Below are 57,671 nucleotides of genomic sequence, written 5' to 3' on the forward strand. Positions count from 1 at the left end.
GCCATGCCGTCATCACAAGGCGAGTGCTGTTTTGCTTGTTCTTATGTTTTATTAGCAGCAGGTCAGGAGGAAAAAGACATGGCATTTCAAAAATTACCCGGAACGCAGGATATGCTGCCAAGCTCAATCGACAGCTGGCAGTTCGTCGAGCAGAAGGCGCGTGAAATATGCCGCCGCTTTAATTTTCGCGAAATTCGTACGCCGATCTTCGAAGCGACCGAGCTGTTCCAGCGCGGCGTGGGAGAAACAACGGACGTCGTGGAGAAAGAGATGTATACGTTCACGGATCGCGGCAATCGCAGCGTAACGCTTCGTCCAGAGGGCACGGCTGGTGTCGTCCGGGCATTCGTTGAAAATAAACTGTTTGGCGAGCCGGATTTGACGAAGCTGTATTATATCGGGCCTATGTTCCGCTATGAGCGCCAGCAAGCGGGGCGTTACCGTCAGTTTCACCAGTTCGGCGTAGAAGCGATGGGCTCGGTTAATCCGGCGCTTGATGCCGAGGTTATCGCCTTGGGCTATACGTTTTATACCGAGGTTGGGCTTAAAGGAGTACGCGTCGAAATCAATTCCGTCGGTACGCCAGCAGTAAGAAGTGCCTTCCGCGAGCGCCTGCTTGCTTTCCTTGAGCCGAAGCGCGAGCTGCTGTGCAAGGATTGCCAGTCACGGATGGATCGCAATCCGCTGCGCGTGCTGGACTGCAAGGTTGATCAGAAGCATTTTGAAGGTGCTCCGTCGATTTTGGATAGTTTGGACGAGGAATGCTCGACGCATTTTGAAAAGGTGAAGGCGTATTTGACGGCAATGAACATTCCGTTTGATGTCAATTCGAAGCTGGTTCGTGGCCTTGATTATTATACGCATACCGCTTTTGAATTTAAAGCGGAGGGCATCGGTGCAATAGATACGGTTGGCGGCGGCGGACGCTATAATGGACTCGTTGCCGATATTGGCGGACCGGATCAGCCGGGCGTTGGTCTAGGCCTTGGGCTGGAGCGGACGATTTTGCTGCTTGAGCATCAGAAGGTGGAAGGCATCAAGGAAACGAGTCAGGTCGACGTTTACGTCATCAGCCTTGGCGAGGCAGCGGAGCGCGAGGCGACTAAGATCGTACATGACCTGCGTGCAGCTGGCTTGCGCGCTGACCGTGACTACACGGATCGCAAGATGAAGGCGCAGATGAAGTCAGCGGATCGCTTCAAGGCACGTTATACCGCCATTCTCGGCGATGACGAGCTTGCGCGCGGCGAAATTGCCCTGAAAAATATGGAAAGCGGCGAGCAGCGCACCGTAGCGATCGGCGAGCTGGCAGCAGCGATTCAAGCTTAGAGACTGCGACGAAATAAAGTGCCGCACCGGTTACTTATTTCCTCTCAGCTCCTTCGTTCACACAATTTTTTAAATAAAAGGAGCCTAACCATTATGTTGAAAACACATCCATGTGGAAAATTAACGAAAAGCGATATTGGACAAACGGTTATTTTGAACGGCTGGGTACAGCGTCGTCGTGATCTAGGCGGCGTATTGTTTATTGATCTCCGCGACCGTACAGGTATCGTGCAAACAGTTTTTAACCCTGATTTTTCCGGCGATGCGCTGGCGATTGCTGACCGTGCCCGCAACGAATTCGTACTTGCCGTTCAAGGCACAGTCGTTGAGCGCGATCCTGAGACGGTTAACGCGAACCTGGAAACAGGCGAAATTGAAGTGCGCGTTGAAAAAATCGAAATTATGAACGCGGCAAAAACACCGCCATTCCCAATTGAGGATGGCGTCGAAGTAGATGAGTCGCTTCGTTTGAAATATCGTTACCTTGACCTGCGTCGTCCAGAAATGCAAAAAACATTGCTGCTCCGTTCGAAAGCAGCGAAAATTTTCCGCGACTTCCTTGACGGAGAAGGCTTTATTGACGTTGAAACGCCAATTTTGACGAAGAGCTCACCAGAAGGTGCACGTGATTATTTGGTGCCTAGCCGTGTGCATGAAGGCGAATTTTTTGCCCTGCCGCAATCGCCGCAAATTTTCAAGCAATTGCTAATGGTTGGCGGCATTGAGCGTTATTATCAAATCGCTCGCTGCTTCCGCGATGAGGATCTTCGCGCAGACCGTCAGCCTGAGTTTACACAAGTCGATATCGAAACGTCCTTCCTGTCGCAGGATCAATTGCTGGGCATGATGGAGCAGCTTGCTGCAAGATTGTTCCGCGAGACGGTAGGCGTAGAGCTTGCGCTTCCGTTCCAGCGTATTACGTATGAAGATGCAATCAACAAATATGGCTCCGATAAGCCTGATCTGCGCTTCGGCATGGAAATTCAAGATATTACCGATATTGTTTCCACAAGCGATGTGAAGGTATTCGCAAGCGTAGCAGCATCCGGCGGCGTCGTGAAGGCGTTCAATGCGAAAGGCTGCGGCGGCTGGAGCCGTAAAGAGCTTGACGATTTGCAGCCGTTCGCTGCTCGTTATGGCGGTAAAGGCCTAGCTTGGATCACAGTTAAGGATGGCGAATGGCGCGGTCCAATCGTGAAATTCCTTAAACCGGAGGAAATCGCGGCATTGACTGAGCGTCTGCAAGTAGAAGATGGCGACCTGCTGACCTTCTCCGCTGACAAGAAAAAAGTTGTTGTTGATGTCATGGGCAACCTGCGCCTGAAAGTGGGCCGCGAGCTTGGCTTGATCGACGACACTAAATTCAAGTTTGTATGGGTTGTAGACTTCCCGCTGCTTGGCTGGGATGAGGATGCGCAGCGCTATGTAGCCGAGCATCATCCGTTCACACGTCCGCATGAGGATGATCTGCATCTGTTTGATACAGATCCAGGAAAAATTCGCGCACAAGCTTACGATATCGTCCTGAACGGCTATGAAGTAGGCGGCGGCTCGATGCGGATTTACAAGCGTGAGGTACAGGAGAAAATGTTTGCTGCGCTTGGTCTGTCCATGGAAACAGCGCAAGAGAACTTTGGATACCTGCTGGATGCTTTCGAGTACGGTACGCCTCCGCATGGCGGAATCGCATTCGGCTTTGACCGTCTCATCATGCTGCTGGCTGGCCGTACGAACCTGCGTGAAACGATCGCATTCCCGAAAACAGCGAACGCAACCGATTTGCTGTGCAATGCGCCGTCCGAGGTTGAGCTGTCCCAATTAGAGCAGCTTCATATCCGTACAGTGCCTAAGCCTGCAAAACAGCCTGCACCTGTAGGAGCAGCACCAGAAGCGCCTCAAGCGCCACAGGCTTAATGGAAGGGGCGGGCGAAATGGCCCGCCTTCCTACCCTAGATGCATGGAATAGATAACAGAAGGGACGGCGATTTTTAGATGCTGCACCAATTTTCACGCACGGAGCTGGCAATCGGCCCGGAGGGCCTTGAGCTGATGAAGGGGAGTACGGTAGCGGTGCTTGGTATTGGCGGCGTGGGCGGCATTGCTGCTGAGGCGCTAGCCCGTACAGGCATTGGCCGTATTATATTAGTCGATAAAGATGTTGTCGATATTACAAACGTCAATCGCCAGATTCATGCGCTTACGACGACCGTCGGCGAGCCAAAGGCAGAATTGATGCGCGACCGCATTAAGCTCATTAACCCGGAGTGCGACGCGGTATCTCTTCGGATGTTTTATACAGAAGAGACGTTTGAGAAGTTTTTTGAATATCCGATTGATTATGTGGTCGATGCTTCCGATACGATTTCGTACAAAATCCATTTGATTAAGCAGTGCCTGGAGCGCAAAATTCCGATTATTTCGAGCATGGGCGCCGCTAACAAAATGGACCCGACGAAATTTGAAGTTGTCGATATTTCCAAAACCCATACCGATCCTATTGCCCGCGTTGTGCGGCAGAGACTGCGCAAGGAAGGCATTCAGAAAGGCGTGAAGGTTGTGTTCTCCTCGGAGACACCGAAGAAGCCGCGTCAAGATGTGACGCAGCGCATCGTGCCCGAGAATGCGCCAGAAATTCGCAAGGCACAGCAGCCGCCAGCGAGCAATGCATTTGTTCCTCCAGTGGCGGGGCTGATTATGGTCAGCGTGGTCGTACAGGACCTGCTGGCAAAGGCAGATATTACCGTCTAGGCAAGCCCGGCTTTTTGCCAAATAAAATAAACCAGAGCGGACATGCATAGGCATGTCAGGGGCTCTGGTTTTTTTGTTGCATATCTTTGCTTAACTGATTACCGCATGGATGAACTTCTCTAGTGCAGTCGTATCTGTAATGTTTTTATTGCAGTCCTCGCTTTTGGCGCACATATAGTTTCCGACGGCTTTGTAGTAGTCGGGTGATGTGCCCGCAGGCCTTTTTTTCGTTATGGCGGAAAATAAAGCAAGCTCCTCAAACCGATTGCATACAAAGCAATAGTTTTTCTTGTTCGTCGGGCTGTAGCGGCCTTCGACGCCAACAAACTGCCCATTTACGGGATAAACGATGAACAGCTTATTGCTCGCAATATCAATCCAGCTTAAATAAGTGACATAGCGATAGTCGATAGCGGCTAGATCGGGCAGCTTAAGCTTTTTATTTTTGGGAAAAAGCTTCTGTATTTGTTTGGCCGTAATGGCTGGAAACTCTGTCAAATAGGCTTCCAGATCCCGCAAATACTTGGCAAAATCCTCTTTCGTCCTCAGCGTTGAAATAGCTTCAAGCATTTGCTTCTGCTCGGCGGTGGTGTCTTTGAACATCTCCATAATGTTAGATTCTGTCGTATATTTAACGGACTCCAAAACTAACAAATCAACAACTGTGCCAAGCGCATGCTGCAAAATACCGGCTTGTTTTTTTATCTCATTATATTGATGGTTTCTAATAAATGGTTCACGCATGTAGGTTCAGCCCCTTATTTGTTTTGATGATGCAGAAAATAAGGTGCAAAGCCAAGTATTAGAAACGACAAAAGCGTGGCTGGGAAATAACGTATCAGTTATGAGTACGCCCATGCAAAGTATCGCTTCTAAAACAAGCTCTGCAACGGGCTGCGCCAATCCGGCAATCTCGTATTGCCATCCATACCGACCCCCTTTTTCAATGAATTACCGTATATTATAATCAAAAAAACCTTCTTTCTCAACAGCTAGCCCCATGGCGCGATAAAAAGCGAATATGCTATGATCGAAAGGAATAGAAAAGAAGGTTGTGAGGCAGATGGATTTATTTTCTTATCAGGAAGCGGAGACGCCGCGGGCGAGGCTATTAGCCGACCGAATGCGGCCGCAGACGCTGGATGAATATATTGGGCAAGAGCATATCATTGGAGAGGACAAGCTGCTGCGCCGAGCGATTGAAGGGGATCAGGTGTCGTCCATTTTGCTATACGGCCCGCCGGGCTGCGGCAAGACGACGCTTGCCAACATTATTTCCAAGCGAACAGCAGGCGAGTTCGTCAAGCTGAATGCGGTGGACGCTTCGGTGAAGGATGTGCGAGAGGTTATAGAGCAGGCCCGTCTGAGCAAGACGATGTATGGCAAAAAAACTATTTTGTTTCTCGACGAGGTGCATCGCTTCAACACGGCAAGACAAGATGCGCTGCTGCCAGCGGTTGAGCAGGGCATCATTATTTTTATTGGCGCGACGACGGAAAATCCATTTCATCATGTAAATGGGGCGCTTCTGTCCCGCTCGACGCTGTTTCAATTAGAGCCGCTTGGTCCGCAGCATGCGCTGGAGTCCATGAAGCGGGCGCTGGACGATAAAGGCCGCGGGCTGGGCTTTATGGAGCTGCACTGCGACGAGGAGGCGCTGGCGCATATCGCGAATATGGCAGGCGGCGACATTCGCCGCGCTTTGAACGCACTGGAGCTGGCTGCGGTAACGACACCTTCTGAGCCGGATGGCTCGGTACATATTACGCTGGAGGTGGCGCAGGAATCAATTCGCAACCGTGCGGTCAAAGCGGATCAATCGACGCAATACGATGTGCTGTCTGCGTTTCATAAAAGCGTTCGCGGCTCCAGCGATGCGGCGCTGTTCTGGTTTTTGTACGCGGTGGAGAAGCTTGGCATGGACCCGATGACGTTTATCCGCAGGCTGATCGTCGCTTGCAGCGAGGACATTGGCCTTGCGAATCCGCAAGCGATGGTGCAGGCGGTAACGGCGATGGATGCTTATCACAAAATCGGCTGGCCGGAGGCAAAATACAATGTGTCGCAAGCGATTTTGTTCGCGGTAGAAAGTCCGAAATCGAATGCAACGGCGATGGCCATCGGCAAGGCGATGACGATGATGGAGGGGCTTGGCGCAGCCGAAGTGCCGCTTCATTTGCGCGATACGCATTATAAAGGCTCGGCGCAGCTTGGTCACGAAGGTTACAAGTACCCGCATGATTATCCGGGGCATTATGTGCAGCAGCAATATTTGCCGGACAAGCTAAGGGATATGAGCTTCTATCAGGCAACCGAGCAGGGCATGGAGGATAAAATCCGGCAAAATCAACAGCTGCGTAAGCGTCCGAAGGGGAAGAAATAGCCGATTGAGGTGTTTACCATTTATTATATGTGGTTGCTTGTATCTTTTTTAGCTTCATTATGGATGTTGTCTTTTTACCCAAATTACAATGATAATGAGTTCGTGCTTTTTACTGATGTTACAACCATATTGATTTTTTTACCTGGCTTCTTTCTTATGTTTCATTCAATACTCGTACAACTATTGCTATTAATAGTGAAAAAGGCAGAAGCAATAGCTCCATTAACGATTATCCTTTATATTCTGAATATAGTGGTTATATCTTTTATTATTAGTTATTCAAGTATCTTTTTGAATATAGCCATTTCTATTGTGTGCTCGTCACTATCCATCATTCATTTTTTTATTTCACTGTATTTAAAAAAGGCTTGTATATGCTCTCATTTATAGCTATATGGTCATAGTAAATGCGGAAGCGTCCGAAGGGGAAGAAATAGCCGTCTGAGGGATAGAATGGCAACCTTCTTCTGCAATCCTTCGTCTGAAGGGCAGGAGGTGGGTAGGATGTTGAAATACGCAAGCTTAGTTGCGGCAATTGCTTTGCTCGCAGGCTGTAGCATCAACAATCAGGTTCAGACGGAGCAGGCGCTGCTTACGGAACTCGCACCATTCGTAAAGGAAGCGGAGCCAGCTTTTATACAGGAAACGAGCGGGGCTTTGGGAAGTGTGTTTCCAAAGGTCGAAGAGCCTTATCAAGCAGAGCAGGCGGCTGACAATGGCGACGTTGTCCATGTTCATGGACGTTACTACAATTTGGACATATGGGATGCGTTTATAGAAAATATATCGCTTAAGCAGTCAGGCAAGGTTCGGCTTACGCAGTATACGATAGAAGGCGATCCTATTTTTTATGAGTTGGTTTATAATGGGGATGCGATCCTGTATACCTTTGACAATGGAATGGATGCGTTTGGCTCCGATTTAGGCAGGCCAAGCACGATCTGCGAAGGAATAGGAACGAAGCAGACGGAACGTGGGGATGAGGTCTACACTTTACTAGGGTGCGACCAAGAGGACACAGCAGAAACCTTTTTCTGGGCCACAGGTTCGGATATCGCAAAATAACACCAAACAAAGGAGCTGTATAAACCTATGAAGCTGTTAACATTTACGGAGCAAGGTGCAGAGCGTTTGGGAGTAAAGACGGAGCAAGGCATTCTCGATGTGGCGGCAGCCAGCGTAGCTTGTAAAGGGAGTGCATCCGTACCGCAAAATATTCATCAGGTCATTGAAGGAGGGGCAGAGGCTGTTGAATCCCTCCAGCGTCTGGTGAGCGTAGCGATTAGCCGTGCAGCTGATCTGGGAGAGGTATTTCTCGATGAAGCGGAGCTGACGTTTGCCCCTGCTGTGACAAGCCCTGGCAAAATTCTTTGCATCGGTCTCAATTACCGCAAGCATGCGGAGGAGTCCAATGCGGCCATTCCCGAGGTGCCGATTTTGTTCAGCAAATTCAGCAATTCGCTCGCTGCCCATGGCGAAGCTGTGCCGCTTCCTATTGCCTCCGAGAAGGTGGATTACGAGGCAGAGCTTGCAATTGTTATCGGCAAAGCAGCAAAGCATGTGACGGAGGAGGAGGCGCTCAGCTACGTATTCGGCTACTGTGCGGCTAATGATTTGTCGGCTCGCGATTTGCAAATGCGGACAGGCCAGTGGCTGCTGGGCAAAACGTGCGACAAGTTTGCGCCGCTCGGCCCTTATCTCGTAACAGCGGACGAGGTCGGCAATCCGAATGAGCTGGAGATGAAATGTATCGTAAATGGTGAGGTGCGCCAGCACTCGAACACGAGCGATATGATTTTTAACTGCAAGGAAATCGTCAGCTATGTTTCGCGTCATATGACGCTGTTGCCGGGCGATGTCATTTTGACGGGTACGCCTGAAGGCGTTATGCTCGGTTATCCGGTGGACAAGCAAAGCTATCTCAAGGCAGGAGACGATGTTACGATCGAAATCGAAAAGCTTGGCAGCTTGACGAATCGAATGGTTCTGGAATCATAACCCGTATAAAAAAAGCAAGGAAGCCGAGGCGAATGCCGCCAGCGTCCTTGCTTTTTTTCGATAGAACCGATAAGCGCTTCAGAGGTCATCGTCTTACGCAATGGCAAACATGAGTGCGCCGTAGCCAAATGCGGCAGCCAGCAGTCCCATTGCAAAAGCAGGCATCACCGATTGGCTGCGGTACATCCGGAAAAAGCCGACAATCATAATAGCAGCTGATGCAAGCAGCAGCCAGCTATCAAGTCCAAGCGAAAAATGAAGCGTAATATCAGGGCTGAAGCTTCCTTTATAAATCGTTGTGAACAATGAAGATGGTGCAGTTGTTTGCAGCGTTTCCTTCACCTCATGCGGCGGGGCCTGCTGGCCCAGCATGCTAGTGGCGATAAAAATCAGCAAGGCGATCAGGCTTTCTGCCTTTAACCAAGGGAGCGGGCGGAAAGCGGCGTCTTGCTTGAGCTTGTTTTTGTAGCCAAAGCTGTTCGTATACGCGAGCAGCAGCAGCGGCAGCAGCAATAAATGCTTAATCAACAGCATTTGCCCGTACGGCAGCATCCAAGCGTTAACATATTGTGGCGTTGTAAAGGTCATTAGCGTAATGCCCGCTGATATCGTTACGAAAAAACAGCCGAAGGCGAGCGTTGAAAACCAGGACAAAAATGGTTCCCAATGGTTTTCGTCCTTCGAAAACCAGCTTATCGTAATGACAATACCGAGCCAAATGGTGACGGCTATAAAATGGGCACTGTGAATGACGACCCCTTTGAGCCCATAGAGCGATGAGGCGTGGCTGGCATAACCGAGCCATACGGCCAGCAGCAAGGTTATGAACAGTCCAACCTTCGGTATATGGCGGTCCTGCCGGAACGATTTCATAGCTAGCAGAACAGACAGGCCAAGGGAGCTAAGCAGCGTCCACACGAAGGCTTTGCCTGCTACGGCATCAAGCAGCAGGCTTTTCATCATTTGACCGTAGCTAAGTTCAAAGTCGGCGGCGAACGTACGTGCCGTTTGATCAAGCGGAACAAATGAAAGCACAGGGATAGCAAGCGTGCAGGCCAGCAGCAAGCGATCAGGGACAACAACCTGCGGACGCTTGCTCTCCGGCACGAGACGCAAAGTAAATGCGCCCATTAACAACGCAAAGCAAGCATACAGAAGCGTCTCGCTCAAATAAATCATTTTTTGCGTCTTCTCGCAGCAGCAGCGATAACAGCAATGAGAAGAATGACAACGACAATAATAATCACGCTCGTGGTGGCGCTATCCTTCCCTTCGGTAGCCGCAGCAGCATCTGCTGTTGGCGCAGCACTTGCCGCAGGGCTTGCCGTTTCAAGAGCTGGTGACTCGGTAACCGCTGCATCAGGCGTTGACGAGCTTTCAGGTGAAGGGGATGCCGATGCAGGCTGCTCGCTTGCAGCAGCCTCCGGCGCATTGACAGTGAAGCTGTAGTCGCCCTCAATCGCATGGCCGTCAGCGCCGATAATGGCCCATTTCACCGTGTATATTCCGTTCTCCAGCGCCGCTAGCACCGCACCGCTCATCGTTTTTCCGTCTACAGTAACCTCATCGGTGGCGATTTGCTCGCCAGCCGCGTTCAACAGCTTGAAGGTACTGAGCTTTTCGATATCCGTATTGAAGGAAAGTGAAATTTGAGCAGGAGATGCTGTTACCGTCTCGTCTACGGCAGGTGTGGCCTGCTCGATTTTGGAATGGGCAAAAACGGCACCGGGAACTAGCCAAATAACAGCCAGCATAATTAGAATAATACGTTTCATATTGTTCCTCCTTGTAAGCTAAAGCTTAAGTATGTTGTAGCAAGCTGTTAGCATTATATCAGATATTGGGGTGGGACAAACGGCCTGCTCTGCGGCAAATTATAGGCGACTTTATGAACTTTTGCAGAAAAACGCTAGGTCTATGCTGAATAATGTACGGACTACGATGAATAAACATAATTACCGTCACTGAAAAACGGCGAGAGATGGACGAGGGGGTGCGCCTACCGTCACCGGAGCATGCTCTGGGGCAGGGCAGGCGAAGCCGCATTGGGTGAAACGATTCAGTTTGTGCTGTTTGCAGGGTTATTGCTAACTAACGGTTTTTTCACAGCGGCGGAGACGGCTATGCTGCGCTTGCGGCCTGATCAGTTGCACAAGCTGCAGGGTGGCGGGCAGCGTACATTAAAAAAAGCTGCTGCGCTGCTGCGTGAGCCCCAAGCTTATTTAACCGCATGCCAGCTGGGAATAACGCTCGCGTCGCTTGGGATGGGCTGGATGGGTATTCCGGCATTCCGCCTGCTCTTCGATTCATGGCTGGCTGGAAGGAGTGGGCGACTCCCCATCGCTCCAATCGTAGCGGAAGTGTTCGCTGTAGCAGCCGCTTTGCTGCTGGCTGCCGTGCTGCACAGCGTTTGCGGCACACTCGTTCCGAAAGCCATTGCGGGACATCGTGCGAAGCGGGTCGTTGTGCTCGCGGCCGCACCGCTGTTTTATTTTCATAAAGTTATGTATCCGTTGGCACGGCTTCTGGACTTACTTTCGAGCTGGATGTTTCAGGATGGTGAGGCACGGGTGGGGTCAGGTACAGTCCATACGTATTCCAGCCAGGACATTCGACTTCTACTCAAGGAAAGCAAGCGATCTGGACACATTCAACATACGGAGCTGCTGCTTGTTGATAATATTTTCAAATTTATAGAAACGCATGCGAGAGAAATTATGATTCCAAGGCGAGAGGTCATCTGCCTGTACACCCAGCTGTCGCTTGCGGAAAATAAACAGATGGCGCTTGCCGAAATGCATACGCGTTATCCCGTCTGTGAAAGCGACAAGGATGATATTATCGGCTTTGTTCACATCAAGGATTTATGGAAGGATGCGGAGCATACGCTGACCGACATCGAGCAAATTTTGCGCCCCATTATAACGGTGCCGGAGTCGATTTTCATAAGGGAGCTGCTTGGGCAAATGCAGGAGAGCAAAACGCAAATTGCGATTTTAATAGATGAATATGGCGGTACGTCAGGCATTGTAACGCTGGAGGACATTATGGAGGAAATCGTTGGCGAAATTCAGGATGAGTTTGACGAGGAAAGGGCGATGATTGAGCAGCTCGGAGAAGGGAGTCACTCGATTAGCGGGATGATGCTCATTGAAGAGGTCAACAGCTGTCTCGGCACGAATATTAGCTGTGACAACTTTGATACGATTGGCGGATGGATGTATTCCCAACTGGAAAACCTGCCGCGCAAAGGAAACAGGGTCAAAGCAGCTAACCATTTCGAGTTTGTCATCGAGGAAACGGATCATTACCGCATTTCCCGTATTCGCGTGAGCCGGCTCGCTGCTTCTTCTTCAAACAAGGAGCAAGAGGGTGTAATGGAGGATGTTAGAAATGTTGACGGCAAGGGGACAGGGACATAAGGGCGCTGTGCATATAAAAAAGGAACCTTCTCCTTCGGGCGCTGCCCCTCAGTGAAAAGGTTCCTTGACTTACCTTAGCTTGCCTTACCGTAGCTTAACTTGGCCTGCTTGCTTGGAATTGAAGCAAGAGCTTCAAAGCAGCCTGACGGCTAGCCATTGAAGCTGGAAAATGCTTAACGAGCGGCAAGGAATGCCGCTTCGTCAACGTCAAGCTTCTCTACGATGTCGATTGTGCCGCCTGCCAGACAAACATCGCCATCATAGAGAACGACGGCTTGGCCAGGCGTGATCGCCTTCTGCGGCTGGTCAAACGCAATATGTGCCGTTCCGTCTGCGCGAGGTGTCACGGTAACGCCTTGGTCGGCTTGGCGGTAGCGGAACTTGGCCGTGCAGTGGAAGGAGCCTTCCGGCTGCTCTGGTGCGATCCAATTCATGCCGCTGGCAATAAGCCCTGTTGAATACATGCTCGGATGCTGCTCGCCCTGCACCACGTACAAAATGTTGCGCGCTAGGTCTTTGTCCGTAACGAACCATGGCTCGCCATTGCCGGAGCCGCCAATGCCAAGGCCCTGGCGCTGTCCGAGCGTATAATACATCAGACCGTCATGCTTGCCCTTGACTTCGCCGCTGCGAATGTCGACCATGTCGCCTTTCTGGGCTGGCAAATAGCCGCTCAGAAATTCCTTGAAGTTGCGCTCGCCGATGAAGCAGACGCCAGTGCTGTCTTTTTTCTTTGCGGTGTACAGGCCTGCCTCTTCGGCAAGCCGTCTAACCTCTGGCTTCGGCAGATGCCCAATCGGGAACATCGCCTTTGCGAGCTGCTTCTGGTTCAGTGCGCTAAGGAAATAAGTCTGGTCCTTGTTGCTGTCCACGCCGCGCAGCAGCTTCGTCTCGCCATCCGGTGTGCGTTCTACGCGCGCGTAATGGCCTGTCGCCAAATAATCGGCGCCGAGCTCATTCGCTTTTTTGAGAAAATCGCCGAACTTGATTTCCCGGTTGCACATCACGTCGGGATTCGGTGTACGGCCGCGCTTGTATTCATCCAGAAAATAAGTGAACACCTTATCGAAATATTGCTTCTCAAAATTAACCGTATAATACGGAATGCCGATCTGGTCGCATACGCGGCGAACGTCTTCCGCGTCTTCCTCTGCTGTGCAGTGACCAAATTCATCGGTATCATCCCAGTTTTTCATAAAAATGCCGACTACATCATAACCTTCCTGCTTAAGCAGCAATGCGGTTACGGAAGAGTCTACGCCGCCGGACATGCCGACCACAACTCTTGTTTCTTGTTTGGATTTTGCCATTTGCTCACACCGCCTTATATTCAAACTCTAAAACGAGTATCTCTCATTGTAGCATATATTTATCGCTGCACAAAAAACTTTTTTGAGTAGATTAGCAAGCTTTTCTCGCATGTTGAACGCACTATATGCTAACATAGAAGCTATATGGGAATACCATGATTTAAGCCGAGTCATGGATGCGCAAGGCAAAACAACTAATGAAAATGAGGTGCCCTTTTATGAAAATATCAACGAAAGGCCGTTACGGTCTCACCATAATGATGGAGCTTGCTGGGAAGTTTGGCGAGGGGCCGATATCTTTGAAAAGCATAGCGGAACGCAATAACCTGTCCGAGCACTATTTGGAGCAGCTCGTTGCTCCGCTTCGGAACGCTGGACTTGTAAAAAGTATTCGCGGCGCCTATGGCGGCTACATTTTGTCCAAGGAGCCTGATCAGATTACGGCTGGAGATGTGATCCGCGTGCTGGAAGGGCCAATCTCCCCGGTTGATTTTACCGAAGAGGATGATCCGGCGAAGCGCGATCTGTGGCTGCGTATTCGCGACGGCATTGCTTCAGTATTAGATTCGACTACACTTCAGGACATGGTGAGCTTCCAGGACCCGGGCAAAGCGGATAGTTATATGTTTTATATTTAGTTGAACTTTATTTGGGATGAATGCTTGATTAGCTTTGCATTAGGTTTTGTTAATAAAAGGTGTATGAATTCAAAAACAGGCTGGCTGAATTTTTATTAGCTAGTCTGTTTTGTTTGTGCTCATTTTTAATTATTCTTTGATGATATGTATAAATATAAGGAATGAAATGAAATATTAATAAAATAAAAAGTGACATTCAATTATACAGGTAATATTTTCTTTTCAAAAGACTGTTATTATTTAATTTTATGATGTAGGATTTAATAAAATACTTTGAGGAGATGAAACGATGAAAGGTTTAATCAGAAAATTATTTTTGGTTGTTACAGCAGTTAGTCTTATGACTTCTAGCTTATTTTTTTCAGCGAAAATAAATGCAGCGGAAGATACCTACGAGTGGGTTAATAGACAAGTGATGCTTGAAGGAAGAACAGCTCCTGGAGTTGTCGAATATCAAGGCAATGTCTACCTATTTGGTGGGGCTAGTACGGGAACTGCAGCTTATAATGGCACCGCGAGTAATCTTTCTTATAAATATGATCCATTAACGAATAGTTGGAGTAAGCTGGCAAATATGAAATACTCACGAATAGCTTTTGTTGCAACTGTGTATCAAAATAAAATTTATGTAATAGGTGGCTATACGAGAGACGAAAGTAGCAATAAAAATCCAAGAAGAACTTCGGTTGAAATTTACGATCCTGCAAATAACAGCTGGAGTAATGGTGTGTCTTTACCGGTTGGAAGATCATGGTCAGGAGCCACTGTCATTAATGATAATCTTTATGTTTTTGGTGGTTCTGACGAAAATGATAAATTTTCCCAAAATGTTTATGTGTTAAATAATGAAACGGAAAAATGGGATTCGAAAAAAGAATTACCCATAGCACTAAGCGGTTTTAGCGTAGTACAAAAAGAAGGCAGGGTATATCTTTTTGCCGCTAATGTTGCCTATGAATATTATGCTGAAACAGACACCTATACAAAACTAGCCGATATAGATTCATCAAGCAAATATAATAATGTTGTTGTTGTAAATGATGAAGTGTTCATAGTTTCTTCTAACAGTAAGGTGCATAAATATAATTTTGAAACGAATACAATGGAGTTTATAACAAATTTGAAGACCCCAAGAGTGCAATTTGTATCAGTAGCTGTAAACAACGGTATTTACGTAATTGGTGGTGTAGTGAATGGCAAGCCATCAAACATTGTCGAAATGCTTTCGATATCGAGTTTGGAACCAACCCCGACGCCTGTGGTGACGCCAACGCCGGAGCCAACCCCGACGCCGACACCTGTGGTGACACCAACCCCGGAGCCAACACCTACTCCAACGCCAGAGGTGACACCAACGCCGGAGCCAACCCCGACGCCGACACCTGTGGTGACACCAACGTCGGAGCCAACTCCTACACCGACACCTGTAGTGACGCCTACTCCTACACCGACACCTGTAGTGACGCCTACTCCAACACCGGATATAAATGGGAGAGCTATTTTAGTCATTACGATGACCAATGGGTTGGAGAAAGAGTATGATCTGTCCATGGCTGAGGTGAATGCTTTTATTGACTGGTATGACGGGAAGGACAGCGGCATCGGGAAAGAGCGTTACACCTTCAATAAAACGTGGAATATGGGACCATATAAAAGCAGAACGGATTACGTTATTTTTGATAAAATCCTTTTCTTCGAAGTGAATGAATATTGATTTTCCATAGTAGCACGCCAGTCGAGAGGCTGGCGTGCTGCGCTGTTAAAGCAATTGTCGCCTGCATCAAACCTAACGTATGTACGGCTACATTTTTCAACTCTGGCGGTAGTGCTTGTTGTTTCTCCTTATGCTATACTCTTGAGAATACGATAAAAGGTTCTACATTTAAAATAGAAGGAGCTAGACAAGCTATGCACTATTTCGATCATGCCGCAACGACGCCCATGCATCCAGAGGTCGCGCGAGCGATGCTGGAGGTGATGCAGGGTCCGGGAGGCAATGCATCGAGCATGCATGCCTTCGGACGCGCGGCGCGGCAGCATCTAAATCGCTCCCGCGACCAAATCGCTACAGCTGTCGGCTGCAAGCCTGCTGAGCTTGTATTTACGTCCGGCGGCACGGAGAGCAACAATATGGCGCTCAAGGGTGTTGCCCGCGCACAGGCGCTGCAAGGCAAAAACCATATCATTACGGCGGAGGCTGAGCACCATGCGGTGCTGCATCCCTGCGAAGCGCTTGAGCACGAGGGCTTTGAGCTGACGCTGCTGCCCGTTGATGAGCAAGGGCAAGTGTCGCTTGCTGATGTGGCGGCGGCAATAAAGCCAAATACGGCGCTGATCAGCATTATGCACGGCAATAATGAGGTAGGAAGTATGCAGCCGATTGAAGACATCGGACGCCTGGCGCATGAGCGAGGCGTTATTTTTCATGTCGATGCCGTTCAAGCGCTGAGTACAGCGAGCTATCAGCTGAGCCGACTGCCCATTGATTTGATGAGCTTTTCCGCCCACAAAATCAATGGCCCGCAAGGGGTCGGAGCGTTATACATCGCTGCGGGCACGCCTTTCGAGGCGACATCGCAGGGCGGCTCGCAGGAGCGCAAGCGCCGGGCGGGCACGGAAAATGTCGCCGGCATCGTCGGCTTCGCCAAAGCGGTTGAAATTTGTGTGAGCGAAGCGCAAAACAAGCAACATTTTCTAAGTGAGCTTCGTAAGGAATGGGTAGAGCTGCTTAGGAAAAATGTGGATATTGAAATCGTTGTAAATGGCGCGGCGGAGCAGACTCTTCCGCATATCGTCAACATCAGCTTTATCGGGATTGATACCGAGACGATGCTGATGAACCTTGATATGGCCGGCATTGCAGCGGCAAGCGGCTCGGCCTGCACGTCAGGGGCGCTGGAGCGTTCCCATGTGCTGCGAGCGATGAAGCTGCCGGAGGAAAGGCTGGCTTCCGCTGTAAGATTCAGCTTCGGTCTGGGGAATACTAAGGAGGAACTGGATGACGCAGCGCGAAAAGTTGCAACGATTGTGCAGCGCATCCGTAATAACGCCTAGGAGGCTCCCCGGCCGTGATTAAACTACAGCAATTGATCGGCCTGCCCGTGCTGGTCATTCATTCCGGCAAGCGCGAGGGCACGATCAAGGATGCGATTTTCGACTCCCACTGGAACGTTACAGGACTCGTGCTCGAAAGCAACGGCTGGTTTGCTAATGTCGTCAAGACGGTGGACTGGAATGCGGTGCTGACATGCGGCGTAGACGCGATCATTATTTCCGACGAAGCAGCTGTGCAGAAAACAAAGCTTAAGCAGCTCGGCAGAACCTTTTGCACCAGTAAGATTCAGCTCAAGGGTATGCCCATGGTGACCGTACACGGCGTGATGCTCGGACAAGTATCCGACGTTTATTTTCATCCATTTATGGGTACACCAATAGTAGGCTTTGAGCTTACGGACGGTTTTATATCGGATCTGATGGAAGGGCGCAAGTGGCTTAGAGCTCCCAAAGATTCAGATGCCGTGCTGCTTGGGGAAGACGCGATTATCGTTCCTGCTGTCAGTGAAGCAGAATTGGAGCCTGTCGCAGCTTCCAATTCAGAGAATAGGGAGAAATGAAAGATGATGAGATGTCCCAATTGCAATTCAAAAGATATAGGAAAAATAGGTTCCCATCAATTTTATTGCTGGGGCTGCTTCATTGAGCTGACCATTAACGGAGAGAAGATGTCCGTGTACCAAGTGGAGGAAGACGGGACGCTTAGTTCACTTGATGATCTGTTTTTTGAAGATGAAATGCCACAAATTCATACCACCTAACGCACGATGAATCGTTAATTACACGAAGGTATAGACCTGAAATTAAATAAATATAATAAAAGCCAATAGCAAAAAGACGGATTATTTATTTTCCGTCTTTTTGCTATTTTTAATTTTATTCCAAGCTTTTCGTCACTATTCGACTAGATGTGGCAGAAACATAAAATGGAAATGGTGCTTTCTTTCTATTCCTTAAATCGAAAATTTAATTTATAATTGTAATTGTATTCAAATAATGTAAAGGGAGAGTGTTTTTATGAAAGAAAAAGAAATTAAAGCAACCTGGGAATCATCAGTTTCTACTGGGCTGGATAAGCCAGCTGGCACATCTCTAGTCAAGTCAATTGGGTGTGCTGCTTGTTGGGGAGCTAAAAGTATTTCTTTAACACGTGCATGCTTGCCTCCAACTCCTATCAATCTGGCGATATAGAAAACGAGGACACAGAAGAGGCCAGCGTCAAGGCTTCTCCTGTGTCCAAATTTATTATTTCATTATTTTCTAAAAACGGAGATGAGGGATTAAATGGTTAATGATGCTGCTTCTGTCTCATACGAACCCAGTTACTTTCTTCATTTACAGCCGGATGGAGCCATGCTGGTAGAGCGCAATAGCATGTATTATTTTCGTTTAAGCGGAACAGCTGCCCAGCTTGCCTTATTGCTTGCCAAAACGAAAAGCGTGGAAAAAACCGCTAAAGTGTGGAGCAACATGAATGGAATTCCGTTCAGTACGGAACAGCTGGTTCATGAATTGAATCAGCATCCGCTCACTGAAAGCTGGATGCAAGGAGCGCTTGGTACGCTTCGACTCACGGGATCAACAAAATCTTATTTGCCAATTAGCTGTACACTACAATTAACGAATGGCTGCAACTTATTTTGTTCTTTTTGTTACGCAAGCTCAGGCAAGCCGTTAGAACAGGAGCTGGCGGTGGAGGATTGGATGGAAATTTTGCAGAAGCTATCCGCGAGCGGAGTTTCGGATATCACCTTAACGGGGGGAGAAGCAAGGCTGGCAAAAGGGTTTAAAAGAATTGTAACGACAGCCAGTACATTATTTACAAATGTACATTTATTTAGCAATGGTTTATATTGGAAAGATGATGAAATCGAGCTTATTAGTGCTCTTGGAAATATTTTTGTCCAAGTCAGCGTCGACGGTTCAGCACCTATACATGACAAGCTCCGAGGGAAAGAAGGCGCTTACATAGAATCAATGCGGAACATACGGCGATTAACCGAAAAAGGGATACCTTGTTTAATTGCAATGACGGTGAATCCGCAAAATTATGAAGATATCGGAGCAGTTATTCAGGATGCCGCCCTTGCTGGAGCCGCAGCCTTCAGAGCAGGTGTCACATTGCCAGTTGGCAGGGCTGACAATCATTATTTTGAACTGGATAACGAGCAATACGTATACGTCGATGACAAATTGAAGGAGGCTGTAAGGAACTGGGGTGATCGAATGCTTATAACCGATTGGGGAGATGAGGGGAACGATGGGTGTAATGATTTTTGCACCCCGGGCTATTTAGCTTGGTATATTCGGGCAGATGGAGAGGTCACTCCTTGTCAAATTGAAGGTGCGAGCATGGGGCATATTTTAAGAGACTCGCTTGATGAGATCGGCACACCTGAAAGGCTGTTGCGTGCGCGGGAAAATGCTGCATCTTGCAAATGTATTGGCAAGGTCGAGCTGCCCAAGGAAGCGGATTTGCCCTTTGTTTAATCTATATAGAAAGGACTGAAGGCAGGTATGATGACGATCATCCTTTTCGTGGCTGCGGCAATTATCGGGCTTGTGTTGTTTATAAAAAATCGTCCTCGTTCTTACCCGTCCATCTTAATGCCGAAAGACCAAGCGATTTCAGCTGCTGCCGATTATGTGCAATTGCTTTGTGGCTTGGATGTTTCAGGATGGCGCGCATATGGTATGTATTGGAATGACCGGGAAACGGTAAATCGCTTGCATCACTTAAATATGCTGAATCGGCTGAGGTCGGTTTTATATCAATGGGGACTTGTGGAATCATGGAGAATTCGCTTCGTCAAACAAGGCAGCTCGGTGGCAGTAGGTATAAATGCGAAGGGTGAAATTACTTTTTTGCATGTGGATGCAGGTGCACAAAGACTAGCCTCTTCCCCGTCATTAGCGGCTAAGAAAACACCAGCTGAAATTAAAATGATTCTTGACAGAAGCAAAAATGGTTTATGGGGAAACGCGAAAATAACAGGTGAAGGTGTTCGTGAAGAGGATTTGTCTGATATTGTTACGTATTGGTACATGCAGGAGTCAGAAGAAATAAGAATGAAGCTTTCCGTTCAAACCCAGGAACATTGTATAGTCCGTATACTGAGCGAGACAGAAATTCTTACCAAAACGATGGGCAAAGTCGTCAGACAGGAGTTTCGTGATTCAGCGCTTAATTTATCAGGATTTGTCGGTTCATTTTTATCGACGATCGCTGGCGTTCTTTTGCTCATTTATGTGGAGGGCGCCCATCAATCTATGCTTAGCTTAGGCATAGGGCTGATCATTGCTGCTGCTGTCTTGCTTACGGTCAACAATGATATTGCCATGAGTATCGTTAATGCATTTGATTCCCGTTTGACTATTAAGTCTGTGTATGCAATCGGAATTGTCTCTGCTGCGGTGGCAAGCATCGCTTATGGCAGCATGGCATTTATAACATCGCTTGCGGGTGTAAAATTAGCTGCAGGGCTGTCACTTTCGTTGTTCAATGACGCATTCCTGCAAATAACGATAGGGTGCTGTTCAGCTTTAGCAGCATTAGGGGGCTTTGCTTATTTATTTAAGCTTCTGGAAACTAGAGGTATAGTTCGTATATCGCCAGAGCTATCGGACCGGTCCATTTTTTTATCCGGCTTTCGGATAAAGCAATGCTTAAGCATTAGTTTGCAAAGCTCTATTTTGGAAGAAATTGTTTTTCGCTTATTAGGCATTTCAACGCTATTATGGTTTTTTCAAAATGAATGGCTCGCTGTGGCCATTACTTCGATTTTATGGGCATTTTTGCATCAAGGAAGCGGGTATAACCCAGGGTGGATTAGATGGGCCCAGCTAGTAGTATTTGGCATATTTTTAGGGTTCATATTTATTCAGTATGGTTTTTTGGCAGTAATAGTGGCCCATTTTGTTCATAATTTTGTTTTGCTCTCTATCCCGCTTTTTTATTATAAGCATCAGTTGAAAAGCACAATCAGGGTCAAGGAGGAGCCTTCTGCACACCACTCTTACATCAATAAATAAGGAGGCAGCATATGGAGCAGCTGTTGCTTGTGCAAAATTTGGTCAAGCAATACCCCGGAAATGAAGGAGTCGAGAACATTGGTTTTACGATAGGACGGGGGGAAATTGTCGGCTTGCTCGGCGCGAATGGAGCGGGAAAAACGACAACTCTGCGTTGTATTGCAGGTCTCTATAAGCCCCAGCAGGGAACGATTACAATTGATGGATATAAGGCAGGCTCCGAGCAAGCTCAAAGACTGCTTTCCTTTATTCCTGATAGTCCCTCCCTGTATCCTACGCTTACTGTAGCTGAACATTTGCAATTTAAAGCAAAAGCTTACCGCATTCCCCCAAAAAAGCTGGAGGAGGCCGTACTGCTAGCACTTCAAGAGGTGAATTTGGAGTCTTATGCAGACCGCCCTGCGGGTAATTTGTCCAGAGGCCAGAAACAACGCGTCATGCTAGCAGCAGCAGTTATTCAACAGGCGGACTTATATTTATTTGACGAGCCTACTGTAGGGCTGGATATTCCTTCTAAAGAATGGTTGGCGCAATGGCTCCTGAAAAATAGAGCAAATAACAAAAGCATTATCGTGTCCTCCCATAGTCTTGAGTTTGTTATGGAAACAGCGCAGCGCGTTATTTTAATCAAAAAAGGCCGAATTGTCGCTGAAAGCAGCGTTCCTAGTGATGAAGAACAGCGATCGCTTTGGAAAAAAGAGGTCATTGGGCAGCTAGGGGGTCATCTGCCGGATGATTAACCTTGCTGTCTTTTTGTTCAAAAACAGCACGAGGCAGTGGCTAACGAATAAGCAGGGCAGCAAGCTTGCCCTTTTTGCACCGTTGCTCATTTTGGCCTTGTTTACCTTGCTGCAATTGAATGTATTATCCAAGCCAGAAGAGGCTATGGCACAGCCTGTTGGTTGGGTTGTTGTCGTTCTATTGTTTATTTTTATCCTTTTTGGCTTATTATCAAATAGGCTTCCTTCTCGCATGGAAGATGTCATGTGGGTTTATATGCTGCCTATGTCAATGAGCCGTATTGTGTGGACTTGCCTATGCTGGCAGCTGTTGCTTCGAAGCAGCTTCTGGTTAGGCGCAGCCCTCATTGCAGATACGATTCGCTTCATGATGAGTCAAACCTATGAGCATTTATTTTTCCATGCAATTATGAGTCTGACGGTAATTAGCTTGCTGGAGGCAGGGCTATTTGTTGCCTCGTCATCGCGAGGGAGATGGACGATTTCGATACCTGTCGGCATCGTTGGTGCAATCGGACTTGTAGTGACGGCGCTTTCGTTCTTTTTTAGCCAAATGGAGGAGCCTTTGTTTCCTTCCATTGCTGGAGCGATGGAGCTTCTCGCTTTCTATGTAGGCGCCTTTATGATAGGGGAATTTCATCTAGCGGGGTTACTGTTCGTCGTTCTATTTATTGTACTGGCTATCCTTGTCATTCAGACGGCAACAAGGGGGCTGGAACTAAAGGAGAAGCTTACGAGAGAAGCTGATTTTTGGTCTAGCTTTAGTAGCTTTAGCTCGTTGGCCGCATCTGCGAGGGGAGGCGATCAAGCAAGTTATTGGGGCGGAAAGCCATGGACAGGTGTATTTTCCTTCGTCTGGTTCGAGTGGGTGCTATGGCGCAAGCATCGTACAGCTCTTATTTTTCAATTCATTGCGGGTGCTGGCTTGACCATCGTGCTCGTTATCAAATGGCCTTCCTGGTTATTAATGTATTTCGGAATTATTTTAGCTTCGACAGTAGTAGGCGGATTTTTCTCCGGTTTAGTTAGGCATGCGCAATCGGGAGATTTTCTGCTGCTGCCTGGTTCCAGATTGAAAAAAGTGATGCTGCTTGAAATCGTGGATTTAATTCCACCTTTTGCAACGGTTGGGCTATACTACATCATCAGTATAACAATCGGGGCAGATCTGGCGATAAAGCCTATAGCTGCTGCTGGCTGGCTGCTCGCGCTTTTTATGGCGATAGCGTGTTTCCGCATTGGTCTTTTTGTCGATGTATTTCTCAAAAACCTGGATATATCAATGGCATCTTATTTTAAGCAGTTGTTCATTTATAGTGTCGTGATGTCTGGAGTTATACTCCTATTATTATTTCTCCACTCTGCATTAATCGAGTTATCCATTGAAATGCTCGTAATGGTTGTTATGACGATTGTCATCCTGTATGGGGCCATTCGTATATATATGTATAAATGATACAAGGAGATGTGATTATGTCAGATTTGAAGCCTTTAAATGCCCAGATTCTAAAGCTTGGCAGCCCAGATGCAACTGAGGCAATGGGAGCATTGCAAATATTGAAAAATCAAGGGGAGCAAGTTATACCAGCGCTTCTTGAGCAATTGAAATCGGCTGATGATTCCATACGCACGATGATTGTTGTGGTATTGGGGGAAATTGGCCATAAGGCAGCAGGCAGTAATGAACAGGTGGCAGCCCTTTTGCTCGAAAATAATGAACAGCTCAGAATGGCTGCGGCTTTAACTTTAACGAGATTAGGTATGGAAAGTATTTTGCCGCTACAGAAGCTCCTTCAAGCTGACAATCGTAAAGCACGATTCTGGGCAGCCTGGGCGATGTCCTTTTTGGACCCTGGGCAGGTAGATGATTCAGCAATTGAATGTTTGAAGCAGCATCGGGAACAGCCTGACAGCCCGATAGAAGCTTTTGCCGCGGAGGAGGCGCTTGCCAAGGTTTTGGCACGAAAAATTCAACCCTAATGTTTAAGGAGGCGGTACTGTGAATGCAGCGGTTTCGTATATTCCGAAGTGGGAGGATGAAATAAATTGGTTGAATGGCAAAAGCTACAGCAAGGAGACGGAGGGGGAGAAAAAGCTTATTGTTTATTTATGGTCAATCAGCTGCGGCTATTGTAAAGAAATGATACCGGATATTTTACAGCTGTATGAGGAAAATAAATCCTTTTTCCAGCTTTTGTCCATTCATGTGCCAATGAATGATTCAGATTTAAATAGCGATAGGGTTCAAAAGGTCGTGGGAGAGCTTGGCATGGAGGGGCCTGTTCTGCTTGATAATGAGCATAGATGGATTTCGCTATTTGAAAGCGAGGTTCTTCCCTCCTTATATGTATATGATGCTCAGGGTAAGCTGGTTAGCTCAAAAGTAGGTGTTGGAGATACAACAGCCTATTTGAGCAGCCTGATTCACGTCTAGGCTGCTCAAATAGGCTGAATAAAAATGGGCTAAATAACAAGCCCGTTATCGTATTTACCCTAGCTCATGCCCAGTGGCGAACAAATACAGCACAAGGAACAGGTTCAGGGCTGTTATAACCCCGACGCATAGCCAGGCAAGCGCTTTGACCCAAGGCTTGTTGGCGAACACACCCATTTTGGCTTGGCTGCTTGTGAACAGCACGAGCGGAATAATGGCGAACGGAAGCTGCAAGCTCAGGATGACCTGGCTCCACAGCAGCAGCTCCCCCGTTCCGCGCGTGCCGAACAGCCAGGTGACGATAAGTGCTGGAATGACTGCAAGCAATCGTGTCACAATACGGCGCAGCCAAGGCGGGATCGAAAGTTTAATAAAACCCTCCATAACGATTTGCCCTGTTAAAGTACCCGTAATTGTAGAGCTTTGGCCAGAAGCGAGCAAGGCAACAGCAAATAAGGTGCTGGCAATGCTGACACCGAGCGTTGGGCTAAGCAGCTGATAGGCGCCCTCGATTTCCGTTACATTAAGGCCCGTTCCATAAAAGGCTGCGGCTCCCAAAATCAAAATGCTTGAGTTGATCAGAAAAGCGATGGTCAGTGAAACGCCGGAATCCCATTGGGAATACTTAATCGCCTCCCGCCGTCCCTTCTCCGTCCGCTCATATTTCCTCGTCTGAATGATAGAGGAATGCAAATACAGATTATGCGGCATAACCGTTGCCCCAAGGATGCCAAGCGATACGAACAGCATGGCGGGGCTGCTCACGATTTCAAGCTTCGGAACATAGCCGGAAAGCACCGCTGATAGATCCGGCCGCGAAATAATGACCTCGAATACAAATACCCCGAATATCGTAGCCATCAGCACAATGATGAGCGATTCAATAAGCCGAAAGCCCTTCTTTTGCAGGAGCAGCAGCAAAAATACGTCTAACGTTGTAATCAGAATACCACCTATTAAAGGGAGCCCAAACAGCAAATTTAGGGCGATGGCGGAGCCGATAACCTCCGCAAGATCAGTCGCGATAATGGCAAGCTCAGCCAGCAGCCAGAGGATGACGGCGCCTTTCATGCCGACGGAGTCGCGGGTTGCTTGGGCAAGATCGCGGCCGGTAACGATGCCGAGCCTTGCCGACAGATTTTGCAGCAAAATCGCAATTAAATTGGCGATGAGAATAACGGCCAGCAGCGTGTAGCCGAACCTTGCGCCGCCCGCAATGGACGTTGCCCAGTTGCCGGGATCAATATAGCCGACGGCGACCAGCATGCCGGGTCCAGCGAAGGCGAGAAATTTGCGAAAGCCGCTTGCATTTTTCGGTATGTGAATAGAGGAGTTCACTTCTTCAAGGCTGACGCTGCCACTCGCGCGGAGCCAGCCAGATTTTTGCTCCAATTGATCGGACTGTGTGCTCATAAAAACCCTTCTTTCGTTTACGCTTAGATGACGGATTCATTGCATTTGTTTGTGCTATGAAACAATATTGCTCCTGGGAAACATTTTTGTCAATGGAAAAATGTTAAGTGGTATAGTAACTGTTTAATAAGTAGCTGGATTTGAATCATTTGCTTGAACCTTTCCTTAGATTTATTAAATAAGGAATATGAAGCCGAAAGCATAATGCACATTATTTTCTTTATGGTGAAGATTTAATTAAGATTCAATATTTAGATTAAGGCCATTTGACAAAATGGATATATAGCAAGTGATATTTTAAGGAAATTCCGATAATCCAATAATGTAGATTAGAAGTTATTTGTTGGAAATAGTTCTTTTGTATCATTTTTAAGTTGGAGTTTATTAATTATCATTGTATAAATAGTAGGATGATAGAAGGGTAGGTATTATAGATGAGTAAGTATTTGTTAATTCTTTTATTTGTTAATATTTTAATGATTGGATGTTCTAAAGGTGCGAGTAGCCAAGAAAATGTAGTTGTGAAAATAGATGGTGAACAAATTAATATTGAAGAGGTAGCAAATGTTTTTAAAAACGAATACTACGATGTAATTGTTGACAACTTGATTAATGAAAAATTGTTAGATTTAAAAGCAAAAGAACTAGGTATTGATACTATTGAAATGCAGGATTCTTTCTATAATTCGGATAAAAGCCCAAGGGAATCGAAAATTAATTATCAATTAGAGTTAACAAAGGAAGTTTTAAAAAAGACAATCAATGAAAGTACATTAAAAGAATTTTATGAGAGTAATAAAGAAGATTTAAATTTAAATTCTATATCAGTAACAATTTATTCGGTTGATCATGAAGTAGGTTCCAAGTTAATGACTCTTTATCAAAGAAATAAAGACATAGAATCTGTTGAAAATAAATTAGGTATTAATGAAAGTTTTAAAGAAAAGGTTTCCCTACGTAATTCTGATGAACTATTTCATCAATTAGAAGAACTGCAAATTGGTGAAATGAAGATGGTTATGAGTGGTGACTCGCATCAAATAGTATTAGTTAACGAAATACAATCTTTGGTAGTAGCAGAATGGCCAAGAGATAGAGATGCTATATTGGAAGAATATTTATTTTTAAATACATATAACGAAAAAATTATGTTGTTAGAAGAATTGAAGAATACTTATAAAATTGAAAGGGATTATTTTTCTAGCATTAATTTAGAACCAGTTTTTTAATTCCAAGGGAACCACCGAAAAATGGAGGTTATTATATATGAGAAAAAAGCTATTATTCTTATTTTTGTTAACGTTAATTATTTCGTCTTTGACTTCTCCCGCTTTGTTTGCAAAAAGTTTGAATGAAGCTACTGGAAAAGTTCGTGTACAATTAGTACTGCCTTATTCAAAACAATTTCCTGTGCCATCAAATGAAGAGAAGCAAAGGTTAATTGACGCTGGTTGGATTGAAACTACCGAAGGTTTTGTTAGGTATTATCCATTAGCAAATGTGAAAGTTGAGCTAGATGATGAGGTTGTAGCTCATACTGATTACAACGGTCGATTTTATATTAATAATATCGAGAGTGGAGAGCATGAGTTCGAGTTAAATCATAATGCGATAAATAAGAAAGAAGTCATTTCACTTGAAAATGGACAAAAAATTGATTTTGATTTTTCTATAACCATAAATTTCATGACATTTATGGAGGGGCCTGAATTTAATACTAGTAACTTTGAAGAGATAAATAAAGTTGATCTGGCTATTACTCCATCCGCAGTAGATGGAAATCCATACGCTGGTGGATATAATGGTGAGACAACAACGTCTCATAATGGACATACTGATGCAACGTATGCTAAAAACTCTTATGTAACATGCAATAGATTTAATGGTAATATGGGAAATCAAGTTTATTATGATAAATATGCTCATCCTCTAGATGCAGCTATTAATTTTTCTCACAGTGATTGTGATCGGGCGATTGCATTCTATGGAGCACCTTGCTTAAGTACTACAAATGGGGATTATGCTTCTGATGCATCAAAACGTTATTGTAAATCTTTTGGGATAAGTATCACAAGTTCATCTACTTGTTCGCAACTTGCAAGTCATAAACCACTTTATCACAAACATACAACTAATCCAGGTGAAAGTGGTTATTAATTTTTAATTGAATAGCTCACAAAAAAAGTGTTCCCTTGAAAAAACATGTTTGCGAAAATCAAACATGTTTTTAGTATCTTGAACAAAACATTCATATTCAGATTGTTAAAATGTTTTCGTTAATTGTATTTTTTTTATTAAATAAATTTTCAGAAGATGGAAATTCTCAACTCATTAATTTATTAAAAATGAGAATTATAGATTGTGAAGTGAGGTAGAATCAATTTGAAGAAAAAACTAATATATTCATCAGTAATTCTTGTGTTTGTTTTTTTGTTTTTATTTGTTCAACATTTAGAAAAACATGCTGAAAATTCATTTTTGACAGAGATTGAGGTAGAAGACATCCCTGAGGTGCTCCAAATAAAAGAAGTGCCTCAACTTCCAAATTGGAAAATAGAAAAAATCCAAAAGTTTGACGATGGATTTACTCACCCTTACCCCATTATTTTTTTTGAGAATGGAATACAACTTCATTTGACTATCAATGAGCAGTTATACAATTTAAAAAGTAAAGAGAGTATTCTAATTGGTATACGCAAGGCGGTTCTATATAAAGACAATGACAATCGAATTTACTCGTTTGGATTTTCGAATCTTTACTATGCATTTATTTTAAATTCAAATGACCAATCTAGCCTGGTTGAAAACTATATAGTTGAAACTCATTAATCAATCAGCATGGATGATTTTCCCCGCTTGTACATATACTGTAGCAGATTGGCCTGAGGGCCTTTCCTTGAAATATAAGCATTTATAAGTTTCACCCTTATAAAATGGCTTATATTTCATCGCGGAACGGCAGCTTTGCCGCCAGAGGGGGGCAACAGCCGTTTACGCTAGGTAAGCGAGCGGGGGTGAGGGAAAGTGGAACGGTTCACAAAAAGCCGTCTGTTTGTGTGGTTGGTCTACATCATTCTAGGCTTGCTGGCGCTGTATTTGCTTATATTGGTCAAGCCGATGTTTATGAATATTTATTTTTTCCTCAAGGCGATTCTAGCGCCATTTATCGTTGCCATGATTATTTCCTATGTACTGAATCCGGTCGTGACGATGCTTCATGAACGTAAAGTTCCGCGAACGATGGCGGTGCTGCTCATTTATACGGTGTTTTTCACAGCGCTGACCGTCTTGCTCGTCAATGTCATTCCAATGCTTGCCATGCAGGTGCAGGAGCTCAACGAACGGGTGCCGGACCTGACGATGAAGGCGCAAAATTTGGTGACGGATATCAACAATACATCATTTCTGCCGGACAGCCTGCGCGATGGGATGAACCAGTCGCTGCTGCATATGGAGCGGAAGCTGTCGGAGGCGCTGATCCATTTTATCAACAATATCGGTTCGGTGCTGAATACGGTGTTTATTGCCTTTATTGTGCCGTTTCTGGCGTTTTACATTTTGAAGGATTTTGAGGTGTTCGAGCGGACGGTCATTACGTACGTACCCAAGTCGCATCGTCAAAATACCGTTCGACTGATGAAGGATATTGACTCGGCGCTGGGCAGCTACATACGCGGGCAGTTTCTCGTTTGTCTAATCGTCGGCGTGCTAGCCTACATCGGCTATACGATTATCGGAATGGAATATGCGCTGCTGCTTGCCGGCATTGTAGCGATTACGAACATTATCCCCTATTTGGGCCCGTTTCTGGGGGCGATTCCAGCGATTTTGATGGCGTCGACCATCTCGGTCAAAATGATGATTCTCGTCGCGGTAATCAATACGCTATGCCAAATTTTAGAGGGCAATATTATTTCTCCGCAGGTGGTGGGAAGGACGCTGCATATGCATCCGCTGGCGATTATTTTTGCCTTGCTGGTTGGAGGACAGGTAGCGGGCGTCGCGGGGATGATTCTCGCCGTTCCGATTTTTGCGGCGCTGAAGGTCATCGTCCAGCATATGTTTGCCTATTATGTAAGGCGAAAGATTATTTGACAGCGGGCCTTGCTGCCGATATACTCATTTTTAGTAAGATTCAAGCGTAAACGGCTTTATCCGCCCTTTGGCGGCAAAGCTTCCGTTTCGCGATGAAATATAAGACCATTTATAATAGTTAAACTTATAAATTCTTATATTTAAAGTGGAAATCGTTGATGAAAAGGAAGTAAGCTATAGACCGTCAATCAGAGAGGAAGCTTCTTCGCCGTAACTCGGCGTTGGCTGCAAGAGCTTTTATGGCGAAGGATGGCTGAAAGCTGCTTTCGGAGTGTGAATGAACTTCACCGGGAGGACCCGTTATCGTCCATACGAGGAGATTGCTGCGTAAGGCTGTGCCGCTAATGATAGCGCAAGGCTGAAGCTGGCGATAACCAGGGTGGTACCGCGAGTTTTCGTCCCTGTCATAACTGACAGGGACTTTTTGATGTTTTAAAGCAGGCCTGGAAGCAACATGCAGGCGTAAATAATGAAACCTATTGGAGGCGTATCAACTATGAAGGCTAGTGAAATTCGGTCAAAATGGCTCGCTTTTTTCGAAAGTAAAGGACATACAATTGAGCCGAGCGCATCGCTCGTGCCGCACAACGATCCATCGCTGCTATGGATTAACGCAGGCATGGCGCCGCTGAAGGCTTATTTTGACGGACGCGTCATTCCGGAAAATCCACGGATTACGAATTCGCAGAAGTGCATTCGCACCAACGATATTGAAAATGTCGGCAAAACGCGCCGTCATCATACGTTTTTTGAAATGCTAGGCAATTTCTCCATCGGTGACTATTTCAAGGAAGAAGCGATTACGTGGGCTTGGGAGTTTCTCACAGGCAAGGAGTGGATCGGCTTCGATCCAGAGCGCCTATCGGTTACCGTTTACCCGGAGGATGAGGAAGCCTATGCGTTCTGGAATAAAAAAATCGGCCTGCCTGAGGAGCGCATCTACAAGCTGGATGAAAACTTTTGGGATATCGGCGAAGGCCCATGCGGACCTTGTACGGAAATTTTCTATGACCGCGGCGACAAATACGGCGATTTGAATGATCCCGAATGCTGGCCGGGCGGCGAAAACGAGCGTTTTCTGGAAGTATGGAACCTCGTATTTTCGCAATTCAACCATAACAAGGATGGCAGCTATACGCCGCTTCCGAACAAAAACATTGATACAGGTGCAGGCCTAGAGCGCTTTGCTTCCATTTTGCAGGATGTCGATTCGAACTTTGATACCGACCTATTCATGCCCATTATCGAGCGTACGTGTGAGCTTGCCGGAGTGAAATATCATGTGAATGCTGAGCATGATGTGGCGCTGAAAGTGATTGCTGACCACATCCGCACGGTTGCTTTCGCTGTCGGCGACGGCGTTATGCCTTCTAACGAGGGACGCGGCTACATTATTCGCCGTTTGCTCCGCAGAGCGGTTCGTTACGGAAAAACGATCGGCATCGACCGTCCATTCCTGCATGAGCTGACTGCTACTGTCGGTGAAGTAATGGGCGTATATTATGACGAGGTTGTGTCCAAACGCGAATTTATCGAGAAGGTTATTCGCACAGAGGAGGAGCGTTTCCACGAGACGTTATCCGACGGGCTTGCTTTGCTCACGACGCTGGTAGATGCGGCACGCGCAGCTGGCGGCAAGGAAATCGGCGGGGAAGATGCATTCCGCCTGTATGACACCTATGGCTTCCCGTTTGACCTGACGGAGGACTTTGCAGCGGAAAACGATTTGACCGTTGACCGTGCAGGCTTTGACGCAGCAATGGAAGCGCAGCGTGAACGCGCACGTGCAGCTCGTCAGGATACGGGCGGCATGAAGATTCAAGGAGGAGCACTGGGCGAATTCACGGTTAAAAGCGAATTTGTTGGCTATAATGAGTTGGTAATTGAATCGACGATTACGGCGATCGTGCAAGAGGATGCGCTAATAGACAGCGCGAGCGAAGGCAGCGAAGTGTTTGTACTGCTTGACCGCACGCCGTTTTATGCGGAGAGCGGCGGCCAAATTGGCGACCGCGGCATCATTTCGGGCCAAGGCTTCTCCTTGCAGGTGAAGGATGTAACGAAGGCGCCGCATGGCCAAAGCGTGCATCATGCGCTCGTTGTATCAGGCACCGTGAAGACGGGCGAGAAAGTACAGGCGGCTGTTGCGAAAGCGGTTCGTGAGGATGTCATTAAAAACCATACAGCTACCCATTTGCTGCACAAAGCGCTCAAGGAAGTGCTGGGCACGCATGTCAATCAGGCTGGTTCCCTTGTTGAAGCGGAGCGTCTGCGTTTTGACTTCTCCCACTTTGGCAGCATTACCGATGAGGAGCTTGTAGAAATCGAGCGCCGCGTCAATGAGCAAATTTGGAACAGCACCGATGTGACCATTACGAACAAGTCGCTGGCAGAAGCGAAGGAAATGGGCGCTATGGCTTTATTCGGTGAAAAATATGGCGATGTCGTCCGCGTTGTGCAAGTTGGCGACTATAGCCTTGAGCTTTGCGGCGGCTGCCACGTAGCCAGCACTTCGCAAATCGGCGTGTTCAAGCTGATCAGCGAAAGTGGAATTGGCTCAGGCGTACGCCGGATAGAAGCCGTTACAGGTCGCTATGCTTACAGCTACACGGAAAGCCAGCTTGATTTGCTGGGGCAAGCAGCAGCCTTGCTGAAATCGAGCAATGGAGATGTGCCTAAGCGGATTGAAGCGCTGCATGCGCAGGTGAAGGAGCTTGGCCGCGAGAATGAATCGCTGCAAGCGAAGCTAAGCCGGATCGAAGCGGGCTCGCTTGAGCAGCAGGCGAAGCAAATCGGCGAAGTTACGGTGCTTAGCGCTCAAGTAAATGCGCCAACTATAGATGCGCTGCGCGGCATTTCGGATGAGCTGAAGCTCAAGCTGCCTTCTGCGGTTATTATTCTTGGCGCTGTACAAGAGGATAAAGTTAGCCTCGTAGCGTCGGTATCTGCTGATTTGGTGAAGAAGGGGCTTCACGCTGGCAAAATTATTAAAGAAGCAGCAGCGGTGTGCGGCGGAAGCGGCGGTGGCCGTCCTGATATGGCGCAGGCTGGCGGCAAGGACGCTTCAAAATTGGAAGAAGCACTGAAACTTGCGGAAGAACTGGTTCTCGCCCAAGCAAATGTGATATGATAGGAATGTGTATCGATAGTAATCTCATTGAAATGTAGTTGGAAAGCGAGGTGCTGGCGATGAGTTCCATGGACAAAACGATGAAGTTTGATGTGCTGCCGGAAAGTTTGGAAGCCTCCTCACAGGATATTTTGCTGTCTGTGCATGAAGCGCTTCTGGAGAAAGAATACAATCCGATTAATCAGATTGTAGGCTATTTGCTCTCCGGTGATCCCGCGTATATTCCGCGGCACAACAACGCCAGGAGCCTGATTCGCAAGAAGGAACGCGATGAACTCATTGAAGAGCTTGTCCGGTTTTATTTGAACAATAAGAAAACATAATAGTCAGGAGCCGGACAAGCAATGAGAACAATGGGACTCGATTACGGCGATCGCAACATTGGTGTTGCGGTAAGCGATCCTTTTGGCTGGACTGCGCAAGGGGTCGAGGTCGTGAAGAAGCGCCGTGACAATGGCGAATTGGAACGGCTCGCCGAAATTGTGCAGCAGTATGAGGTTAGTGAAATCGTCTTGGGACTTCCGAAGAACATGAATAACACCATCGGTCCACGAGGCGAGATTAGTATTGAATTTGCAGAGCAGCTTCGACAGAAACTACACTTGCCTGTTCACCTTTGGGACGAACGGTTGACTACTGTGGCCGCAGAGCGTACTCTCATAGAAGCGGATGTCAGCCGTAAGAAGCGAAAGCTGGTAGTGGACAAAATGGCGGCAACGCTCATTTTACAAAATTATCTCGATTCTAAGGGCTTGCGTTAACAGGAGCGAAAGCTAGTTTGGCGCAATTCACAAAACGAAAAGGTGAGGGTTAAGATGACAAAGGATGATATGCAGTTCGAAGAGCCGGAAATTATTTATATTCCGGATGAAGACGGCAATGAAGAAGAATTCGAAGTCATCATGAAGTTTGAAGTGGATGGCTCTGATCAGAAATATATGATGGTCGTTCCGCTCGTTGGCGAGAGCGAAGAGGAAGACGAGGTCTATGCCTTCCGCTACGAGGAAGATGGCGATGACCTTCAGCTGTACACGATTGAAGACGAGGAAGAGTGGAACATCGTAGAGGAGACGTTTAATACGCTGCTCGGCGAATTGGAGGAAGAAAATTAATGGATCAAGGCGAGGTACTAATCCCGCAGCCGCTTGAGCGGCTGCGGGAAGCCTTCGGTCCTCAAATCGAGCTGCTTGCGGGCGGCGGCGTAATGGAAACATTCGTCATCAAGGCTGAGTTTAAACTCGGTTCCTACGTCTATGCGGCGCTCCAGTCGGAAGCGATGAAGGGCGAGGATGAAGTGGAGCTTTTCCGCGTCATTGGCGAGCATGGCGAAGAGCCGGAGCTGGAAACGATTGAGGATGATGAAGAATGGGAACTGGCATCTGAAGCTTATGACGATTTGTTATTTGCTGGCGATGAGCGACCTTAAGCAAGCTTTATTATACGTATACATCGAGAAAAGGAGCGGTGCACACCGCTCTTTTTCTCGACGTATTGGGGAATTAGGAGGAAAGCAGGTTGGACAACGCAAAGAGGCAGTCAACTAAGCCTGGCAAGGTTCGTATCGCTTTTTACGTATTTTTAAGCATTTTAGGCGTCATCACGACAGTGGTGGGCGGCGCGTTTATTTATTTATGGCTTCAATTAGAGCCAACCAAGACAGCGGAGGCCAAGCAGATTGTCATTCCAAACAGCGCCTCAGCGAGTCAAATTTCCGATGTACTGCAAGAGGAAGGGATTATTAAAAATGCCCTGATCTTTAAATATTATTTGAAGCTGGAGAAACAAGGCGGCAAATTTCAAGCGGGCACGTATTTAATGAATCCCGGCATGGATAAGGCCGATGTCATTGCTATGCTGAACAGCGGCAGCACCGTCAAGCAGGAGACGATCCGCTTTACGATTCCAGAGGGGCTTACGGTATTGCAAATTGCCGATAAACTGTCGGAAGAGAAGCTGATCGACAAAAATAAATTTTTGGAGCTTGCCGATAAACAGCAGACGTGGAGCAATGCGGATGCGGTAAATGAAATTTCCGCTGATGCCAAGCTGCATCACCGGCTGGAAGGGTATTTGTTTCCAGAAACCTATGAAATGAAGAAGGGCAGCACCGAGCAGGAAATATTGAATCGTATGGTTTCTGAGCTTGATGTCAAGCTTGCACAATTACCTAATGATTGGACAATTCAGCTGGAAAAACGCAAGCTTACGATTCATCAGCTGCTTACGATTGCATCCTTGGTCGAGCGCGAGGTAGTTGTTGACGAGGAGCGTCCAATCGTTGCGAGCGTTATATATAATCGCTTGAACAAGCCGATGAAGCTGCAAATAGATGCAACGGTGCAATATGCACTCGATAAGCCGAAGGAACGTTTATATAATAAGGATCTAAAAGTTGACAGCTCTTATAACACCTATTTGGTTGACGGCCTCCCGCCCGGACCGATTGCGGCCCCAAGCCTTAGCTCAATCAAAGCGGCGCTGTATCCGCAGGAAACGGAATATTTTTTCTATGTAACTAAGAAGGATGGAACGGGACAGCATCTATTTGCTAAAACCTTTAACGAGCATAACAATAATATTGCTAACAGCAACAAAACTGCGCAGTCTAAGTAAGGAGTGTAAGGAGCATGGCGGTAAAGCCAGAATTATTAACGACAGCTTCATCTTTGGAGGAACTGGAGCGCCTAATTGCTGCCGGGGCTGATGCTTTCCTAATTGGAGAAGCACGCTACGGCATGCGTCTTGCTGGGCAATTTGATTTGGAAATGATCAGGCAGGCGGTAGAGCTGGCGGCGCCTCAAGGCGTAAACATTTATGTATCGGTAAATAATCTGATGGAAAACAAAGTCGTGGAATCTTTGCCTGGCTATTTGCAGGCATTGACCGAGGCTGGCGTAAACGGCGTTATGTTCGGTGACCCCGCTGTATTGATGGCTGCACGGAGTGCGGCTCCTGACATGCCGCTGCATTGGAATGCCGAGATGACTTCAACGAATTATGCGACAGCAGAATATTGGAGAAAGCGCGGTGCTACGCGGTTTGTGCTTGCCCGCGAGCTGAATATGGATCAGGTCATTGAAATCAAAGAAAATTCTACCATGCCCATTGAGGTACAGGTTCATGGCTTGACGAATATTTATCATTCCAAGCGCTCGCTTGTGAACAGCTATTTGGATCATCAGAAAGACTCCGGCAAGCTTGGCAGCGCCAGCAAGGAGCAAGGGCTATACGTGATGGAAGCTGAGCGTAAGGATGAACGCTTCCCTATTTTTGAGGATGCCAACGGCACGCATATTTTGAGCTCGGATGATATTTGCATGCTGGAAAATCTACATGAGCTAATGGAAATTGGTGTAGAGAGCTTGAAAATTGAAGGGCTGCTCAAAACGATAGAATACAATGAGGTCGTCGTGCGGGCTTATCGCAACGTTATTGACACCTATATGGCTGATCCGGAGGGCTACCGTTTTCAGGATGAGTGGCTGGAGCCGATTAAGGAAGTGCAAGATCCACGGCGTGAACTAAGCTTTGGTTTCTTTTATAAAGAACAAGTGTATTGAGGTATGGAGCAGGAGGTGCAGCAACGATGACAGTTACAGAAAACATAAATTCAGAGGCGATGAGCCCGGTGAAAACCCGCTATCAGGGCAAACGACATAGACTCGATCGTCCCGAGCTGCTTGCCCCGGCAGGCAATTTGGAAAAGCTGAAATTCGCTATCCATTATGGCGCTGACGCGGTATACATTGGCGGACAAAAATACGGCCTTCGTTCCAACGCAGGCAATTTTAGCTTTGAGGAAATGCGAGAAGGCGTCGAATTTGCCAATCGCTATGGCGCAAAGGTGTTCGTAGCTACGAATATTTATGCGCATAATGAGGATATCGGTGGGCTTGAGGAGTATTTGCGCAATTTAGAGGAAGTCGGCATTTCAGCGATTATTGTCGCTGATCCGATTATTATTGAGACGGCTGCACGAGTAGCTCCTAAGCTGGAAGCTCATCTGAGCACTCAGCAATCAACGCTCAACTGGCAGGCGGTACAGTTTTGGAAGGAAGAAGGCTTGCCGCGCGTCGTTCTTGCCAGAGAAACGAGCTTTGAAGAAATCGCCGAAATTAAAAAGCATGTGGATATTGAAATTGAAGCGTTTATTCATGGGGCAATGTGCTCTTCCTTTTCCGGCCGCTGTGTACTCAGCAATCACTTTACTGATCGTGACTCCAATCGAGGGGGCTGCTCGCAGTCGTGTCGCTGGAAATATGATTTATTTGTGGATGATATGCCGATGTACACCGAAGGCGAGGATCCATTCACGATGGGCTCTAAAGACCTGTGCATGATTGAATATTTGCCAGAGCTGATTGATGTTGGCGTAGACAGCTTCAAAATTGAAGGCCGCATGAAGAGCATTCACTATGTTGCAACTGTTGTGAATGTGTATCGTCAAGCCATTGATTCCTATTTTGAGGACCCGGAAAATTTTGTGCTGAAGCAAGAATGGCTGGATGAAATTTTCAAAGCGGCGAACCGTCCGCTTAACACGGGATTTTTCCTCGATACACCGGGTGCAGAGGATCATATTTATGAGCCGGAAGATAAGCCAGCGCCTTATGATTTTGCCGGAGTAGTTCTGGAATATAACGATGAGACAGGCATTGCGGTTGTAGAGCAGCGAAACCACTTTAAGTTGGGGCAAGAGGTTGAGTTTGTTGGCCCCGGAGGCCGCTTCTTCAAGCAGACGATTACGCGAATGACCGATGACAAGGGACAAGAGCTGGATGCAGCAAGACACCCGCTTCAGCGCATCCACATTAAGACTTTTGCGCCTGTGGAACCGATGGATATGCTGCGTAAATTAATGATTAAAAAATAACCAGGAACACAACACTGTTTTCGTTTTTCAAAAGCAGTGTTTTTTTATTATTTATTAATTATTTGTGAGTTGAAAACCGATATATAGTATTAGGGGCTACATAAGAAAAGAGAGCACAAGGATTCATTGACAACATATTGAGCGCTTCTAAAGACCTAGTCTGTAACAAATAAAAAAGGCGGTGTCATCATTGAAAAAAAATGAGGACAAAACTCAGTCGAAGAAAATTGCGATGAAAAAAACAGAAGCAGGGAAATCAATGAAAGCCCTTTCCGGATTTTGGAATGGATCTAAGCCGATTTTCAAAAAAATCGTCTCCAAGACAGGCAAGTACGGGAAAAGCTCCTCCAAGCAGCTGCTCGCGCTGACAAAGGAGATGAAGCTCAATCAGGTGAATAAATCGGTAGGTACGAAGCTGTTTTTAATTATATTTGCCAGCATCGTAACCTGCGTCTTGGCAGTAGGTCTTATTTCATATTCTCAGACGAAAACAATTGTTGAACGCAAAGTTTCCGGGGCTAGCTTTCAAACCGTTAGTCAGGTAACGACGAACTTGAACATTATTTTGGACAACTATGAAGAAATGACGATGCAAATTTTAATTAATAAAGATTTACATTCGTTGATCGGCAAAATGCGTGAAGGCGAGGATGATTATACTCGCTTTGAAGCGAGCCGTGAGCTGTCTAGCAAAATGCAGGATTACGCGCTTGGCAACTCCAGCATTAAGGCCATCTATTTGCTGCCGCTGGATGATAAGCTGCCAGTCGTAACAGCAGGAAATGCTTCTTCTGTTGCAACCGCTGCGATGAAGCAGGAAGAGTGGTTCAGCAGGGTGCAGGAAGCAAATGGCAAGGCAATCTGGCTTGCGACCCAGCCGAAGGGCTTTGGCGGTGGGAGCGGTGCGCCAACGATCGGCATCAGCCGCCTCCTGAAGGATAGCACATTGAATGAAGTTTCCTATATGCTGCTAATTGAAATTAATTTGGCAAGCCTCCAAGATTCTATAAAGGATGTATCCTTAGGACTAGGCAGCGAGCTTTCGATCGTGGATGGTCAAAACAACTATATACTGCCTCCTAACAATGACCTGATTGGTCAGCCGGCTCCAGTAGCTCTTCCTACTGAAGGTGACGCTGCAATTGAAGGCTCGAAAAAGCTGGAAACTAGCGATGGCCAGTCCATGCTGACGGTTTATAAATCATTTGATACCGTAGATTGGAAGCTGCTCGGTCTTATTCCGGTAGATAGGTTGGTTGAGGATGCAAAGGTTATTCGCGATATGACCATTATTACAGCGATTGTAGCTGTATTCATTGCGATTGCAATTGGCTTCCTTGTTATTCGAACGATTGCACAGCCGCTGATGAACCTGCGCAATTTGATGAATGAGGGACAACGGGGCAATTTGACGGTGCGATCTACAATACGGAAACGTTCCGATGAAATCGGCGAGCTGAGCGACAGCTTTAATGATATGATGACGCAAATTACCAATTTGGCGAAGCAGGCAACACAATCTGCGGATACAGTGCTGCATACTGCTGGCGAGCTTACGGATGTTTCGCGGAAAACAGCTATTTCTTCACGGGAAATATCAGTCGCAACCGAAGAAATTGCAAATGGCGCCTCAAGCCTTGCTGTTGAAGCAGAGCGCGGCAGCGACCTGAGCGGCAATATTTCGACCCAAATGGAGACGGTGAAGCAGGCGAATGCAGAAATTGTGCGTGCGGCTGGCGAGGTAGAGAAAGCGGGTGAGCGTGGGGCGGCCTACATGGGCGAGCTGAGCCACAAAACGGGGCAAACGGAGCAAATGACACGCTCCATGGTTGAAAAGGTAGACAGCCTTAAAGACAGCACAGGCTCTATCGTTAAAATATTGGATGTATTGAACAATTTGACGAAGCAGACCAATATTCTTTCCCTGAATGCGGCGATTGAAGCAGCGCGTGCGGGTGCAGCAGGCAAAGGCTTTATGGTCGTGGCTGACGAAATTCGCAAGCTGGCCGATCAATCTCGTCAATCGATTGATATCGTAGGACAAATCACTGAAAAAATTCAAGAGGAAATTGACAATACGGTTAGCGTGTTGTCGGATGCTTATCCTTTATTTCAGGAGCAAATTGTTTCTGTAAAGCAGGCGACAGATATTTTCGTAAATGTTCAGGAGCAGATGGTACAGTTTGTACACAAGCTGGATTCAGTAACGAACTCCATTGGCGAGCTGGACAAGTCGCAGGAAGTGTTGTCTGAGGCGATGACAAATGTCAGCGCAGTAGCACAGCAATCCTCGGCAACATCAGAGGAGGTAGCTTCCCTCAGCAGCGAGCAGCTTAGCATTAGTGACGGTCTCGTCAGCCTGTCGGAAGAGCTGGGGAGCGTATCGCGTGAGCTAAAGGATTCGCTAGCGAAATTCAAAATCGAATAATATCGACTTTCATTCAGCCGTTTGAACGGGGTGCTTCCCTTGTTCAAACGGCTTTTTTGAAAATTAAGGTGAAAAATGCCAAGCTTTTCATGCAGTGAAGTCAGATTTCACCCTAATACACATATTTGCGCTGGGCCCAATAACTGAAAAGAAAGATGGATGCCTCGGTCAGTAATTTGGCGATAACAAGGGGAAGGATAAGCGTTTCATTGTATAAATACAGCAGTCCATAATTTAAGAGCAGCACAACAATGACCAGCGAGAAATATTTAGGCAGAGATTGGTGAACTCTGGATACTTTGCCGCCGCTGCCCGCGAATACGTACTTTCTGTTCATCGTATAGTTGAAGATGGAGCTGCACAATCTTGCGGCTGCTACGGACAAAAACAGGTTGTGGCTAATGCTTTGAATAAGGAATAATAGCGTAAAGTCTAGTATTGCTGACAGCAGGGAAGAGGTGCTGAACATTATAATCGGCAAATAAATGCGGAATGAGTCGATCAGCGGACGAAAATGGGATGATTTATTGTGATCCAAATAGACGGTATCAATATATTCCTCGGTAATCTTAAAGCCATCCCGGTGAGCGGTTAGCAGCATGTTCATTTCATATTCGAACCGCTCGCCGGGAATTTGGCACAGCCAGTCCAGCATGGAAAAGGAAAAGCCGCGCAAACCGGTTTGCGTATCATAAATTTTAGCGCCCGTAGTGAGAGAGAAGACTGACCGAGTGACCGAGTTGCCAAAGCGGCTGCGCAGTGGAATGGTTCCGCTAAAGCGGCGGCTTCCCAGCACAATGCCCGGCGTTGCTTGGTTGAGCAGCTTGTCAAAAATCCGCTTTATGTCATGGGGAAGATGCTGTCCGTCACTATCTGCACAGACGACATGGCCCGGCAAACCGTTTTTTTGTATATAACCAAATCCCGTTTTTAAGGCACGTCCTTTCCCGAGGTTGACCTCGTGGGTCAGAACGGTGCAGCCGGAGGCTTCAGCCGCTTCAAAAATGTCACGGTAGCTTGGCCCGCTTCCGTCATCAACAATGACGATGGGCTCAAGCTGGAACGCATGCAGCTGCTGGATCAAATCAAGCAGCCGATTATCAGGCTCATAGGCCGGAATTAATATAGTCATAATGATTACTCCTCCCCAATATATAAAATGTCGCTGACGCCGCGCTCTTGATTTTTACCAAGCGGATTATTGACAACTCTGCCCATAAAATACATCGTCGATGATCCGCCGCCGTCCAAATTATAGGCTTCTGTAGCTCCGAGGCCAGCCATGACATCGGCAAGCTCCGTAAGTGTCATGCCGCGGCTGTAGCCTTCCTTCCGCCCGTCTACTACGACAAATACATAATGGTTTGGAGCAATCATACCGATCGCGGTTCTCGGATTTGCATTTTGGATCGAGCGGTTTCCGAAATTAGTATCAATTTTGACACTGCTGAAATCACTTGTGATTTTGCCATCTTGTATGAGTATGGGACCGAATGAAAATGTATTGGTGACACCGCCAGCAAGCAGATCGGAGGAGGAAATCTCTGTTTCATCATACGTTTGGAGCGTTCCGTCATCGAATAGTGCCAGCGCCTCCCGCACCGGATCGTCTCGGTATACGGTGCCATTGCGAATAATGACGCCATCATCTCGGAAGCCATAATAATCGCCATTGATTGCAAAAATGGCATTATTGCTGGAAGCGATGACCGAGGTATTCTCTATAATATTCGTTCCAAAACTGTTTTCGGCGAATGCAGAGCGCAGGCTGCTGGCATCTTTAACCTTGACATCTGCGACAAAATACGTGATCAGGTCTGAGCCAGAGCCTGTCTGAACCTTCTTAATATTAATTTGTATATCGTCGCTGCTGTAGTTCCAAGCATCTGAGGCTGCCTGAACTTCAGCAGTTGAAGCAGTTGTATCGCTTGAGCTATTGGACGTTGCAGCCTGGTCTGTCACGACGACTTCAACATGCTTGATCAAATAACGGTCTGCGAGACCATATGTCAATGAGCCAAGGCCTAAGAGCGTTGTGATCGTGGCAATCATCCATATCCGTTTTGTTTTTTTGGTTTTCTTCTTGTGCGTCTTCATAATAGAAGGATCACCTCTTCATGTTGGTTCTTGAGGGTTATCATACTTGGGCTACCTTAAATGAAACTGAACTATTTCTGGAGCAGTTGGAGCGAGTGCTTGCGGGCTTAAGGGAAGGGCGATGCGGTTTATAAGTTGCCATTAAGGCCATACTGAGGGGAAGGAGGCTAGCTAAAATGATCAGGCGGCGTGCAGCAATCGTAGCAATACTATTAACGGTTATAATGGCAGGTTATTTGCTTAGGCTGGCGACGCTGCAACTGGTGCCAAGCTGGGGTCAGCCCGCTGCCGAGATACTCAGCAAGCCTACTGACTGGAAGCATAAGGCGGCGATTCAGCGGCAGCGCAATCTGGTGCTAGATTCAGGGCGCGGAGATTTTATAGATCGTTACGGGAGAGCCATTACGGGGGAGAGCTATTCAGCATTGGCACTATTTCCAGTAGAAAGCAAGGCAAGGGGAGAGACGACGGAGCTGCGCAAGCTGGCGAAGCTTCTGCACGTATCTTACGAGCAATTGATGGAAAAATGGGATGCGCTCAAAAGTGCCGATTTTTGGCGGGAGGAAGGGCAGAAGGCACCGCTGGCCCTTTCTGTGAGCCAGCTCACAGCGCTTTCGCAGCTCCATATAAATGGAGTCAAGGTGCTGCCCTATCACAATCGGTACTTGCCGCAGCTTAATGCCAGGCAAGCCATTGGTTTTGTAAGTCAACATCCAGAATGGCTGGAGCAGGCTTATGAAGCGGATTTGGCGTCAGGCAAGCGTAAGCTGACAGATGAAATCGGCGGTGCTGGTCTTGAAAAATCACTGGATATTTTGCTAAGAGGCAATGGGCCAACGTCGGTATCCTTTTATCTTGATGGACAGCGGCATCCGCTTAAGGGGTTGGGTCTGCGGGTGTTTCAGCCGGATAGCGCCTACTATCCGCTTAAAGTTAAGACGACGCTCGATGTACAGCTCCAACAGCAGCTTGAGCTGTACGCAGATGCAAATGGCTTGAAAGCGGGAGCAATCGTTGTGCTGGATGTACAAAATGCGGATATCGTCAGCATGGTATCTCGGCCGCAGATGAACCCGCAGCAGTTGGAGCGGAATGAGGAAACGGATTGGTCGAATCATGCGCTCCAAGCGGTTGCCCCGGGCTCGATTTTTAAGCTTGTAACGGAAGCGGCGGCGCTTGAGGCGGGTGTTACGGATGACAAAGAAGTGTTCACATGCAGTGGGAAATACGGAAAATATGGTTTAACATGCTGGAAGCAGGAGGGGCACGGGAGTTTGACGCTTGAGGAAGGGTTAGCCCAGTCCTGCAACCTTGTATTTGCGACGCTTGCCGAGCGGTTGAGCGGCTATGAGCTTTATCAGACTGCGGCTGCGTTAGGCATCGGTGACCCCGCCGGGTGGCATACCGAATCTGCCTTTGGACCGTTTGCCGGACGCTTGCGGCTGCTCGGTGAGGAGGAGAGCGGACAGTTGTTTGCTGCGAGTATTTGGCAGTCATTGCAGGACAAGCCTGCTCTTGACATAGACGGGGGCATTATGGCTCAAAGCGGTATTGGTCAAAGGGATGTCAGGATGACTCCGCTGCAGGCGGCGAATTTGGTCGTGACGATTTTACATGGCGGTCAAAGACTGGAGCCGCGAATCGTAAGTGAAATTCGTTATGCAAACGGACAGCTGATGGTGGAACTGAAGCCTCGGCAAGCTAGACAGGCGGGCACGCCGATACATGCGAGAACCGCTGGTACGCTGCTGGAAGGAATGAAGGCGGTCACGGAATACGGTACGGGACGCTCTATTCGAAATGGCGTATGGCCGATTGCCGGGAAGTCTGGTACGGCGCAGACGCTGCTTAGCGGCAAGGAGCGCGTTCACCAGTGGTTCATCGGCTACGGACCGACAAATAAGCCGCGATACGCCGTCGCGGTGCTTGCCGAGAACAGGAGTCCCGGTACTAGCAATCAAGCGACGAAGCTGTTTCGCGGCGTAATGGATATTATAGCGAAGCGATAAGCAAGATTGAAACGAACGCAGATTTAAACGCTTGGAGGGGCAGGCGGGTTGCCTGCATCTCCTCCGGCACCCGGTGGAGGCACCTGGCTGTCAAATTCGCCTTGCGGAGTTCTGATCCAGCGATGGAAGAAGCCTTGGTCATACAAGGTTTTGAGCAAAATGATGAGCACGGGTGATAAGATGACGCCAGCAATGCCGAACAGCTTGAGCGAAATAATCATAAATGCCAGCATCGTAAATGCAGATACGCCGAGCGTGTCTCCGGTTATTTTGGGCTCCAATAGCTGTCTGGCCAATACGACGACGATGTACAATATAGACAGCCACACCGCAAGTGTGGTATGCCCCACGATAAACAAATAAATGATCCAAGGAATAAAGATCGTTCCTACCCCAAGCAGCGGCAGCACATCAAAAATAGCCGAGATGACGGCGACTACAAGGGCATTTTTGACACCAAGCAGCAGCAGGGAGATGAAGATGACGAAAAACGTAATCGTAATCATCTTGGCTTGCGCCTTCAGGTAGCCGGAAATGCCCTTTAATACATTTTCACGCAAGAAGAAAAAGGCTTTTTTAAACGTTTTGGGCGTTTTATCCGCCGCTGTTTTTTTCCAATCATTAATTTCAATGCTTAGGAAATAAGCTAATATAATACCGACCAGAAAGTTAAACATAAAGCTGGAGAACGAGGACACGTAGCCGACGGTTCCAGCGAAAATCGTTTTGACCAAATTCGGCACATATTCGGCAGCGCCCTGGATGTATTCCGTAATTTGCGCGACGAGCTCAGGCGGGAGGGCTTGAATTTTATTTTGCACCTGTGACGTGCTAAGCTCTACCTGCTTCATGAGCACAGCCTGATATTCCGGCAGCTTGTCCAGAAACTCGGAGCCCTGCTTCGTAATAATGTAACCGAGTCCGGAGAAGGCGGATAGAATGAGGATGGAAAACAATAATATGGATATGCCTGACGCGATGGATTTTGTGATGCCAATCTTGTTCAGCCTGCGTGCGAGCGGCTCAATGCACATGAAAATAACAAAGGAGAAAATGATTGGTGTAGCCAATTGATAAAAATGACTAAAGGTAAACATAATTAAATAAACCGTTAGCGCGATCAGTGCAATGTCAAATGCGGTTCGCCAATATTTTTTATAAAAGGGTAGCATAGCTGAAAACCTCTCTTTTCCAATTTCTTAATATCTCGCTTTGATTGTACTATAATTTTAATTTTGCTGCCTATTTTTTGTAGCCATATGATACAATTAAGGTTATTGTTGTTTGTTTATCGCCGATTACATGCAGCTAAAATTTTAATAACGGTGGGGAAACAATATGGAGAACTTAGTTGTCTGGACTCTTTATCTTTTCTCGTTCTACGCTTTCCTCCCTGCGTTTATCAGTCGTACTTTCGGATTTAGGGTTTTTAAGAAAGGTCTGGTAAAGAAGGAAATTGCCCTTACCTTTGACGATGGCCCGGATGCTGTCTATACGCCAAAGCTGCTTGAGTTGCTGGCTCGCTATGATGCGAAAGCGACTTTTTTCATCGTTGGCGCACATGGCGAAGCGCAGCCGGAGCTATTACGCAAAATACATGAGGAAGGCCATACGCTTGGCATACACAATTATGTTCACAAGACCAATTGGTTCATGCGGCCAAAATCCGTCAAGCGTCAGATCGAGCGTACATGCGAAATAATACGAGAGGCGACAGGCAGCCGTTCCAATTATTACAGGCCTCCATGGGGCATTATTAATGTGTTTGATTTTGCCAGCATTGGCCATTTGCAAATCGTATTATGGTCGTCCATGTTCGGTGATTGGAACAAGAGGCTGGGGGCGGAGCGCCTTAAGCAAAAAATGCTGAAGAAGCTCCGCCCTGGCGAGGTGCTGCTGCTTCATGATTGCGGGCAAACGCCAGGCGCCCATCATGATGCTCCTGCTAATATGCTGATCGCACTTGAGGCTTATTTGAAGGAAGGCGTAAGGCAGGGCTATCGTTTTGTTACGATTAAAGAGATGATACAGCTGACAGATAAAGCCAAGGAGCGCGAGCTGTCATGGTTTAAGAAATCACTGATCACGCTATGGCTGCAGTATGAGCGTCTATTTCATCGTGCGTTTCGGCTTAAGCAGGTAGGAGTGGAGTCGCCGGCGCTGCATTATCGAATGATTTCCTACAGCGGCCAGCCAATCGAGCTAGCAGAGGGCGAACGTTTATCCAAGGGAGACCGAGTAGTGGAGCTGCATTTTGACAACCGCAAGCTGTCCGGCATTGCGGCAGAAGCAGTATCGCCACTAGCTGCTGGAATTCGAATGCTGCGGGAAGTAGAAGCGGCATTGCCTATGCTTGCCCAGCAGTTGATGAATGATCCCGCTGCGGCTGATGCGAAGGCATTATACGGCGTTACAATGATTCATCGAGGAGCGGATCGGTTTGGCTTTGAGGTGATCCCATTGCCGGACGGCTTATTTGCTCGCACAACCCGCATTTACTTACGGCTGCTTATGCGCGTATTGACGAAGAAGCCGCGGAATGTAAAAAGCAAGGAGCGCAGAAATGCGATTGATCCATGCATGCTGCTATATCCCATGAGTAAAATACAAGCTTTTCAAAATTCGCAAGCTGCGCTGTTGAGAGTAAGCATAGGGCAAGAAGCAAGCTTGCAGGCAGCGCCAGCAGGTGCTGTGGATGCTGCTCCGATGGAGGGCAGTACTTCCACCATATAATCGAGCTCCGGCGTCTGCTTACAGGCGGCCGGAGTTTTAAAATAAAATAGAATAAAAGCATTCAGATCACTTAATTATAGAGGGGGCTATCCCAGCATGGGGGAACCGACATCTGATGAATATTTAATTCAACTGATCGCACGGCAGGATGCATCGGCGCTTGAGCAGCTGTACGATCGCTATGAACGGCCCGTCTACTCATTCGTGTATCGAATGCTCAAAGATGAGATGGCATCGGAGGAAGTGGTGCAGGAGCTGTTTATGCGAATATGGAATGCGGCTTCTAGAGTTGAAACCGAAGAAGCGTCAGGAAAAATAAGCACCTGGATTTTTGCAATCGCCCGCAACCTTGCCATTGATTGGATCAGAAAGCAGGGCAGACGTCCGCAGCAGGTTCAGGAAGAGCAGATTTTAGAGCGAACGGTCGATCCGCTTACAACGGAAAAGGCTGTGGAGGACAGAATGCTTGGCCAGCAAATGAAAGAAGCCATTGGACAGCTGAGTGACGACCAAAAGCAGGTTGTTGAGTGGATCTATTATATGGGCTATACGCAGCAAGAGGTGGCGGACAAGCATCAAATTCCGCTTGGTACCGTTAAAAGCAGGGTCAGGCTGGCGTTAGGCCAGCTGCGTAAACGATTCGAACATACATGGAAGGAGGGGGTGCGGCAATGATTAAACCTAATGATTCACTTTGTGAGGACGTGGAGATGTATTCACTTGGAGGTCTTGATGCTGAAGCAACGCAGCAATTTGAACATCATTTGTCGCATTGCCAGCGGTGCAGAGAGATGGTGGAGGAGCTACAGCCTATTATCTCTCGTTTTCCCCATGCAGTTGAGTCGGTAGAACCGCCAGCTGGTATGAAGCAGCGCATACTGGCAGCTGTATTGCAGTCTGCGCCAACGTCTGCGCCGATGTCGACATTAACAGCTGCTGATGAAAGTAGTAACCCAGAACATTATGGGAGCGGCAATAATCAGGTCGGCAGTGAAGAACCCGCTCCTCGACCAGAGTTTATCCCATTGCGAACAGCCACTTTACAGACTCAGCTGCGCAAACGCTGGGTTACTCGTGTAATGACGGGTGTTGCGGCTTCATTCGTTATTCTTTCCGGCTTTTTGTTGCAGCAGGTTAACCAGCTTAGCCATGAAACGGCTGATTTAACGAGTCAGTTGGAGCAGTTGAAGCAGCAGATTGCGGCCTCCGACAGTCCGGCTGCTGCTTCACAGGTAAATGGTGTCGTATCGCTTAAGCCGACGGAAGCAGGCATTGTAGCCGAGGGCCGCGCAACGATTAGCGTAGACAGCAAAGGGATGCATTTAATCGTTCAGGTCGAGCAGTTGCCCAAGCTACAAGGCGATGAAGCCTTTCAGGTATGGCTGCTAAAAGAGGGCAAGCCGGTTAACGCAGGCACGTTCCTGCCAAATGAAGGCGTAGGAGCGCTGTATTTTACATTTAATCCGGATGACTACGATCAAATTGCCATTACGCAGGAGCCAGATGCTAATGGGGTAGAGCCAAGAGGCTCGATGGTGCTGGCGGGGGCATTAAGCCAAAGTGAGAAATCAAGTTCATAACCCTAGCTTACCTATAAGCGGGCTAAACAACCAAAATCCTATTAAAGATGCAAACACATTAAAGTGTATGCGTCTTTATTTTTTGCGTTTCAGTGTTAAAAAACGAGGAGGAAACAATAAAATGAGAAAATTAGGTTCTGGGATAGAAGAGCGTTTATTAATTATAAATGCTGATGATTTTGGAATTACAGGGGGAACCAATGCAGCTATCATTGATTTATTTGAGCAAAAGGCGATAACATCAGCATCTATAATGATGCCGTGCTCAGCTGCAAGGGAAGCGATCGAGAAAAGTAAGGAAGCAAATTTTAAACAAATAGGTATCCACCTTACCTTAAACAGCGATAAAAATAATGGCTTGCGTCCCGTATTTAAAGAAAGGGTATTAAGCAGTTTAGTTACTGAGCAGGGATATTTTTATAATGAAATATCACAAGTTGAGATAATGGCAAATCCTGAGGAAGTAAAGCTGGAATTTGATGCTCAAATTCAAAACGCCATATTATTAGGAATTGATCCTACTCATCTGGATAGTCATGGCGGGAGTATTATGGGGCTTCACACAGGACGTGACTTCTTGGATATAATTTTTGATTTATGTGAAAAATATTGTCTACCCTTTAATTTGCCTTTAAGAATATTAGAGCAGCCATTTTTCAATCACACACAGAAAGAAGGATTTAAAAGTAGAATAGATACCGCTAACAAACGTGGCATTATGTTGATTGATGATATGGTGTCTCTGCCATATTGTCAAAAAACCTCTGTAAAGTATGAGGAGCTGAAGCAGCAGTTTAAACAGATAATAAAAAATATCAGGCCGGGTATAACCCAGTTGACTGTACATCCCGCTCTAATAACTAATGAATTAAAGGCTTTAACTCATTGTTACAGTGAAAGAGAGTTAGAGTACTTTCTTTTGAAGGATGATGACATTTTACGATTTATTAAAAGGGAGGGCATTAGGCTCCTATCGTGGAAAGCCATTCGAGATTTGCAAAGAAACATGAATTGAAATTTAGGAGAGTAGCAGGTGGAAGGGGAAAAATAAAAAGCAGCGACGAAGCGCTGCTTAGTGTCAAACTACATTTTCATTACGCCGCCGCGGCTGGCGTTAGTAACGAGGTGGGAATAACGCGCAAGATAACCGCGTTTGATTTTTGGTTCGAAGCCCGGCCATGCGGCACGGCGTTTCTCGAACTCCTCATCGCTGATTAAAACGTTCATTCCACGGTTGTTCATATCCAGCTCAACGATGTCGCCGTCTTGTACGAAAGCAATTGGACCGCCTTCAGCCGCTTCTGGTGAAACGTGGCCGATACTGATTCCGCGGGAAGCGCCGGAGAAGCGTCCATCGGTTACGAGACCGACTTTAGCGCCTAGGCCCATACCAGCGATTTGCGAGGTAGGAGCTAGCATTTCCGGCATGCCTGGACCGCCTTTAGGTCCTTCATAACGAATGATAACAACATGTCCTTCTTTAACTTTGCCGTTAGCGATGCCAGCAAGAGCTTCATCCTGGGAATCAAAGCAAATAGCAGGACCTTTATGATAGCCGTTAACCGATTTGTCAATCGCGCCGACTTTAATAATTGCGCCGCCTGGAGCAAGGTTGCCGAACAATACAGCAAGTCCGCCACGCTCACTATGCGGATTGTCAATCGTCCGGATAACGTCGGTATTTTGAATTTCGCAGCCCTCTACGTTTTCGCGCAGCGTCTTGCCCGTAACAGTGATGCAATCGCCATGCAGCGTGCCTTCTTTTTTGAACATTTCGTTCAATACGGCGCTTACGCCGCCAGCCAGATGCACATCTTCGATGTGGTAGTCGGAAGCGGGAGCGATTTTAGCCAAATGCGGTACGCGCTCAGCAATTTCATTGATGCGCTCGATTGGGTAGTCAATACCTGCTTCATGTGCAAGTGCCAGCGTATGAAGAACGGTATTCGTGGAACCGCCCATTGCCATATCAAGGGCAAAGGCGTTATCAATCGTATCTTTCGTTACGATGTCGCGAGGCTTAATGCCAAGCTCAATCAGCTTCATTAGTTGGGTAGCCGATTGCTTAACGAATTCCTTACGCTCAGGTGCTACGGCAAGAATCGTGCCGTTGCCTGGAAGCGCGAGACCAAGGCCTTCAGCAAGACAGTTCATCGAGTTGGCAGTGAACATGCCTGAGCATGAGCCGCAAGTCGGACAGCCGAACTGTTCAAGCTCCAGCAGGCTCTTATCATCAATGATGCCGGCTTGGTAAGCGCCAACGCCTTCGAAAACGCTGGAGAGCGAGATCGAGCGGCCATCGGATGTTTTACCCGCCTTCATAGGTCCGCCGCTGACGAACATAGTTGGGATGTTGACGCGCAGTGCGCCCATCATCATGCCTGGTGTAATTTTGTCACAGTTCGGGATGCAAACCATACCGTCGAACCAATGCGCATTTACAACGGTTTCTACAGAATCGGCAATAATTTCGCGGCTTGCCAGCGAGTAGCGCATGCCGATATGTCCCATTGCGATTCCATCGTCAACGCCAATGGTGTTAAATTCGAAAGGAACACCGCCAGCATCGCGAATGGCTTGCTTAACAAGCTTGCCGAATTCCTGCAAATGAACGTGACCAGGTACAATATCAATATAGGAATTACAAACAGCAATGAAGGGCTTGTCGAAATCTTCCTCTGCTACTCCCGCTGCACGCAGCAAGCTGCGGTGTGGTGCGCGGTCAAATCCTTTTTTTATCATGTCGGAACGCATCTTCTTAGGTGCCATTAAATATCCCTCCAGTATGAAAAGTCGATACCTTTGAGTTTAACACAGAGGACAAGCATTGGCTAGTAATGTTGATGGACTTATGTGCTTAAAACGGCTTCTGGCTTGGCTATCAAGGAAAAACACGGTATAGTAGTAGGAAAAGTATAATGAACGTGCCGTGAAGAAAACCAGTATCGCGAGGGGTATAAATGAATCAGGAAAATACGGAGCAAAGAATAGAAAAAATGCGTGAGATGGACGAGGCCTTTCGCCAGCTCAGACGTTTAATCCATGCCGAATGGAATCGATTTAATGTGCAAGGGCTAGGCATGACGGATGCAAAGATGGTTTTGTTGCTGTCGGAGCATGGTCCACAGAAAGCGTCAGTTATGGCGGAGCTGCTGCAAATTACGAGTGGCGCGGTCACTGGCATCGCCGACCGATTAATTAATTTTGGCTATATTGACCGGGAACGAAGTGAAGAGGACCGTCGTATCGTGCTGCTCACGATTACGGACGAGGGGCGCAAATTGGTAGATGGCATTATGCGTGTTCGTGAAGATCTCATGCTCAGGCTTTATGAAGGATTTTCGCTGGAGGATATGGATGTTACGGTAAGCATGTTCACGCGAATGAGTGAAAATTTGGAACGCAAGCGCGAGGACAACAGCGAGGCTTAGCATTACATGCTTTGCTATACTGCAAAAAAAAAGGGGATTCGCTTCGTTTCACGAAGGAATCCCTTTTTTTGCAATCGTTGGATTGTTCTTCAGCTTATAGACCTTCGCCATTCAAGTAGTTATGGAATGGCTTGTCTACCCAGAACGTATAGGAATCAATGTTGACAGCCGGATCAAGCTTGCGGAAGCCCTCTACGATGTTTTTCGATTGATCGTTCAGCGAGAAGGACTGAGCATAAAAATAACCGCTGCCCGTAATTTTATTATTCGTAATGACCTCGTATTCATCGAGCTTAGTCGAGGAATAATAAAGCGGCTGGAACCATGAGCCATAGATCAGGCCAGGCTGATCGGCTTTATCTTTTTTCGCATATTGCAAAATAATAGGCTGGAAGCGGGCTTTATCCGCTGCATTGTTGAATTCAAAGGCGATGTCAAATTCCTTCGCATAGGTAATAAAGTTGCCATTCTCGATTTGGACAACTTTATAATTTTCAGTATCCTTTGTTGGCGGCTCGCCCCATTCCTTCATGAAGACGAAGGCGGATGTTTTAGGCTCTAGCTGAACCTTGGCGTCAATGCCTTCGCTGCGCAGCAGCCCGATAAGCTGGATAACATGCTTGAGGTCACTATGTCCATAAGTAAGGGATAGCGATGGAGTGAAGTTGGCGTCAAATCGCGCGTCCTTCAGGTTGTAACCCGTAACCAAGTTGTTTTTGAGCGCTGTATCGACAATCGTTTGCAGCTCAGGTGCTTGAATAATGTTGGATGTTTTGAACGCATCATTCAGTTCAGCATAAATCGTGCTGTCGCTGATGTTGCCGATGAAATGCTTATAATCTCCTTTAAAGGAAAGGATTTGTACGATCAGTGTTTCGGCAAGCTGCGGCGTCAGCCCTTTGCCTTTGATCGCAGGGTACTGGGAGGCTGGAAGTAATCCCGTATCAACGGCTGCTGCGAGCTCTTGCGCTGCTGCTGTTCCAAGAGAGGAGGCAGGAATATTCAGCTTCTTTAGTCCAGCTGTAATTTTCGCCTGCGGGTATGTATGAGCCAGCTCTTGCAGTCCAGCCGCTTTAACGGCGATATATAAAGCGGATGCTGCTGTCAGCTTTTGCTCGGCGTTTACGGTTGTTGATGTGAGAATTCCTTGTTTATGAAGGGCTGCTGCTGCGGTATAATAAGGACTAGCCTCCGTTAAATCAGTGAAGGCAGGAAGCTCTTCCGGCTGCTCCAGCTTAAGCGCATCGGCAATAGCTTGAATGAATTGCCCTTTTGTAATCGTGCTAGTAGTGAAGGAGATGCCAAATTTCTCTTTAAGGAACAGCTTAGCCTCGGATGAAGCGGCAGTCGTTGCTGCGCTTGTTGCTGTTGTAGTAGAAGCAGCTGCATAAGTAGGAACGGTGGCTGATAAGGCGATGGATAAGGCCAGAGATGCGGACAATAAGGATCTGGTTAGTGCAGGATATTTTGTGCTCATAAAGTTCCCTCCGGTATTGGATATTATTTTCCAAAACATATTAAATGACTCGGAATAGTATGATTATACTAGCATTGTTACAATTTTGTGTCAACATCGTATTTTTATAACTAAGATTCGTGAAAATAATGTAGAATAAACGAGAGTTTTGTCGAAAATTCGCTATTGACAAAATCCGATGAGCTTACTAGGATTAAGAGAAAAATACAAGCTATTTAAGGGAGAGAAACGTACACAGATGAAAAAGACACTGGCGTTAACAATTTCATTATTGATGGTTGTCGTTTTACTAGCAGCCTGCGGCTCGAACGCAACAAATAACAGCAGCACTGGCACGAATAGCGGCACAGCTACAAATGCTGGAACGGCAACAGCTTCTCCTGAAGCAGAAAAGCAAAAACGCGTTGCACTTGTGCTACCTGAGCAAATCGGCGTTAACCCGTTTTTCGCATCGATGGATGAAGGCTTCAAAAGAGCTGGTGAAGAATTTAATGTAGAAGTGAAAACGATTGAGTCGACAGACCCTGCTGCATTCGAGCAAAACCTGCGTGCAGCGGTAGCGGACAATTACGATCTGATCATTACAGCAACCTTCCAAGCGGAGGATGCCCTTAATAAAGTAGCTCCAGAAAATCCGGACAAGCCATTCGCGATTATTGATACAACCGTGGAGCAGCCTAACGTTCGCAGCGTCGTGTTCCGTGAACAGGAGGCAGCTTACCTGCTTGGCGCAGCCGCTGGACTTTCCACTAAAACAAATGTAGTTGGCGCAGTAGTAGCGATGGATACACCGCTGCTTAAGAAATACACCTACGGTTTCGAGCAAGGGCTTAAAAGCACAAACCCGGATGCCAAATTTTTGACTAACTATGTAGGCAATTTTAATGATTCGGCTAAAGGCAAGGAGCTTGCACTTCTGCAATACTCGCAAGGTGCAGATTTTGTAGCCGGCATGTCGGCAGTAGGCGATCTTGGCGTATTTGAAGCAGCGAAGGAAAAAGGCTTGTACGCTTCCGGTCAAGACATTGACCGTACAGTGCTTGATCCTGAGCATATCGTCCTTTCCCAGTTGAAAGGAACAGATACGGTAGCTTATGAAACCGTTAAAGCATTCGCAACTGGCCAATTCGACTTTACTGCAACGGACTACGGCTTGAAGGAAAACGGTGTAGGTCTTACATTCGTAACCCAAGACAGCAAATCACCGCTTAGCCCATTTGTTGGTGAAGACACGATTACGAAAGTGAAAGCTATTGCTCAAGATATTATTTCAGGGAAAGTCGTCGTAGAGCTTCCAGCGGCGAAATAAGAAGATGCACCGGCTGCCAGCGAGCAGCCGGTTTGCTTGTTTTTGAAATATAGGAAAGTATATGATCTCGCCATATTTTCTCTATATTTCTCGGTCTGAAATGCCGTGCGCCGTCAAAGGACGGCGCGCGGCCGTTTCACCTTAGTTTATTGTGAGAGGAGAGCTGCCTCATGCTGCTGCAAATGAATAAGATTACAAAATCCTACGGAGCGCTAAAGGCCAATAACGAAGTGGATTTTTCGCTGCGTAAAGGAGAAATTCATGCGCTGGTCGGAGAAAATGGTGCTGGAAAAACGACATTGATGCGCATTTTGTACGGCATGGAGACGCCGACTTCTGGCAGCATCGTTGTAAACGGGAAGCAGGAGGCGTTTCATAGCCCATCGGACGCCATCAACAGTAAAATCGGGATGGTGCATCAGCATTTTATGCTGTTCCCAACGTTCACTATTTCTGAAAACATCGTCATCGGCCGGGAGCCCGCCAAGGCAATAAGCTTTGATCGCAAGCAAGCGGCACTTATAACAGAGCAATTGGGTGCTTCATATGGCATGCCCGTTGATCCGTGGAAAAAGGTAGAGGATTGCTCGCTAGGCTTGCAGCAGCGCGTAGAAATATTGAAGGTGCTGCATCAGGGAGCAGAAATCATTATTTTGGATGAGCCGACTGCGGTATTGACACCTCTTGAGGTCAAGGAGCTGCTTATTGCTATCAAGCGGCTGGCCGCACAGGGCAAAAGCTTCATTCTAATTAGCCATAAGCTGCAGGAAATTATGGACGTAGCTGATCGAATCACGGTGCTGCGCGACGGTAAACTCAGCGGTACGGTACATGCGGCGGATACGAGTATTGAAGAGTTGTCGCGGATGATGGTTGGCCGCGAGCTGCTAGAATTGCAGAAAGAGGCTCCAGCCAGCGGCGAGAAGGTGCTCGAAGCGGTGCAGCTTACGATAAAAGGCGAGCATGGCAAGCCGAAGCTTGATCAAGTCAGCCTTGCCGTTCACGCTGGAGAAATTGTCGGCATCGCTGGTATTTCCGGCAATGGGCAATCGGAGCTGCTGCAGGCGATTTCGGGACTTGTCCCAGTTGATGCTGGAAAGATCGAGCTGCGAGGCAAAGAGGTTACTGGCGAGTCTGTGCGCAGCATTCGTGAGCAAGGGCTGGCCCATATACCTGAGGATCGCTATCAATGGGGGGTGGCCAAGGATGCTACGGTGCTGGAAAATGGTCTAATGGGCCATACCCGCCGCTACCAGCGTGGAGGCGTGCTGCGCGGAGCGGCTATCCGCCAGCTCGTAAGCGGCTGGGTTGAGCGTTTTGGCATTAAAACAGGCTCGATTCATACGAAGGCGCAATATTTATCGGGAGGCAATTTGCAGAAGCTGATTGTGGCGCGCGAGCTTGCTCAGGAAACACCGTTCCTCATTGCAGCTGAGCCCACCCGCGGCGTCGATATCGGCGCAATGGAAATCATTCATGGCGAGCTGCTGAAGCGGCGAGCTGAAGGCGGAGCGATTTTGCTCGTATCCTCGGAGCTGACGGAAATACTAAAGCTGTCCGACCGCGTGCTCGTTATGAATGAAGGCCGGATCGTTGGCGAGCTGCCAGGCTTAACGGCTACGGAAGAAGAAATTAGTCTGTTAATGGCGGGAGGATAAACGGGTGGACAAGCTTAAAGGAATACTGAAGGCGCTATTGCAGCCGCTTCTCGCCATCGTCGTCGGTCTCGGTGCGGGCGCTATCGCCATCGCGATTGTTGGCGGGTCTGTCACTGAAACCTATGCCGAGATGTGGAAGGGCGCCTTCGGCAGTTTTTATTTTTTCACAAATACATTAAGCCGCGCTACGCCCATTATGCTGATTGGGCTTGGAGTGGCGCTTGCCTTTCGGGCGGGCTTTTTCAATATGGGCTCCGAGGGACAAATGGTGCTTGGCGCGCTAAGCGCCGCAGTGACTGCGATTTATTTGCCTGGTCCTGCCTGGTTTAAGCTTGTTGCAGCGCTGCTTGCCAGCGTTATTGCTGGCGGATTATGGTCGGCTTTTGCAGGATGGCTGGATGCCCGGTTTCGCATGAACTTATTGATTACGACCTTATTGCTTAATTATATAGCCTCTTTATTCGCAGGTTATGTCGTATCCTATCCTTTGATGGACAGATCCGGCTCGGCCGCTATGGCGCAGACGGTCATGGTGGACAAAAGCGTGTGGCTGCCCAAGCTGTTTCAAGGGATGAGCCTGCATGCAGGGTTTCTGTTTGCACTGCTTGGGGCTATAGCGCTTGCCTGGTTTATGCGCTATATGGTTAAAGGCTATGAAATCCGCATGATGGGCGGCAATCCGCTTTTTGCGAGCTATGGCGGTGTGAATCGCGGCAGGCTGATGCTGTACAGCATGTTTGTCAGCGGCGGCTTTGCTGGTCTTGCCGGAGCTGGAGAGGTGCTTGGCACGCAATACCGCTATTTGGATGGCGCGCTTACCTCACCAGGCTACGCCTGGTCAGGCATTATGGCGACGCTGCTGGCCGGCTCGAATCCGCTCGGTACTGCGCTTGCTGCCATATTGCTTGCTGCACTGCAAACCGGAGGCATGGGTGTCGAGCGCAATACCGATGTCCCGCTGGAAGTATCGAGCATTATTCAGGCCGTACTTATTTTATTTATTTCCGCAAAGTTTACTTATTCGTTCTTTAAGAAAAAGAAGAAGGCGGGGGCTTAAGGTGGATCAGTTGTTTGATGTTTCCCTGTTTGCTTCGACACTCCGCATGATTACGCCGATTTTGCTTGCAGCGCTCGGCGGTGCATTATGCGCGCGGGTCGGCCTGTTTAACGTCGGCCTCGAAGGGCTCATACTCATTGGCGCCTTCTCGGCGATTGTCGGCAACCATTTGACGGGCAATGTATGGCTCGCTGTGCTGTTTGCTATCGTCTGCGTGCTCGTGTTCTCCTTATTGCTTGCTTATATGGCTATTCATTTGAAGGCAAATGTTATCGTCGTCGGAATTTCGCTCA

General features: G+C 47.4%; 52 protein-coding genes (1 of these 52 running past the window's edge). 42 read left to right on the plus strand and 10 right to left on the minus strand.

What is annotated here, in order from left to right; all coding sequences use genetic code 11:
- The first annotated feature begins 78 nt into the window (after nucleotides 1-78).
- The 3 genes from hisS to V5J77_RS08340 all read left to right on the plus strand — a co-directional run bounded on the left by hisS (nucleotide 79) and on the right by V5J77_RS08340 (nucleotide 4,077).
- On the plus strand, nucleotides 79-1,329 hold the full coding sequence (hisS, locus tag V5J77_RS08330; protein WP_338555309.1) for a histidine--tRNA ligase: 1,251 nt from the start codon (nucleotides 79-81) through the stop codon (nucleotides 1,327-1,329).
- Nucleotides 1,330-1,422: 93 nt separating this feature from the next.
- Complete coding sequence (gene aspS / locus V5J77_RS08335) at nucleotides 1,423-3,243, plus strand: aspartate--tRNA ligase (protein WP_338555310.1); 1,821 nt, start codon at nucleotides 1,423-1,425, stop codon at nucleotides 3,241-3,243.
- A gap of 78 nt (nucleotides 3,244-3,321) precedes the next feature.
- Nucleotides 3,322-4,077, plus strand: coding sequence for a tRNA threonylcarbamoyladenosine dehydratase (locus tag V5J77_RS08340; RefSeq protein WP_338555311.1), 756 nt, complete (start codon nucleotides 3,322-3,324; stop codon nucleotides 4,075-4,077).
- A gap of 90 nt (nucleotides 4,078-4,167) precedes the next feature.
- Here the strand turns inward: V5J77_RS08340 and V5J77_RS08345 are convergent, their stop codons facing one another.
- Nucleotides 4,168-4,821: a FusB/FusC family EF-G-binding protein gene (locus V5J77_RS08345; RefSeq protein ID WP_338555312.1), complete on the minus strand. Its 654-nt coding sequence runs from the start codon at nucleotides 4,819-4,821 to the stop codon at nucleotides 4,168-4,170.
- 319 nt (nucleotides 4,822-5,140) lie between these two features.
- Here V5J77_RS08345 and V5J77_RS08350 point away from each other — a divergent pair, with 319 nt between their 5' ends.
- The 3 genes from V5J77_RS08350 (at nucleotide 5,141) to V5J77_RS08360 (ending at nucleotide 8,458) form a co-directional block, all read left to right on the plus strand.
- Nucleotides 5,141-6,460, plus strand: coding sequence for a replication-associated recombination protein A (locus V5J77_RS08350; protein ID WP_338555313.1), 1,320 nt, complete (start codon nucleotides 5,141-5,143; stop codon nucleotides 6,458-6,460).
- Between the two features lie 504 nt (nucleotides 6,461-6,964).
- Complete coding sequence (locus tag V5J77_RS08355; RefSeq protein WP_338555314.1) at nucleotides 6,965-7,525, plus strand: DUF4362 domain-containing protein; 561 nt, start codon at nucleotides 6,965-6,967, stop codon at nucleotides 7,523-7,525.
- 27 nt (nucleotides 7,526-7,552) lie between these two features.
- Entirely contained in the window at nucleotides 7,553-8,458 is a 906-nt protein-coding gene (locus tag V5J77_RS08360) for a fumarylacetoacetate hydrolase family protein (RefSeq protein WP_338555315.1), read from the plus strand.
- A gap of 93 nt (nucleotides 8,459-8,551) precedes the next feature.
- On the opposite strand, the gene V5J77_RS08365 is transcribed toward V5J77_RS08360, so the two are convergent.
- Both V5J77_RS08365 and V5J77_RS08370 read right to left on the minus strand, forming a co-directional pair.
- A complete protein-coding gene (locus V5J77_RS08365) occupies nucleotides 8,552-9,637 on the minus strand; it encodes a CopD family protein (protein WP_338555317.1) in 1,086 nt (361 codons plus the stop codon).
- Nucleotides 9,634-10,233 carry a copper resistance protein CopC gene (locus V5J77_RS08370; RefSeq protein ID WP_338555318.1) on the minus strand — a complete coding sequence of 200 codons (600 nt, stop codon included), beginning with the start codon at nucleotides 10,231-10,233 and terminating at the stop codon, nucleotides 9,634-9,636. The genes V5J77_RS08365 and V5J77_RS08370 overlap by 4 nt, the downstream gene beginning before the upstream one ends.
- 240 nt (nucleotides 10,234-10,473) lie before the next feature.
- Between V5J77_RS08370 and V5J77_RS08375 the strand changes: the two genes are divergently transcribed.
- Entirely contained in the window at nucleotides 10,474-11,880 is a 1,407-nt protein-coding gene (locus tag V5J77_RS08375) for a hemolysin family protein (RefSeq protein ID WP_338555319.1), read from the plus strand.
- 173 nt (nucleotides 11,881-12,053) lie between these two features.
- Here V5J77_RS08375 and mnmA read toward each other — a convergent pair whose 3' ends face one another.
- On the minus strand, nucleotides 12,054-13,190 hold the full coding sequence (mnmA, locus tag V5J77_RS08380) for a tRNA 2-thiouridine(34) synthase MnmA (RefSeq protein WP_338555320.1): 1,137 nt from the start codon (nucleotides 13,188-13,190) through the stop codon (nucleotides 12,054-12,056).
- A gap of 218 nt (nucleotides 13,191-13,408) precedes the next feature.
- Here mnmA and V5J77_RS08385 point away from each other — a divergent pair, with 218 nt between their 5' ends.
- The 12 genes from V5J77_RS08385 to V5J77_RS08440 all read left to right on the plus strand — a co-directional run bounded on the left by V5J77_RS08385 (nucleotide 13,409) and on the right by V5J77_RS08440 (nucleotide 24,088).
- Complete coding sequence (locus tag V5J77_RS08385; protein WP_338555321.1) at nucleotides 13,409-13,828, plus strand: Rrf2 family transcriptional regulator; 420 nt, start codon at nucleotides 13,409-13,411, stop codon at nucleotides 13,826-13,828.
- Between the two features lie 289 nt (nucleotides 13,829-14,117).
- A complete protein-coding gene (locus V5J77_RS08390; RefSeq protein WP_338555322.1) occupies nucleotides 14,118-15,542 on the plus strand; it encodes a kelch repeat-containing protein in 1,425 nt (474 codons plus the stop codon).
- Nucleotides 15,543-15,736: 194 nt separating this feature from the next.
- Complete coding sequence (locus V5J77_RS08395; protein WP_338555323.1) at nucleotides 15,737-16,882, plus strand: cysteine desulfurase family protein; 1,146 nt, start codon at nucleotides 15,737-15,739, stop codon at nucleotides 16,880-16,882.
- Nucleotides 16,883-16,896: 14 nt separating this feature from the next.
- The gene (locus tag V5J77_RS08400; protein WP_338555324.1) at nucleotides 16,897-17,442 is read left to right on the plus strand and encodes a photosystem reaction center subunit H; all 546 of its coding nucleotides are present in this window, start codon (nucleotides 16,897-16,899) and stop codon (nucleotides 17,440-17,442) included.
- A gap of 3 nt (nucleotides 17,443-17,445) precedes the next feature.
- A complete protein-coding gene (locus V5J77_RS08405; RefSeq protein WP_338555325.1) occupies nucleotides 17,446-17,643 on the plus strand; it encodes a hypothetical protein in 198 nt (65 codons plus the stop codon).
- Between the two features lie 256 nt (nucleotides 17,644-17,899).
- Complete coding sequence (skfA, locus tag V5J77_RS08410) at nucleotides 17,900-18,073, plus strand: sporulation killing factor (RefSeq protein WP_338555326.1); 174 nt, start codon at nucleotides 17,900-17,902, stop codon at nucleotides 18,071-18,073.
- Between the two features lie 93 nt (nucleotides 18,074-18,166).
- Nucleotides 18,167-19,372 carry a sporulation killing factor system radical SAM maturase gene (gene skfB / locus V5J77_RS08415; protein ID WP_338555327.1) on the plus strand — a complete coding sequence of 402 codons (1,206 nt, stop codon included), beginning with the start codon at nucleotides 18,167-18,169 and terminating at the stop codon, nucleotides 19,370-19,372.
- Nucleotides 19,373-19,708: 336 nt separating this feature from the next.
- Nucleotides 19,709-20,914: a CPBP family intramembrane glutamic endopeptidase gene (locus V5J77_RS08420; protein WP_338555328.1), complete on the plus strand. Its 1,206-nt coding sequence runs from the start codon at nucleotides 19,709-19,711 to the stop codon at nucleotides 20,912-20,914.
- 11 nt (nucleotides 20,915-20,925) lie between these two features.
- Entirely contained in the window at nucleotides 20,926-21,654 is a 729-nt protein-coding gene (locus V5J77_RS08425) for an ABC transporter ATP-binding protein (protein ID WP_338555329.1), read from the plus strand.
- Nucleotides 21,647-23,110 (plus strand): sporulation killing factor system integral membrane protein, encoded by a 1,464-nt coding sequence (gene skfF, locus V5J77_RS08430; protein WP_338555330.1) that lies wholly within the window; start codon nucleotides 21,647-21,649, stop codon nucleotides 23,108-23,110. Before V5J77_RS08425 ends, skfF begins: the two co-directional genes overlap by 8 nt.
- Nucleotides 23,111-23,127: 17 nt before the next feature.
- The gene (locus V5J77_RS08435; RefSeq protein ID WP_338555331.1) at nucleotides 23,128-23,634 is read left to right on the plus strand and encodes a HEAT repeat domain-containing protein; all 507 of its coding nucleotides are present in this window, start codon (nucleotides 23,128-23,130) and stop codon (nucleotides 23,632-23,634) included.
- Between the two features lie 19 nt (nucleotides 23,635-23,653).
- Nucleotides 23,654-24,088, plus strand: a complete 435-nt coding sequence (locus V5J77_RS08440) for a TlpA disulfide reductase family protein (protein ID WP_338555332.1) — start codon at nucleotides 23,654-23,656, stop codon at nucleotides 24,086-24,088.
- Nucleotides 24,089-24,142: 54 nt separating this feature from the next.
- Here V5J77_RS08440 and V5J77_RS08445 read toward each other — a convergent pair whose 3' ends face one another.
- Entirely contained in the window at nucleotides 24,143-25,501 is a 1,359-nt protein-coding gene (locus tag V5J77_RS08445; RefSeq protein WP_338555333.1) for an Nramp family divalent metal transporter, read from the minus strand.
- A gap of 434 nt (nucleotides 25,502-25,935) precedes the next feature.
- Between V5J77_RS08445 and V5J77_RS08450 the strand changes: the two genes are divergently transcribed.
- The 13 genes from V5J77_RS08450 to V5J77_RS08510 all read left to right on the plus strand — a co-directional run bounded on the left by V5J77_RS08450 (nucleotide 25,936) and on the right by V5J77_RS08510 (nucleotide 40,027).
- Nucleotides 25,936-26,730, plus strand: coding sequence for a hypothetical protein (locus V5J77_RS08450; protein WP_338555334.1), 795 nt, complete (start codon nucleotides 25,936-25,938; stop codon nucleotides 26,728-26,730).
- 37 nt (nucleotides 26,731-26,767) lie between these two features.
- On the plus strand, nucleotides 26,768-27,658 hold the full coding sequence (locus V5J77_RS08455) for a hypothetical protein (RefSeq protein WP_338555335.1): 891 nt from the start codon (nucleotides 26,768-26,770) through the stop codon (nucleotides 27,656-27,658).
- 225 nt (nucleotides 27,659-27,883) lie between these two features.
- A complete protein-coding gene (locus V5J77_RS08460; RefSeq protein WP_338555336.1) occupies nucleotides 27,884-28,330 on the plus strand; it encodes a hypothetical protein in 447 nt (148 codons plus the stop codon).
- A gap of 195 nt (nucleotides 28,331-28,525) precedes the next feature.
- A complete protein-coding gene (locus tag V5J77_RS08465) occupies nucleotides 28,526-29,596 on the plus strand; it encodes an AI-2E family transporter (protein WP_338555337.1) in 1,071 nt (356 codons plus the stop codon).
- 496 nt (nucleotides 29,597-30,092) lie between these two features.
- The gene (gene alaS / locus V5J77_RS08470; protein WP_338556643.1) at nucleotides 30,093-32,726 is read left to right on the plus strand and encodes an alanine--tRNA ligase; all 2,634 of its coding nucleotides are present in this window, start codon (nucleotides 30,093-30,095) and stop codon (nucleotides 32,724-32,726) included.
- Between the two features lie 59 nt (nucleotides 32,727-32,785).
- Nucleotides 32,786-33,049: an IreB family regulatory phosphoprotein gene (locus V5J77_RS08475; protein ID WP_338555338.1), complete on the plus strand. Its 264-nt coding sequence runs from the start codon at nucleotides 32,786-32,788 to the stop codon at nucleotides 33,047-33,049.
- A gap of 21 nt (nucleotides 33,050-33,070) precedes the next feature.
- Nucleotides 33,071-33,487, plus strand: a complete 417-nt coding sequence (gene ruvX / locus V5J77_RS08480; protein WP_338555340.1) for a Holliday junction resolvase RuvX — start codon at nucleotides 33,071-33,073, stop codon at nucleotides 33,485-33,487.
- Between the two features lie 54 nt (nucleotides 33,488-33,541).
- The gene (locus tag V5J77_RS08485; protein WP_338555341.1) at nucleotides 33,542-33,838 is read left to right on the plus strand and encodes a DUF1292 domain-containing protein; all 297 of its coding nucleotides are present in this window, start codon (nucleotides 33,542-33,544) and stop codon (nucleotides 33,836-33,838) included.
- Nucleotides 33,838-34,152 carry a DUF1292 domain-containing protein gene (locus V5J77_RS08490; protein ID WP_338555342.1) on the plus strand — a complete coding sequence of 105 codons (315 nt, stop codon included), beginning with the start codon at nucleotides 33,838-33,840 and terminating at the stop codon, nucleotides 34,150-34,152. The genes V5J77_RS08485 and V5J77_RS08490 overlap by 1 nt, the downstream gene beginning before the upstream one ends.
- Before the next feature lie 89 nt (nucleotides 34,153-34,241).
- Nucleotides 34,242-35,339, plus strand: coding sequence for an endolytic transglycosylase MltG (mltG, locus tag V5J77_RS08495; RefSeq protein WP_338555343.1), 1,098 nt, complete (start codon nucleotides 34,242-34,244; stop codon nucleotides 35,337-35,339).
- Nucleotides 35,340-35,353: 14 nt separating this feature from the next.
- Nucleotides 35,354-36,286 (plus strand): peptidase U32 family protein, encoded by a 933-nt coding sequence (locus V5J77_RS08500; protein WP_338555344.1) that lies wholly within the window; start codon nucleotides 35,354-35,356, stop codon nucleotides 36,284-36,286.
- Nucleotides 36,287-36,345: 59 nt separating this feature from the next.
- The gene (locus V5J77_RS08505; RefSeq protein WP_338556645.1) at nucleotides 36,346-37,599 is read left to right on the plus strand and encodes a U32 family peptidase; all 1,254 of its coding nucleotides are present in this window, start codon (nucleotides 36,346-36,348) and stop codon (nucleotides 37,597-37,599) included.
- A gap of 190 nt (nucleotides 37,600-37,789) precedes the next feature.
- Nucleotides 37,790-40,027 (plus strand): methyl-accepting chemotaxis protein, encoded by a 2,238-nt coding sequence (locus V5J77_RS08510; protein WP_338555345.1) that lies wholly within the window; start codon nucleotides 37,790-37,792, stop codon nucleotides 40,025-40,027.
- A gap of 112 nt (nucleotides 40,028-40,139) precedes the next feature.
- Here the strand turns inward: V5J77_RS08510 and V5J77_RS08515 are convergent, their stop codons facing one another.
- The gene (locus tag V5J77_RS08515) at nucleotides 40,140-41,159 is read right to left on the minus strand and encodes a bifunctional glycosyltransferase family 2/GtrA family protein (RefSeq protein WP_338555346.1); all 1,020 of its coding nucleotides are present in this window, start codon (nucleotides 41,157-41,159) and stop codon (nucleotides 40,140-40,142) included.
- Nucleotides 41,160-41,164: 5 nt separating this feature from the next.
- Entirely contained in the window at nucleotides 41,165-42,124 is a 960-nt protein-coding gene (locus V5J77_RS08520; protein WP_338555347.1) for a phosphodiester glycosidase family protein, read from the minus strand.
- A gap of 176 nt (nucleotides 42,125-42,300) precedes the next feature.
- On the opposite strand from V5J77_RS08520, the gene V5J77_RS08525 reads away from it, so the two are divergent.
- The gene (locus V5J77_RS08525; protein WP_338555348.1) at nucleotides 42,301-44,133 is read left to right on the plus strand and encodes a penicillin-binding protein 2; all 1,833 of its coding nucleotides are present in this window, start codon (nucleotides 42,301-42,303) and stop codon (nucleotides 44,131-44,133) included.
- 23 nt (nucleotides 44,134-44,156) lie between these two features.
- Here the strand turns inward: V5J77_RS08525 and ytvI are convergent, their stop codons facing one another.
- The gene (gene ytvI / locus V5J77_RS08530; RefSeq protein ID WP_338555349.1) at nucleotides 44,157-45,305 is read right to left on the minus strand and encodes a sporulation integral membrane protein YtvI; all 1,149 of its coding nucleotides are present in this window, start codon (nucleotides 45,303-45,305) and stop codon (nucleotides 44,157-44,159) included.
- A gap of 166 nt (nucleotides 45,306-45,471) precedes the next feature.
- On the opposite strand from ytvI, the gene V5J77_RS08535 reads away from it, so the two are divergent.
- The 4 genes from V5J77_RS08535 to V5J77_RS08550 all read left to right on the plus strand — a co-directional run bounded on the left by V5J77_RS08535 (nucleotide 45,472) and on the right by V5J77_RS08550 (nucleotide 49,461).
- Nucleotides 45,472-46,866: a polysaccharide deacetylase family protein gene (locus tag V5J77_RS08535; RefSeq protein WP_338555350.1), complete on the plus strand. Its 1,395-nt coding sequence runs from the start codon at nucleotides 45,472-45,474 to the stop codon at nucleotides 46,864-46,866.
- A gap of 96 nt (nucleotides 46,867-46,962) precedes the next feature.
- Nucleotides 46,963-47,541 carry a sigma-70 family RNA polymerase sigma factor gene (locus V5J77_RS08540; protein WP_338555351.1) on the plus strand — a complete coding sequence of 193 codons (579 nt, stop codon included), beginning with the start codon at nucleotides 46,963-46,965 and terminating at the stop codon, nucleotides 47,539-47,541.
- Nucleotides 47,538-48,446, plus strand: coding sequence for an anti-sigma factor (locus V5J77_RS08545; protein WP_338555352.1), 909 nt, complete (start codon nucleotides 47,538-47,540; stop codon nucleotides 48,444-48,446). Before V5J77_RS08540 ends, V5J77_RS08545 begins: the two co-directional genes overlap by 4 nt.
- A gap of 121 nt (nucleotides 48,447-48,567) precedes the next feature.
- Nucleotides 48,568-49,461, plus strand: a complete 894-nt coding sequence (locus V5J77_RS08550; protein WP_338555353.1) for a polysaccharide deacetylase family protein — start codon at nucleotides 48,568-48,570, stop codon at nucleotides 49,459-49,461.
- Nucleotides 49,462-49,529: 68 nt separating this feature from the next.
- Here the strand turns inward: V5J77_RS08550 and ilvD are convergent, their stop codons facing one another.
- Complete coding sequence (gene ilvD, locus V5J77_RS08555) at nucleotides 49,530-51,215, minus strand: dihydroxy-acid dehydratase (RefSeq protein WP_338555354.1); 1,686 nt, start codon at nucleotides 51,213-51,215, stop codon at nucleotides 49,530-49,532.
- 191 nt (nucleotides 51,216-51,406) lie between these two features.
- Here ilvD and V5J77_RS08560 point away from each other — a divergent pair, with 191 nt between their 5' ends.
- Nucleotides 51,407-51,877: a MarR family transcriptional regulator gene (locus V5J77_RS08560; RefSeq protein ID WP_338555355.1), complete on the plus strand. Its 471-nt coding sequence runs from the start codon at nucleotides 51,407-51,409 to the stop codon at nucleotides 51,875-51,877.
- A gap of 94 nt (nucleotides 51,878-51,971) precedes the next feature.
- Here the strand turns inward: V5J77_RS08560 and V5J77_RS08565 are convergent, their stop codons facing one another.
- A complete protein-coding gene (locus tag V5J77_RS08565) occupies nucleotides 51,972-53,354 on the minus strand; it encodes a hypothetical protein (RefSeq protein ID WP_338555356.1) in 1,383 nt (460 codons plus the stop codon).
- 238 nt (nucleotides 53,355-53,592) lie between these two features.
- Here V5J77_RS08565 and V5J77_RS08570 point away from each other — a divergent pair, with 238 nt between their 5' ends.
- The 4 genes from V5J77_RS08570 to V5J77_RS08585 form a co-directional block, all read left to right on the plus strand.
- Entirely contained in the window at nucleotides 53,593-54,663 is a 1,071-nt protein-coding gene (locus V5J77_RS08570; RefSeq protein WP_338555357.1) for a BMP family protein, read from the plus strand.
- A gap of 170 nt (nucleotides 54,664-54,833) precedes the next feature.
- Nucleotides 54,834-56,321: an ABC transporter ATP-binding protein gene (locus V5J77_RS08575; RefSeq protein ID WP_338555358.1), complete on the plus strand. Its 1,488-nt coding sequence runs from the start codon at nucleotides 54,834-54,836 to the stop codon at nucleotides 56,319-56,321.
- A 4-nt stretch (nucleotides 56,322-56,325) separates the two neighbouring features.
- Entirely contained in the window at nucleotides 56,326-57,378 is a 1,053-nt protein-coding gene (locus tag V5J77_RS08580; RefSeq protein ID WP_338555359.1) for an ABC transporter permease, read from the plus strand.
- Nucleotide 57,379: 1 nt separating this feature from the next.
- A protein-coding gene (locus V5J77_RS08585) for an ABC transporter permease (protein WP_338555360.1) crosses the window boundary here: on the plus strand, nucleotides 57,380-57,671 show its 5' portion. 632 nt of this gene lie beyond the right edge of the window; 292 of the gene's 924 nt are visible here — the first part of the coding sequence; the start codon lies at nucleotides 57,380-57,382; the stop codon falls past the right edge of the window.

Origin of the sequence: Paenibacillus sp. KS-LC4 (assembly GCF_036894955.1) — a bacterium.
In the GTDB taxonomy this organism is placed as follows: Bacteria; Bacillota; Bacilli; order Paenibacillales; family Paenibacillaceae; genus Pristimantibacillus.

Coding starts and splice junctions, on each gene's coding strand:
- hisS (WP_338555309.1), top strand. CDS start 79: ATGGCATTTCAAAAATTACCCGGAACGCAGGATATGCTGCCAAGCTCA.
- aspS (WP_338555310.1), top strand. CDS start 1,423: ATGTTGAAAACACATCCATGTGGAAAATTAACGAAAAGCGATATTGGA.
- V5J77_RS08340 (WP_338555311.1), top strand. CDS start 3,322: ATGCTGCACCAATTTTCACGCACGGAGCTGGCAATCGGCCCGGAGGGC.
- V5J77_RS08345 (WP_338555312.1), bottom strand. CDS start 4,821: ATGCGTGAACCATTTATTAGAAACCATCAATATAATGAGATAAAAAAA.
- V5J77_RS08350 (WP_338555313.1), top strand. CDS start 5,141: ATGGATTTATTTTCTTATCAGGAAGCGGAGACGCCGCGGGCGAGGCTA.
- V5J77_RS08355 (WP_338555314.1), top strand. CDS start 6,965: ATGTTGAAATACGCAAGCTTAGTTGCGGCAATTGCTTTGCTCGCAGGC.
- V5J77_RS08360 (WP_338555315.1), top strand. CDS start 7,553: ATGAAGCTGTTAACATTTACGGAGCAAGGTGCAGAGCGTTTGGGAGTA.
- V5J77_RS08365 (WP_338555317.1), bottom strand. CDS start 9,637: ATGATTTATTTGAGCGAGACGCTTCTGTATGCTTGCTTTGCGTTGTTA.
- V5J77_RS08370 (WP_338555318.1), bottom strand. CDS start 10,233: ATGAAACGTATTATTCTAATTATGCTGGCTGTTATTTGGCTAGTTCCC.
- V5J77_RS08375 (WP_338555319.1), top strand. CDS start 10,474: ATGCTCTGGGGCAGGGCAGGCGAAGCCGCATTGGGTGAAACGATTCAG.
- mnmA (WP_338555320.1), bottom strand. CDS start 13,190: ATGGCAAAATCCAAACAAGAAACAAGAGTTGTGGTCGGCATGTCCGGC.
- V5J77_RS08385 (WP_338555321.1), top strand. CDS start 13,409: ATGAAAATATCAACGAAAGGCCGTTACGGTCTCACCATAATGATGGAG.
- V5J77_RS08390 (WP_338555322.1), top strand. CDS start 14,118: ATGAAAGGTTTAATCAGAAAATTATTTTTGGTTGTTACAGCAGTTAGT.
- V5J77_RS08395 (WP_338555323.1), top strand. CDS start 15,737: ATGCACTATTTCGATCATGCCGCAACGACGCCCATGCATCCAGAGGTC.
- V5J77_RS08405 (WP_338555325.1), top strand. CDS start 17,446: ATGATGAGATGTCCCAATTGCAATTCAAAAGATATAGGAAAAATAGGT.
- skfA (WP_338555326.1), top strand. CDS start 17,900: ATGAAAGAAAAAGAAATTAAAGCAACCTGGGAATCATCAGTTTCTACT.
- skfB (WP_338555327.1), top strand. CDS start 18,167: ATGGTTAATGATGCTGCTTCTGTCTCATACGAACCCAGTTACTTTCTT.
- V5J77_RS08425 (WP_338555329.1), top strand. CDS start 20,926: ATGGAGCAGCTGTTGCTTGTGCAAAATTTGGTCAAGCAATACCCCGGA.
- skfF (WP_338555330.1), top strand. CDS start 21,647: ATGATTAACCTTGCTGTCTTTTTGTTCAAAAACAGCACGAGGCAGTGG.
- V5J77_RS08435 (WP_338555331.1), top strand. CDS start 23,128: ATGTCAGATTTGAAGCCTTTAAATGCCCAGATTCTAAAGCTTGGCAGC.
- V5J77_RS08445 (WP_338555333.1), bottom strand. CDS start 25,501: ATGAGCACACAGTCCGATCAATTGGAGCAAAAATCTGGCTGGCTCCGC.
- V5J77_RS08450 (WP_338555334.1), top strand. CDS start 25,936: ATGAGTAAGTATTTGTTAATTCTTTTATTTGTTAATATTTTAATGATT.
- V5J77_RS08455 (WP_338555335.1), top strand. CDS start 26,768: ATGAGAAAAAAGCTATTATTCTTATTTTTGTTAACGTTAATTATTTCG.
- alaS (WP_338556643.1), top strand. CDS start 30,093: ATGAAGGCTAGTGAAATTCGGTCAAAATGGCTCGCTTTTTTCGAAAGT.
- V5J77_RS08475 (WP_338555338.1), top strand. CDS start 32,786: ATGAGTTCCATGGACAAAACGATGAAGTTTGATGTGCTGCCGGAAAGT.
- ruvX (WP_338555340.1), top strand. CDS start 33,071: ATGAGAACAATGGGACTCGATTACGGCGATCGCAACATTGGTGTTGCG.
- V5J77_RS08485 (WP_338555341.1), top strand. CDS start 33,542: ATGACAAAGGATGATATGCAGTTCGAAGAGCCGGAAATTATTTATATT.
- V5J77_RS08490 (WP_338555342.1), top strand. CDS start 33,838: ATGGATCAAGGCGAGGTACTAATCCCGCAGCCGCTTGAGCGGCTGCGG.
- V5J77_RS08500 (WP_338555344.1), top strand. CDS start 35,354: ATGGCGGTAAAGCCAGAATTATTAACGACAGCTTCATCTTTGGAGGAA.
- V5J77_RS08505 (WP_338556645.1), top strand. CDS start 36,346: ATGAGCCCGGTGAAAACCCGCTATCAGGGCAAACGACATAGACTCGAT.
- V5J77_RS08515 (WP_338555346.1), bottom strand. CDS start 41,159: ATGACTATATTAATTCCGGCCTATGAGCCTGATAATCGGCTGCTTGAT.
- V5J77_RS08520 (WP_338555347.1), bottom strand. CDS start 42,124: ATGAAGACGCACAAGAAGAAAACCAAAAAAACAAAACGGATATGGATG.
- V5J77_RS08525 (WP_338555348.1), top strand. CDS start 42,301: ATGATCAGGCGGCGTGCAGCAATCGTAGCAATACTATTAACGGTTATA.
- ytvI (WP_338555349.1), bottom strand. CDS start 45,305: ATGCTACCCTTTTATAAAAAATATTGGCGAACCGCATTTGACATTGCA.
- V5J77_RS08535 (WP_338555350.1), top strand. CDS start 45,472: ATGGAGAACTTAGTTGTCTGGACTCTTTATCTTTTCTCGTTCTACGCT.
- V5J77_RS08540 (WP_338555351.1), top strand. CDS start 46,963: ATGGGGGAACCGACATCTGATGAATATTTAATTCAACTGATCGCACGG.
- V5J77_RS08545 (WP_338555352.1), top strand. CDS start 47,538: ATGATTAAACCTAATGATTCACTTTGTGAGGACGTGGAGATGTATTCA.
- V5J77_RS08550 (WP_338555353.1), top strand. CDS start 48,568: ATGAGAAAATTAGGTTCTGGGATAGAAGAGCGTTTATTAATTATAAAT.
- ilvD (WP_338555354.1), bottom strand. CDS start 51,215: ATGGCACCTAAGAAGATGCGTTCCGACATGATAAAAAAAGGATTTGAC.
- V5J77_RS08560 (WP_338555355.1), top strand. CDS start 51,407: ATGAATCAGGAAAATACGGAGCAAAGAATAGAAAAAATGCGTGAGATG.
- V5J77_RS08565 (WP_338555356.1), bottom strand. CDS start 53,354: ATGAGCACAAAATATCCTGCACTAACCAGATCCTTATTGTCCGCATCT.
- V5J77_RS08570 (WP_338555357.1), top strand. CDS start 53,593: ATGAAAAAGACACTGGCGTTAACAATTTCATTATTGATGGTTGTCGTT.
- V5J77_RS08575 (WP_338555358.1), top strand. CDS start 54,834: ATGCTGCTGCAAATGAATAAGATTACAAAATCCTACGGAGCGCTAAAG.